The organism is Methylobacterium sp. J-030, assembly GCF_022829545.1.
GTDB lineage: Bacteria > Pseudomonadota > Alphaproteobacteria > Rhizobiales > Beijerinckiaceae > Methylobacterium.
Map to the genome: position 1 here is coordinate 57,066 of NZ_JAKSYM010000280.1, position 57,377 is coordinate 114,442.

The 57,377-nt window shown below is 70.9% G+C and carries 48 protein-coding genes, 1 other RNA gene and 1 pseudogene (2 of these 50 cut by a window edge); 17 read left to right on the forward strand and 33 right to left on the reverse strand.

Annotated elements, in window-relative coordinates; translation table 11 throughout:
- A protein-coding gene (locus MKK75_RS20555) for a phosphoribulokinase (RefSeq protein WP_244044368.1) crosses the window boundary here: on the reverse strand, positions 1-349 show its 5' end (the start). It extends 512 nt beyond the left edge of the window; only the first 349 of its 861 coding nucleotides appear in the window; its start codon is at positions 347-349; its stop codon lies beyond the left edge, outside the window.
- Positions 350-372: 23 nt separating this feature from the next.
- On the reverse strand, positions 373-1,428 hold the full coding sequence (locus MKK75_RS20560) for a class 1 fructose-bisphosphatase (protein ID WP_244044369.1): 1,056 nt from the start codon (positions 1,426-1,428) through the stop codon (positions 373-375).
- A 207-nt stretch (positions 1,429-1,635) separates the two neighbouring features.
- On the opposite strand from MKK75_RS20560, the gene MKK75_RS20565 reads away from it, so the two are divergent.
- On the forward strand, positions 1,636-2,583 hold the full coding sequence (locus MKK75_RS20565) for a LysR family transcriptional regulator (RefSeq protein WP_244044370.1): 948 nt from the start codon (positions 1,636-1,638) through the stop codon (positions 2,581-2,583).
- Complete coding sequence (locus MKK75_RS20570; protein WP_244044371.1) at positions 2,580-3,821, forward strand: NAD(P)/FAD-dependent oxidoreductase; 1,242 nt, start codon at positions 2,580-2,582, stop codon at positions 3,819-3,821. The genes MKK75_RS20565 and MKK75_RS20570 overlap by 4 nt, the downstream gene beginning before the upstream one ends.
- 200 nt (positions 3,822-4,021) lie before the next feature.
- Here the strand turns inward: MKK75_RS20570 and MKK75_RS20575 are convergent, their stop codons facing one another.
- The 3 genes from MKK75_RS20575 to MKK75_RS20585 all read right to left on the reverse strand — a co-directional run bounded on the left by MKK75_RS20575 (position 4,022) and on the right by MKK75_RS20585 (position 7,323).
- Entirely contained in the window at positions 4,022-5,263 is a 1,242-nt protein-coding gene (locus MKK75_RS20575; protein ID WP_244044372.1) for an MFS transporter, read from the reverse strand.
- Positions 5,264-5,347: 84 nt separating this feature from the next.
- Positions 5,348-6,259 (reverse strand): amino acid ABC transporter substrate-binding protein, encoded by a 912-nt coding sequence (locus tag MKK75_RS20580; protein ID WP_244044373.1) that lies wholly within the window; start codon positions 6,257-6,259, stop codon positions 5,348-5,350.
- A 176-nt stretch (positions 6,260-6,435) separates the two neighbouring features.
- A complete protein-coding gene (locus MKK75_RS20585; protein WP_244044374.1) occupies positions 6,436-7,323 on the reverse strand; it encodes a LysR substrate-binding domain-containing protein in 888 nt (295 codons plus the stop codon).
- 97 nt (positions 7,324-7,420) lie between these two features.
- Here MKK75_RS20585 and MKK75_RS20590 point away from each other — a divergent pair, with 97 nt between their 5' ends.
- A complete protein-coding gene (locus MKK75_RS20590) occupies positions 7,421-8,047 on the forward strand; it encodes a glutathione S-transferase family protein (RefSeq protein WP_244044375.1) in 627 nt (208 codons plus the stop codon).
- An 8-nt stretch (positions 8,048-8,055) separates the two neighbouring features.
- Positions 8,056-8,970 (forward strand): pyridoxamine 5'-phosphate oxidase family protein, encoded by a 915-nt coding sequence (locus MKK75_RS20595; RefSeq protein ID WP_244044376.1) that lies wholly within the window; start codon positions 8,056-8,058, stop codon positions 8,968-8,970.
- A 7-nt stretch (positions 8,971-8,977) separates the two neighbouring features.
- Here MKK75_RS20595 and MKK75_RS20600 read toward each other — a convergent pair whose 3' ends face one another.
- On the reverse strand, positions 8,978-9,631 hold the full coding sequence (locus MKK75_RS20600; RefSeq protein WP_244044377.1) for a glutathione S-transferase family protein: 654 nt from the start codon (positions 9,629-9,631) through the stop codon (positions 8,978-8,980).
- Between the two features lie 186 nt (positions 9,632-9,817).
- Here MKK75_RS20600 and MKK75_RS20605 point away from each other — a divergent pair, with 186 nt between their 5' ends.
- From MKK75_RS20605 to MKK75_RS20625, 5 genes are all read left to right on the forward strand, one after another.
- Positions 9,818-10,198 carry a response regulator gene (locus MKK75_RS20605; protein ID WP_244044378.1) on the forward strand — a complete coding sequence of 127 codons (381 nt, stop codon included), beginning with the start codon at positions 9,818-9,820 and terminating at the stop codon, positions 10,196-10,198.
- A gap of 68 nt (positions 10,199-10,266) precedes the next feature.
- Positions 10,267-12,240, forward strand: a complete 1,974-nt coding sequence (locus tag MKK75_RS20610) for an AI-2E family transporter (protein ID WP_244044379.1) — start codon at positions 10,267-10,269, stop codon at positions 12,238-12,240.
- A gap of 132 nt (positions 12,241-12,372) precedes the next feature.
- Positions 12,373-13,992: a hybrid sensor histidine kinase/response regulator gene (locus MKK75_RS20615; RefSeq protein WP_244044380.1), complete on the forward strand. Its 1,620-nt coding sequence runs from the start codon at positions 12,373-12,375 to the stop codon at positions 13,990-13,992.
- An 18-nt stretch (positions 13,993-14,010) separates the two neighbouring features.
- Entirely contained in the window at positions 14,011-14,325 is a 315-nt protein-coding gene (locus MKK75_RS20620; protein WP_244044381.1) for a plasmid stabilization protein, read from the forward strand.
- Between the two features lie 659 nt (positions 14,326-14,984).
- Positions 14,985-15,434: a hypothetical protein gene (locus MKK75_RS20625; RefSeq protein ID WP_244044382.1), complete on the forward strand. Its 450-nt coding sequence runs from the start codon at positions 14,985-14,987 to the stop codon at positions 15,432-15,434.
- Between the two features lie 87 nt (positions 15,435-15,521).
- Here MKK75_RS20625 and MKK75_RS20630 read toward each other — a convergent pair whose 3' ends face one another.
- Positions 15,522-16,433 (reverse strand): ketopantoate reductase family protein, encoded by a 912-nt coding sequence (locus MKK75_RS20630; RefSeq protein WP_244044383.1) that lies wholly within the window; start codon positions 16,431-16,433, stop codon positions 15,522-15,524.
- Positions 16,430-19,510: an FAD-binding and (Fe-S)-binding domain-containing protein gene (locus tag MKK75_RS20635; protein ID WP_244044384.1), complete on the reverse strand. Its 3,081-nt coding sequence runs from the start codon at positions 19,508-19,510 to the stop codon at positions 16,430-16,432. Before MKK75_RS20635 ends, MKK75_RS20630 begins: the two co-directional genes overlap by 4 nt.
- Positions 19,511-19,858: 348 nt before the next feature.
- On the opposite strand from MKK75_RS20635, the gene MKK75_RS20640 reads away from it, so the two are divergent.
- The 6 genes from MKK75_RS20640 (at position 19,859) to rpmG (ending at position 25,290) form a co-directional block, all read left to right on the forward strand.
- Positions 19,859-20,197, forward strand: coding sequence for a hypothetical protein (locus MKK75_RS20640; RefSeq protein WP_244044385.1), 339 nt, complete (start codon positions 19,859-19,861; stop codon positions 20,195-20,197).
- Between the two features lie 131 nt (positions 20,198-20,328).
- The gene (gene rnr / locus MKK75_RS20645) at positions 20,329-22,644 is read left to right on the forward strand and encodes a ribonuclease R (RefSeq protein WP_244044386.1); all 2,316 of its coding nucleotides are present in this window, start codon (positions 20,329-20,331) and stop codon (positions 22,642-22,644) included.
- 23 nt (positions 22,645-22,667) lie between these two features.
- Complete coding sequence (locus tag MKK75_RS20650; RefSeq protein ID WP_244044387.1) at positions 22,668-23,132, forward strand: DUF983 domain-containing protein; 465 nt, start codon at positions 22,668-22,670, stop codon at positions 23,130-23,132.
- Positions 23,089-23,832 carry an NUDIX hydrolase gene (locus MKK75_RS20655; protein WP_244044388.1) on the forward strand — a complete coding sequence of 248 codons (744 nt, stop codon included), beginning with the start codon at positions 23,089-23,091 and terminating at the stop codon, positions 23,830-23,832. The genes MKK75_RS20650 and MKK75_RS20655 overlap by 44 nt, the downstream gene beginning before the upstream one ends.
- Entirely contained in the window at positions 23,829-25,016 is a 1,188-nt protein-coding gene (locus MKK75_RS20660; protein ID WP_244044389.1) for an MFS transporter, read from the forward strand. The genes MKK75_RS20655 and MKK75_RS20660 overlap by 4 nt, the downstream gene beginning before the upstream one ends.
- 106 nt (positions 25,017-25,122) lie before the next feature.
- Positions 25,123-25,290, forward strand: a complete 168-nt coding sequence (gene rpmG, locus MKK75_RS20665; protein ID WP_244044390.1) for a 50S ribosomal protein L33 — start codon at positions 25,123-25,125, stop codon at positions 25,288-25,290.
- Between the two features lie 242 nt (positions 25,291-25,532).
- Here the strand turns inward: rpmG and MKK75_RS20670 are convergent, their stop codons facing one another.
- From MKK75_RS20670 to MKK75_RS20750, 18 genes and pseudogenes are all read right to left on the reverse strand, one after another.
- Positions 25,533-26,438 carry a LysR family transcriptional regulator gene (locus MKK75_RS20670; protein ID WP_244044391.1) on the reverse strand — a complete coding sequence of 302 codons (906 nt, stop codon included), beginning with the start codon at positions 26,436-26,438 and terminating at the stop codon, positions 25,533-25,535.
- Positions 26,439-26,512: 74 nt separating this feature from the next.
- Positions 26,513-28,174, reverse strand: coding sequence for an OFA family MFS transporter (locus MKK75_RS20675; RefSeq protein WP_244044392.1), 1,662 nt, complete (start codon positions 28,172-28,174; stop codon positions 26,513-26,515).
- A 559-nt stretch (positions 28,175-28,733) separates the two neighbouring features.
- Positions 28,734-29,027, reverse strand: a complete 294-nt coding sequence (locus MKK75_RS20680) for a formate dehydrogenase subunit delta (RefSeq protein ID WP_244044393.1) — start codon at positions 29,025-29,027, stop codon at positions 28,734-28,736.
- Between the two features lie 4 nt (positions 29,028-29,031).
- Complete coding sequence (gene fdhF / locus MKK75_RS20685) at positions 29,032-31,905, reverse strand: formate dehydrogenase subunit alpha (RefSeq protein WP_244044394.1); 2,874 nt, start codon at positions 31,903-31,905, stop codon at positions 29,032-29,034.
- A gap of 9 nt (positions 31,906-31,914) precedes the next feature.
- Positions 31,915-33,474: a formate dehydrogenase beta subunit gene (locus tag MKK75_RS20690; protein ID WP_244044395.1), complete on the reverse strand. Its 1,560-nt coding sequence runs from the start codon at positions 33,472-33,474 to the stop codon at positions 31,915-31,917.
- Positions 33,471-33,944 carry a formate dehydrogenase subunit gamma gene (locus MKK75_RS20695; RefSeq protein WP_244044396.1) on the reverse strand — a complete coding sequence of 158 codons (474 nt, stop codon included), beginning with the start codon at positions 33,942-33,944 and terminating at the stop codon, positions 33,471-33,473. The genes MKK75_RS20690 and MKK75_RS20695 overlap by 4 nt, the downstream gene beginning before the upstream one ends.
- 601 nt (positions 33,945-34,545) lie before the next feature.
- Positions 34,546-35,202: a glutathione S-transferase family protein gene (locus tag MKK75_RS20700; protein WP_244044397.1), complete on the reverse strand. Its 657-nt coding sequence runs from the start codon at positions 35,200-35,202 to the stop codon at positions 34,546-34,548.
- A gap of 96 nt (positions 35,203-35,298) precedes the next feature.
- A complete protein-coding gene (locus MKK75_RS20705) occupies positions 35,299-35,736 on the reverse strand; it encodes a cytochrome c-type biogenesis protein (protein ID WP_244044398.1) in 438 nt (145 codons plus the stop codon).
- Positions 35,737-35,963: 227 nt separating this feature from the next.
- The gene (locus MKK75_RS20710; RefSeq protein WP_244044399.1) at positions 35,964-37,964 is read right to left on the reverse strand and encodes a heme lyase CcmF/NrfE family subunit; all 2,001 of its coding nucleotides are present in this window, start codon (positions 37,962-37,964) and stop codon (positions 35,964-35,966) included.
- Positions 37,965-37,974: 10 nt separating this feature from the next.
- On the reverse strand, positions 37,975-38,481 hold the full coding sequence (gene ccmE, locus MKK75_RS20715) for a cytochrome c maturation protein CcmE (RefSeq protein ID WP_244044400.1): 507 nt from the start codon (positions 38,479-38,481) through the stop codon (positions 37,975-37,977).
- A gap of 183 nt (positions 38,482-38,664) precedes the next feature.
- Entirely contained in the window at positions 38,665-38,934 is a 270-nt protein-coding gene (locus tag MKK75_RS36405; protein ID WP_409567599.1) for a GNAT family N-acetyltransferase, read from the reverse strand.
- Positions 38,935-39,101: 167 nt separating this feature from the next.
- Complete coding sequence (gene ccmI / locus MKK75_RS20720) at positions 39,102-40,589, reverse strand: c-type cytochrome biogenesis protein CcmI (protein WP_244044401.1); 1,488 nt, start codon at positions 40,587-40,589, stop codon at positions 39,102-39,104.
- A gap of 184 nt (positions 40,590-40,773) precedes the next feature.
- Positions 40,774-42,192 (reverse strand): sensor histidine kinase, encoded by a 1,419-nt coding sequence (locus MKK75_RS20725; protein ID WP_244044402.1) that lies wholly within the window; start codon positions 42,190-42,192, stop codon positions 40,774-40,776.
- 9 nt (positions 42,193-42,201) lie between these two features.
- Positions 42,202-43,359, reverse strand: a complete 1,158-nt coding sequence (locus MKK75_RS20730; RefSeq protein ID WP_244044403.1) for a 2-methylaconitate cis-trans isomerase PrpF family protein — start codon at positions 43,357-43,359, stop codon at positions 42,202-42,204.
- 2 nt (positions 43,360-43,361) lie between these two features.
- Complete coding sequence (locus tag MKK75_RS20735) at positions 43,362-44,039, reverse strand: response regulator transcription factor (RefSeq protein WP_244044404.1); 678 nt, start codon at positions 44,037-44,039, stop codon at positions 43,362-43,364.
- Between the two features lie 119 nt (positions 44,040-44,158).
- Positions 44,159-44,530, reverse strand: coding sequence for a PepSY domain-containing protein (locus tag MKK75_RS20740; RefSeq protein ID WP_244044405.1), 372 nt, complete (start codon positions 44,528-44,530; stop codon positions 44,159-44,161).
- A 465-nt stretch (positions 44,531-44,995) separates the two neighbouring features.
- Positions 44,996-45,514, reverse strand: a pseudogene (locus MKK75_RS20745) (serine protease); the annotation flags it as partial.
- Positions 45,515-45,526: 12 nt separating this feature from the next.
- Positions 45,527-46,723, reverse strand: a complete 1,197-nt coding sequence (locus tag MKK75_RS20750; RefSeq protein WP_244044407.1) for a peptidoglycan-binding domain-containing protein — start codon at positions 46,721-46,723, stop codon at positions 45,527-45,529.
- A gap of 144 nt (positions 46,724-46,867) precedes the next feature.
- Between MKK75_RS20750 and MKK75_RS20755 the strand changes: the two genes are divergently transcribed.
- Complete coding sequence (locus MKK75_RS20755) at positions 46,868-47,581, forward strand: hypothetical protein (protein WP_244044408.1); 714 nt, start codon at positions 46,868-46,870, stop codon at positions 47,579-47,581.
- Positions 47,582-47,873: 292 nt separating this feature from the next.
- On the opposite strand, the gene MKK75_RS20760 is transcribed toward MKK75_RS20755, so the two are convergent.
- The 5 genes from MKK75_RS20760 to MKK75_RS20780 form a co-directional block, all read right to left on the reverse strand.
- Entirely contained in the window at positions 47,874-48,281 is a 408-nt protein-coding gene (locus tag MKK75_RS20760) for a hypothetical protein (protein ID WP_244044409.1), read from the reverse strand.
- A gap of 26 nt (positions 48,282-48,307) precedes the next feature.
- The gene (locus MKK75_RS20765; RefSeq protein WP_244044410.1) at positions 48,308-48,718 is read right to left on the reverse strand and encodes a 3TM-type holin; all 411 of its coding nucleotides are present in this window, start codon (positions 48,716-48,718) and stop codon (positions 48,308-48,310) included.
- Between the two features lie 2 nt (positions 48,719-48,720).
- Entirely contained in the window at positions 48,721-49,398 is a 678-nt protein-coding gene (locus MKK75_RS20770; protein WP_244044411.1) for a glycoside hydrolase family 19 protein, read from the reverse strand.
- 83 nt (positions 49,399-49,481) lie between these two features.
- A complete protein-coding gene (locus MKK75_RS20775) occupies positions 49,482-51,500 on the reverse strand; it encodes a DUF2793 domain-containing protein (RefSeq protein ID WP_244044412.1) in 2,019 nt (672 codons plus the stop codon).
- A gap of 14 nt (positions 51,501-51,514) precedes the next feature.
- A complete protein-coding gene (locus tag MKK75_RS20780; RefSeq protein WP_244044413.1) occupies positions 51,515-55,423 on the reverse strand; it encodes a glycoside hydrolase/phage tail family protein in 3,909 nt (1,302 codons plus the stop codon).
- 100 nt (positions 55,424-55,523) lie between these two features.
- On the opposite strand from MKK75_RS20780, the gene ssrA reads away from it, so the two are divergent.
- Positions 55,524-55,905: a transfer-messenger RNA gene (gene ssrA, locus MKK75_RS20785) on the forward strand.
- 178 nt (positions 55,906-56,083) lie between these two features.
- On the opposite strand, the gene MKK75_RS20790 is transcribed toward ssrA, so the two are convergent.
- Together MKK75_RS20790 and MKK75_RS20795 are read right to left on the reverse strand one after the other, a co-directional pair.
- Positions 56,084-56,638 carry an NlpC/P60 family protein gene (locus tag MKK75_RS20790; protein WP_244044414.1) on the reverse strand — a complete coding sequence of 185 codons (555 nt, stop codon included), beginning with the start codon at positions 56,636-56,638 and terminating at the stop codon, positions 56,084-56,086.
- On the reverse strand, positions 56,635-57,377 hold the 3' portion of the coding sequence (locus MKK75_RS20795) for a DUF2163 domain-containing protein (protein WP_244044415.1). 133 nt of this gene lie beyond the right edge of the window; 743 of the gene's 876 nt are visible here — the last part of the coding sequence; its start codon lies off the right edge, out of view; its stop codon occupies positions 56,635-56,637. The genes MKK75_RS20790 and MKK75_RS20795 overlap by 4 nt, the downstream gene beginning before the upstream one ends.

Consider the following 57,377-nt stretch of genomic DNA (forward strand, 5'->3'; position numbering starts at 1 on the left):
GGAAGGCCTCCCATTCCGAGAAACTGCCCTCCGGGATGCCGTAGGTCTGCGCGTCGTGCTGGTCGTGGGCGTAGTGGCGGGTGCGGCCGGTGCCGGCCTCCGCGTAGCTGCGGAACACCGCCTCCAGCTCCGGCAGGAGGTTCGCCCGGGGCGCGAAATGCGACAGCGTCGGCTCGTGCGCCATCATGGCCCGCATCGTGTCCCGGTCGAAGGCGTGGAAGCCGTCGCCCTCGATGAACACCGCCCGCACATCCTCCCGGCGGAAGATCTGCTCGAAGGTGTTGCGCACGGAGGTGGTGCCGGCCCCCGAGGAGCCGGTCACCGAGATGATGGGATGCCGCGCCGACATTCGTTTCGGACTTCGCGGCGCGCTTACGAGCGCATCAGGCCGCGCTGGCCGAACAGCGGCGAGCGGCCGGCATCGGGCTTGCCGCCGCCGTAATAGGCCGCGACGCATTCCACCTCCTCGGTCGAGCCGCAGACCAGCGGCGCGCGCTCGTGGATGCCGGTCGCCACGATGTCGAGGATGCGCTGCTGACCGTCGGTCGCCGCGCCGCCGGCCTGCTCCACCAGCATCGCCACGGGGGCGACCTCGTAGAGCAGCCGCAGCCGGCCGCGGGCGTAGTTCTTCCGTGCGTCGCCCGGGTACAGGAACACGCCGCCGCGGGTCAGGACGCGCTGGATGTCGGCCACCAGGGAGGCGAGCCAGCGCATGTTGTAGTCCTTGTCGCGCGGACCCTCGGTGCCCCGCTGGCAATCCTCGATATAGGCCTTCACCGGCGCGTCCCAGTGCCGGGCGTTCGAGGCGTTGATGGCGAATTCCTTGGTGGAGGCCGGCACCGCCATGGCCTGGCTGGTCAGCTTGAACGTACCCTCGGCCCGGTCGAGCACGTAGGATTGGGTGCCCTGGCCGAGCGTCAGGATCAGCGCGGTCGCCGGGCCGTAGGTCACGAAGCCCGAAGCGATCTGCGCGGAGCCCGGCGTCGTGAACGACGCGATGGGGTTCGACGGATCCTTGATCGACGGCCGGATGCCGAAGATCATCCCCACCGCCATGTTGACGCCGATGTTGGAGGAGCCGTCGAGGGGGTCGATCGCGACGGCGAGGGGCGCGTCGGGATTCAGCCGCATCACCTCCTCGGCCTCCTCGGAGGCGACCTCGGCCACGGGCGCGCCGCGCAGGGCCGCCGTCACGCTCTCGTGCGCGATCACGTCCAGCGCCTTCTGAACGTCGCCGTCGCTGTTGTGCTCGCCGGCCGCCGCGAGGTCGCCGCCGAGCGCCCCGCGCCCGATCCGCTCGCTGATCTCCACCGCCGAGCGCGCCACCGCGGCGATCACCGCGGCGGCGTCCTTCAGCGCCGCGTTGGCCTCAACGGCCTGCGCCAGACAGGTATCGAGGGGCGTCCCGATCGCCGCTGAGATTGCCATCGGTCTACTCCTCCTGCTCGGATCCCGCCCGCCGGGATCGCGCCTTCCGCACCGGCTCTGTAGCGGCCACACCCCCGCCAAGATAGCGGTCTCGGCCGCCGGATCGAAAGGAAGGCGCGGCGGGCCCTTCAAGATTTCTATGCGATCTTGTGCCATAGGACGAAAAAAACACGATGTCCGCCGAGAAATCCGCCCGAGAAATCCGCCATGCGCAACCTCTCCCTCAAGCAGCTCCAGGCGGTCGCTGCGGTGGCCCGTCTGGGCACCATGACCCGGGCGGCGCAGGAGCTGAACGTCACCTCGGCGGCGCTCTACGCGCGCATCCGCCAGTTGGAGGAGGAGGCCGGCCTGCTGCTGTTCGACCGGACGCCCGGCGGGCTCAAGCCGACTGATGCCGGCCGCGAGATGCTCTGGGCGATCGACAGCATCAACACCGTGCTGGAGACCTGCACGGACCGCCTGCGCACGCTGCGCGGCGCCGAGGGCGGGCGCGTGGCGCTCGGCGTCGTCTCCACCGCCAAGTACTTCGCGCCCCAGGTGATCGCCGGCTTCGTCAAGAAGCATCCGGGCGTCGAGATCAGCCTGTCGGTGCGCAACCGCGGCCAGACCGTGGAGGCCCTGCGCGGCTACGAGATCGACTTCGCGCTGATGGGCCGCCCGCCCCGGGATTTCCCGATCGACGCCGCCACCTTCGGCCCGCATCCGATCGTCCTGATCGCGGCACCGGATCATCCCCTTGCCGGGCGGACCGGCCTGAACCGCGAGGACCTCGCCGATCAGCCGTTCTTCCTGCGCGAGGAGGGCTCGGGCACGCGGATGGTGTTCGAGGAATTCATGGCCGGCGTCTTGGTCAAGCGCGCGCCGCTGGAGATCGACACCGGCTCAAACGAGACCATCAAGCAGGCCGTCATGGCCGGGCTCGGGATCGCCCTGCTCTCGGTCCACGCGGTGGCGGCGGAGCTGGAGAGCGGCCGCCTCGTGCTCCTCGACGTGAGGGGCCTGCCGATCCGGCGCGACTGGTACGCGGTGCGCCGCGCCGACAAGGTGCTGGGGCCGGCGGCCTCGGCGGTCTGGGCCTACCTGATGACCGACGGCGCGCGCAGCCTGCCGGGCGTCGCGCAGAGCGGCCTGGTTCTCGCGGGAACCTCAGCATGAGCGCGGCCGGGATCGTCGTCGCGGGCGCCGGCCAGGCGGGCTTCCAGCTCGCCGCCTCCTTACGCGAAGGCGGCTTCCGGGAGCCGATCACCCTGGTGGGCGACGAGACCGCCCTGCCCTATCAGCGCCCGCCCCTGTCGAAGGCCTATCTCGCCGGCAAGACCGACCGGGAGGGCCTGTTCCTGCGCCAGCCGGGCTTCTTCGCCGAGCACGCGATCACGCACCGGCCGGGGATCCGGGCCGTCGCGATCGATCGGGCGGTGCGGCGCCTGCACCTGGCGGACGGGGACAGCCTCGCCTACGACCATCTCGTCCTCGCCACCGGCGCCCGCAACCGCCCCCTGCCTGTTCCCGGGGCCGATCTCGGCGGCGTGCACCAGCTGCGCGGCCTCGCGGATGCGGACGCGCTCCAGGCGGAGATCGCGGCGGCGCGGGCGATCGTGGTGGTGGGCGCGGGCTTCATCGGGCTGGAATTCGCCGCCGTCGCCGCCGCGCGCGGCCTCCCCGTGACGGTGATCGAGGCGGCCGATCGGCCCATGGCCCGGGCGGTCTCGGCCGAGATGGGGGCGTTCTTCCGCGGCGCCCATGAGGCGATGGGCGTGCGCTTCGCCTTCGGGGCCGGCGTGACGGCGATCCTCGGGCGCGACGGCCGCGCCACCGGGATCGCGCTGGCGGACGGGACGGAGCTTCCCGCCGATCTCGTCCTGATCGGCATCGGCGTGCTGCCGAACCGGGACCTCGCCCTGGACGCCGATCTGCCGGCCGACGACGGCGTGCGGGTCGACGCGTTCCTCGCCACGCCCGATCCGTCGATCTCGGCGATCGGCGATTGCTCCCGGTTCCCGAGTCCCTTCGCGCACGGGCTTTCGGCGGATGGCACCGTGCGGATCGAATCCGTGCAGAACGCCATCGATCAGGGCCGCTGCCTCGCGGCCCGGCTCCTCGGCAAGCCCGCCCCCTACGGTGCCCTGCCCTGGTTCTGGAGCGACCAAGGTCCGCACAAATTGCAGATCGCCGGGCTCTCGGGTCCGGGCGATGCCAGCGTGGTCCGCGGATCGGGCGACGCCTTCTCGGTGTTCCGCTTCCGCGACGGGCGCCTGAGCGCGGTGGAATCCGTCGATCGGGCGGGCGACCACATGATCGCCCGGCGCCTCCTCGCCGCCGGGACGCCCCTGACGCCGGATCAGGCGGCCGATCCGGGCTTCGACCTCAAGGCGCTGGCGTTGGGGCGGACCTGAGAGCGCTGACGCCCGGCCGATGCGTTTAAGCACTGTCCCTTTCCCGGGCGCATGCGGCGCCAGCGGAATGCGACCCGGGAGCCGGCAAGAGACGTCGCGAAGCGTCCTTCTGGATCAATGCGGGCCGGCTGCGCGGCGCTTCGTGCGCTGGATCCCGGATCACCTTCCGCTGCGTTCCAGGCGTCCGGGAAAGGGCGTGCTCAACCGGAAAACGCCACCGGCGCCGGCTTCGGCCGCAGGGCGATGGCGGTGCCGATCCCCAGGGCCAGGATGGTGACGGCGCATCCCGCGAGCGCCCCGAACTGGCCGAGCCTCAGAAGCGCCTGCCCGATCACCGCGACGCCGAGCGCCTGCCCGCAGAAGAACGAGAAGGCATGGAGCGCCACCGCCGAGGCCCGCGCCTTGGGCGCCACCTCGGTCACCTGGGTCTGGTAGGTGTTGTGCAGCATGTAGAAGCCGAGCCCCATCGCGGTGAGCGCGGCGCAATCGACCGGCCACGACCCCGCGAGCCCGACCACGGTGAGCGACGCGCCGCAGATCAGGCCGCCGCCGATCAGCATCCGCGGCAGGCCGAGGAGCCGCACCAGCAGCCCGACCAGCGCCGAGTAGAATAGGCCGCCGACCGCGAACCCCGCCAGCACGAGGCCGGCCTCCCGCGGCCCGCCCTCCCCGCGGGCCTCGATCAGCGGCGCGAGGTGCGGGAAGACGCCGAAGATCGCGATGGCCTCGATGAACACCGCCGAGAACAGCACCCGCGCCCGGGGATTGCCCAGGATGGTCCGGTAGCGCGTCACGGCCTCGCGGAAGGCCGGGCGGCGGGCGGGGGGCCGGCCGGCGCGCTCGAAGCCGAACACCGTCGCGGCGCAGGCGCAGGCCGCCACCGCGGCGGTGACCGCGAAGACGCCGCGCCAGCCGATCGCCGCCTCGATCAGGCCCGCGAAGGTCGAGCCGGAGAGCTGGCCGAGGATCACCGCCACCAGGAAGCGCCCGATCGCCACCTGACGGCCCTCCATCGGCACGCGGTCGCCGAGCAGCGCCAGGGAGAGCGGGATGCAGCCCCCGGCGGCCGCGCCCGCCAGCATGCGCAGGCCGAACAGGCTGCCGAGATCGGGCGCGACGCTGCACAGGGTCAGGGCGACGGCGAGCACCGCGAGGCAGGTGCTCATCACCCGCTCCTTGCCCAGCGCATCGCCGATCGGTCCCAGCACCGGCTGGATGAACGCGTATGGGAGCGCGAAGGCGGTCGAGAGCAGCGCGACCGTGTGGGCGTCGCTTTCCAGATCCCGCGCCAGCACGCCGACGAGGGGTTCCACGGAGCGCAGCGCGAAGGTGCTGCCGAACCCGGCGCAGGCCAGCACCACGATCAGCCGTGGGATCGAGGTGGCCGGCTGCGCGGCCTGGGTGGCCGCTGACGTGAGAGCCGGCTCTGTGCTGTCGGTCATGGGAGACGCTTCGCGACGCGGGCTGAGATCGTCCAAGCCGCATCGCATCTCCCCGGCCCGAGCGGAACCCCGCCGCGCGACAGATCAGTGCGCGTAGAACGCAGGATCTGACGCGTCTGTCGGGTGTTCGAATGCCCAGCGCAGGGCGGGGGAGAGCGGTACATTGTAATCGAGGCCGCGCGGCGGAACCGGCTTCAGGAACCAGCGCTCGTAGATCGTCAGGATCTCGGGGCTGCGGTAGAGAGCGGCGGTCGCCCGGTCCACCACCGCCTTGAAGGCCGGGTCGTCCTTGCGCAGCATGATGCCGTAGGGTTCCGGGTTGGACAGCGTCTCGTCGCTGACCACGTAGGCGGCGGGCGCCTTGGATTGGGCCGCGGCGACGCTGAGCTGCACGTCGTCCATCACGAAGGCCGCCGCCCGCCCGGTCTCGACCATCAGGAACGCCTCCGGGACATCCTTGGCGGCGATCACCGTGATGCCGAGCTTGCGCTCGTTGTTGGCCTTGATCAGCATCAGGATATTGGTCGATCCGGCCACCGATGAGACGGTCTTGCCGCGCAGATCGTCCAGGCTGGCGATGTGCTGGTCCTTCTTGGAGACGAAGCGGGTCGCCGTCAGGAAATGGGTGTTGGTGAACGCCACCTGCTTCTTGCGCTCGGCGTTGTTGGTGGTCGTCCCGCATTCGAGATCGACCGTGCCGTTGGTGATCAGCGGGATGCGCGACGAGGAGTTGACGAACTCCATCCCGACATCGAGATCCGGCCTGTTCAGCTCACGCTTCACCGCGTCGGCGATCCGCATGCAGATGTCGATCGCGAAGCCGACCACCTTCTGGTCCTGGTCGATGTAGCTGAATGGGGGCGCGGTATCGCGCACGCCGAGGACCAGCCGGTTGCTGTCCTGGATCTTCCTGAGCGTGCCGGTCAGGGCGTCGGCCTGCGCCGGCGCAGCCAAGGGCAGCACGACGAGGGCCGCAAGGAGGGTGAGCAGACGCATGGGCTGGCTTGGTCCGATCATCGCGCGCCGGGGAAGACGGCCGGCTGGAGCCGGCAGAGCCCGAATGCGCGCCGGATCAGGTTCCGGGAGGCCTATCAGCAAGAGTCCGGCCGCGACGACGCCATTCACAGAGCGAAGGCTGGATTTCGCCACCGCCGTGAGCGTTTGCTGACGGGTTACGCGATGACCAGCACCGGCAGGGCTTTCAGCGCTTCGGTCGCAAAATCCAGAAGGGCGTTCACCCGGGCTGGCCGGAAATCCGCGCTGGGGGTCACGAGCTGCACCGGCAGCGGCGGCGGCTCGTGCGCCGTGAGCAGGCGCACGAGGCGTCCCGCCGCGATGTCCTCGGCGGCCTGATAGGACAGGACCCGCGCGATGCCGCGGCCGGCCCGGACGGCGATCAGGGCGGCCTCGACCTCGTTGACGATGAGGCGCGGCGTCAGGCGCACCCGGTTCGGCCCGAATCGCCATTCCCGCGCGCCCGCGCGCGGGAAGCCCTGGATGGTATCGTGCGCGCCGAGATCTGCGGGTACGCGGGGCGTGCCCCGGGCGGCGAGGTATTCTGGGCTCGCCACCACGATCTGGCGCACCTGTCCGACCCGGCGGGCGACGAGGCGGGATTCGGCGAGCCGCCCGATCCGCAGGGCGACGTCGATGCCCTCCTCCACGAGGTCGAGGTTACGGTCGGCGAGCACCAGCTCGACCTGCGTTTCCGGATAGGCGTCGAGGAAGCCCGACACGAGGGGCGCCACGTGCTTGCGCCCGAACAGCACCGGCGCCGTGACCCGCACGAGGCCGCGCACGGCGTCGCGCGCCGCCCCCGAGACGGCCGCCGCGTAGGCCGACAGGACGCCGCGCGCCCGCTCGGCAAGTTCGAGGCCGGCCGGCGTCGGGGCGAGGCGCCGGGTCGTGCGCTCGACGAGGCGCGTGCCGGCCCGCGCTTCCAGACTGGCGAGCGCGCGTGTCGCGGCGGCGGCGGAGCGGCGCTGCCGACGCGCCGCGCCCGCAAGACTGCCGGCGTCGATGATCGCGACGAAGAGAGTCAGTTCGTCGAGCCGGTCCATCGATTGCTGCGCCGATTGAAATTCTGATTGCCAAACCCTCCGGATTTTCGTCGCCGGCCGCAAGGGCGACAATCGGCGCGCAGCCGGAGCCCAGCCCATGTCCGAACCCGACCTGACCCTCCACGGCCTGCGCCTCTCCGGCCATTCGCACCGCGTGGAGCTGTTCCTCACGCTGCTCGGCCTGCCCTACCGCTTCATCGCGGTGGCGGGCCCCGACCAGCCCGAGGCGGCGGACCTCCGGCGCCTCAACCCGCTCGGCCAGATCCCGGTCCTGACCGACGGCCCGGCGGTGATTGCCGACAGCAACGCGATCCTGGTCTATCTCGCCGCCCGCTACGCCCCGGATAGCGGCTGGATGCCGGGTGACCCGCTCGCCGCCGCGCAGGTCCAGCGCTGGCTGTCCATCGCGGCCGGCGAGGTGCGGTACGGGCCGGCACTCGCCCGGCTGATGGTGGTGTTCGGCGCCCCGGCCGACCGCGCCGCCGTCCACGCCACGGCTGCCCGGATCCTCACCTTCATGGACGGCCATCTGGCGGATCGCCCCTATCTCGCGGCCGACCGGGCGACGCTCGCCGATATCGCCTGCTATTCCTACGTGGCCCACGCGCCGGAGGGGGGCGTCTCGCTCGCGCCCTACCCGGCCGTGCAGGCGTGGCTCGCGCGCGTGGAGGCGCTGCCGGGCTTCCTGCCGATGCCGGCCTCCCCGATTCCCGAACAGTTGTAAGGTGCGCCATGGCCAGCTTCCACGCCGACGAGATCCGCGCCCAGGCGCTTGCCGGCCACGTCCTGGGCGAGACGCCGGCGATCCGCCCGTTCATGCCCGAGCAGCATCGCGCGTTCTTCGCGCGCCTGCCCTACCTGTTCGTGAGCACCGTGGACGCGGCCGGCGCGCCGATCGCCACCGTGCTGACGGGGCAGCCCGGCTTCGTGCAGTCGCCCGACGCCGCGCATCTTGCGATCACGGCGGCCCTCGATCCGGCCGATCCGGCAATCCGCGCCCTCGTGCCCGGCGCTGAGGCCGGCATCCTCGGCCTCGACTTCGCGACCCGGCGGCGCAACCGCGCCAACGGCCGCGTGGTGCGTCGCGACGGGGATGCACTGACGGCCGCCATTGTCCAGAGCTACGGCAACTGCCCGCAATACATCCAGCGGCGGGACGCCGAGCCGGTGCCGCGCTCACCGGGGCCGATCGAACCCCTGGCCGCCCTCGACCCGGACGCCGCTGCGCTCATCCACGGCGCCGATACCCTGTTCGTGGCGACCCGCGCCCGGGACGGGCTCGCGGGCGGGGGCGCCGACATCTCGCACCGCGGCGGCCGGCCGGGCTTCGTCCGGGTCGCGGGCGACGTGCTGACGGTGCCGGATTTCTCCGGCAACCGTTACTTCAACACGCTGGGCAACCTGATCGGCGAACCGAGAGCCGCCCTGATGGTCCTCGATTTCGAGCGCGGCGATCTGCTGGTGCTGCAGGGCCGCACGGCGATCGACTGGAGCGGCGGGGAGGCTGCCGGGCTGACGGGCGCGCAGCGGTCCTGGACCTTCGCGGTCGAGGGCGGCTGGCGACGCCGGGCCGCCGTACCCCTGCGCTGGAGCCGGCCCGAGCCGGCGCCGCAGCTCGCACGCACCGGCATCTGGGAGCCGGCGTGAGGACCCGTCAGGCGGCCCCGGCCTTTGCGGTGGCCTCGTGCTCCGCGGCGAGCTGCGCGTCCGCGGCCGCGACGCTCTGGAAGGCCGGCCGCGACCGGACCCGCTCGACATAGGCGGTCAGCACCGGATCGGGCGCCACGAGGCCGAAGCCGATGGTCCAGCCCAGCGCGCTGCCCCACAGGATGTCGGCCGCGCTGAACCGGTCGCCGAGGAGGTAGGGACCCGGCGTCAGCGCCTCGCTCACCCGGGCGATCACGCTGTCATACTCCCCGTAGGCCGACATGGCGCGCGGGCCGGGCTCCCGCTTCAGGTGGCGGTCGATCACGGCAGGCTCGAAGCACGAGCCGTAGAACACCATCCAGCGCAGATACTTGGCGCGGGCGGGATCGGTCGCCGCCGGGGCGAGGCCGGCCTCCGGGAAGAGGTCGGCCAGATAGAGGTAGACGGCCGCCTGCTCGGTCACCAGCGCGTCGCCGTTCCGAATCGCCGGCACCTTCCCCATCGGATTGATCGCGCGGTAAGCGTCCTGCAGGTGCTCGCCGGCACGCATGTTGAGCGCGTGCAGCCGGTACGGGGCGCCCAGCTCCTCGAGCAGCACGCGCACCCCCGACGAGCGTGTATTGGGTGCGTGGTAGAACGCGATGTCCGGTTTGTCCGCCACGGTGTTCCTCCCGGGAAGCGTCGAATTGTGCGGCGGCACGCTCGTACCGGAGGGGCGCTGGGTCAACCGCATGCCCCGCACCCTCTTCTCCCCGGACCGGAATCGCGGCAGGAACGTTGGTCGTTTGTGCATTGCCGCGCGTTGGGTTGGCGGCCGGCACGACGCGAGCCGGGGATTCGAGTTCTGATGGCGAAGATTCTGTTGGTCGAGGACCACGAAGAGATCTGGGACTTCCTGTCCCGGCGCCTCAAGCGCCGCGGCTACGAGGTGATCCTGGCCCATGACGGCGAGGCCGGCGTCCGGCAGGCGCGCTCGGGCCAGCCCGACGTGATCCTCCTCGACATGAACCTGCCGGTCCTCGACGGCTGGTCGGTCGCCCGCACGCTGAAGTCCGGCTCCGACACGCGGGCGATCCCGATCATCGCGCTCACCGCCCACGCCATGTCGGGGGACCGCGACAAGGCGATCCAGGCGGGCTGCGATGACTACCATCCGAAGCCGGTCGATTTCTCGAAGCTGCTCAGCCAGATCAGCGCCGCCCTGGGCGAGACCGCGCAGGCGAGCTGAGGCGGATCCGTTCGCGCCCCCGGCCGTTCCCACCCGACCCCCGCGTGTGAAAAGCCTGGAGCGTGACCGTGAGCGAGGATCCCGTCACTGCCCAGCGCCTGCGGGAGGGCCTTCCGGTCATCGTGGCGCTGGCCTCGCTCCTCCTCGTCGTGGCGACGATGGCGGCGCTGTATCTCGGGCGCGAGATCCTGGTGCCGGTGACGCTGGCGATCCTCCTCAGCTTCGTCCTGCTGCCGGCGGTCCGGATGCTCCGGCGGCTGCGCGTGCCGCGCGCCCCGGCGGTGCTGCTGGTGGTGGTGATCGTGTTCGGCGCCCTGTTCGGGCTCGGCAGCCTGATCGCCAGCGAGGCGTCCCAGCTCGCCACCGACCTGCCGCGCTATACCCAGACCATGCGCGCGAAGATCAAGGATCTGCGCGGCGCGACGGCCGGGAGCGGCAGCCTCTCGCGCATCGTCGACATGGTGCAGGATCTCAGCGCCACCCTGTCGCCGCCGCCGCCCGCGGAGGTGCGCGGCGAGCGGGGATCGGCCACCCATCCGCTCATGGTCGAGATCACACCCGCCCGCACCAGCGTGGTCGATACGCTCCAGACCTTCGCGGGGCCCGTGCTGCATCCGCTCGCCACGACCGGCCTGATCCTGATCTTCACGATCTTCATCCTGCTCCAGCGCGAGGACCTGCGGAACCGGGCGATCCGGCTCGCCGGCGGCTCGGGGGACCTGCGCCGGACCACGGCGGCGATCGACGACGCGACCAGCCGGCTCAGCCGGTTCTTCCTGGCCCAGCTCGCCCTCAACATCGCCTTCGGGCTGGTGATCGGCACCGGCCTCTGGATCATCGGCGTGCCGAGCCCGACCCTGTTCGGCGTGCTCGCCGCGATCCTGCGGTTCGTGCCCTATATCGGCGCCGCGATCAGCGCCCTGCTGCCGTTGATCCTCGCCGCCGCGGTCGATCCCGGCTGGTCGATGGTGATCGCCACCGCGGGCCTGTTCCTGGTGGTCGAGCCGATCTGCGGCCACGTGATCGAGCCGCTGCTGTACGGTCATTCCACCGGCCTCTCGCCGGTCGCCGTCATCCTGGCGGCGACGATCTGGACCTTCCTGTGGGGGCCGATCGGCCTCGTGCTGGCGACGCCCCTCACCGTCTGCCTCGTGGTGCTCGGGCGGCACGTCGAGCGGCTCTGGTATCTCGACGTGCTGCTCGGCGACCAGCCGGCCCTGTCGCCGCCCGAGATCTTCTACCAGCGGATGCTGGCCGGCGACCCGGCCGAGGCGATCGACCAGGGCTGGCAGTTCCTGAAGGAGCGCGCCCTCGTCACCTACTACGACGAGGTCGCGCTGGCGGGCCTGCTCCTGGCCCAGGAGGACATGTCGCGCGGGACCCTCGACCGCGAACGCCAGCAGGAGGTCGGCGCCGCCATCCGCACCGTGGTGGATCGCCTCGGCACCGCGCCGGTCGCGCGGCGCACCCGGCGGGGATCGGGGCGCAGCCCGGACACCGAGACCGCCGCGGCACTGGCCGCGATCGGACCCGACCGGCAGGTGGCGGGCATCGTCCTCACGGGCGAGGATCTGGCACCCCATTGGCGCGGCGAGACCCCCGTCCTGTGCGTGTCGAGCCGCGGCCCCTTCGACGAGGCCGCGACGCTGATGCTGAGCCAGATCCTCGGCCGGCACGGGCTCGCCTCGCAGATCCTGTCGATGGCGGCGATCCGCGCCGGCGAGCGGCCCGAAAACCCTGAGGAACTCGCCCTGATCTGCTTCTCCTACCTGGAGCCGGTCAGCCTCTCGCAGATCCGCTTCACGGTCCGGCAGGCGCGGGCGGCGGTCCCGGGCGTGCGCATCCTCGTGGGTTTCTGGCGCGAGCGCGACCCGGCGACCCTGGAGCGCCTGCGCCGGGCGACGTCGGCGGATTTCCTGGTGACCTCGCTCAACGAGGCGCTCTCGGCGGTGCTGGGCACCTGCCGCGAGCCGATGCGGCGGGTCGCCCCGCCATCGCCCGCCCCACGGCCCGGAGCGGTTCGAACGGCGGCGCCGGCCTGAGCGTTCGATCCTGAGCGCCCGATGCGGAGAACCCGCGCGGTCGACTTCGCGTTGCAGACCGCTAATGTCCGCCTCGGCAGGTCGTGCCAGGCCACACGCATTTGCCAGACCTGAAGGTGAAGACCGCCTCGCATGTCCGAGACCCCAGAAACCCCGCCCGCCGGGCCCGGTCCCGAGGTCCGGGACAGCGCGCCGGGCCGCATCACGGATCGCAAGAGCGACATCTTCTTCGCGGCGGTCGAGACGACGCGGATGCCGATGATCGTCACCGATCCGCGCCAGCCCGACAACCCGATCATCTTCGCCAACCGCGCCTTCCTGGCGATGACCGGCTACACGCCGGAGGAGCTGATCGGCCGCAACTGCCGCTTCCTGCAGGGTCCGGATACCGACCGCCAGACCATCACGCAGGTCCGCTCGGCGATCGCCGAGAGGCGGGAATTCGCCACCGAGATCCTGAACTACCGCAAGAACGGCTCCACCTTCTGGAACGCGCTGTTCGTCTCGCCGGTGTACAACGCCGACGGCGAGCTCGTGTATTACTTCGGCTCGCAGCTCGACGTCTCGCGCCGCCGCGACGCCGAGGAGGCCCTGGGTCAGGCGCAGAAGATGGAGGCGCTCGGCCAGCTCACGGGCGGCATCGCGCACGATTTCAACAACCTCCTGCAGGTGATCGTCGGCTACGTCGACATCCTGGCGGCCGGGCTCGAGAAGCCGGATGCCGACCGCGCCCGGCTCGGGCGCGCCACCGACAACATCCGCCAGGCGGCCGAGCGCGCGACCACGCTGACGCAGCAATTGCTCGCCTTCGCCCGCAAGCAGCGGCTGGAGGGACGCGCGGTCAACCTCAACACGCTCGTCGAGGGGATGGGCGAGATGGTCGCCCGCTCGGTGGGCGAGGCGGTCAAGATCGAACTCAACCTCGCCCCGAACGTCTGGAACTGCCGCGTCGACCCGACCCAGGCCGAGGTCGCGATCCTGAACGTGCTGATCAACGCCCGCGACGCGATGCCGGAGGGCGGCACGGTGCGGATCTCCACGCAGAACAGCGAGGTCGCGGCCCGGGGCCGGGAACTCGGGCCGCTGCGCGACGGCCGCTATGTCAGCATCGCGATCCGGGACACCGGCACCGGCATCCCGCCGGCCGTGCTGGCCCGGGTAATGGACCCGTTCTTCACCACCAAGGAGGAGGGCAAGGGCACCGGCCTCGGCCTCTCGATGGTCTACGGCTTCGCCAAGCAGTCGGGCGGTGCGGCGCAGATCGAATCGACGGTGGGGGAAGGCACGACGGTGCGGCTCTCATTCCCGGCGACCGACGGGGACGTGAACACGCCGCCGAAGGTCTCCCTCCGGTCCGTGGATCGGCAGGGCACCGAGACGATCCTGATCGTCGACGACCGCGCGGACGTGGCCGAACTCGCCCGCACGATCCTGCGGGATTTCGGCTACGTGACCCTGATGGCCAGCAATGCCCGCGAGGCGCTGGAGATCCTCGATTCCAGCGAGCGCATCGACCTGCTGTTCACCGACCTGATCATGCCGGGCGGCATGAACGGCGTGCTGCTCGCCCGGGAGGCGCGGCGGCGCCAGCCCAAGCTCAAGGTGCTGCTCGCCACCGGCTACGCGGAGGCGAGCCTGGAGCGAACCGATATCGGCGGCTCGGAGTTCGACCTTTTGAATAAGCCCTACCGGCGCACGGAGCTGGTCCGCCGCGTGCGGGCCATCCTTGACGGGCCGACCGGGGTGGGCTGAGCGCACGGGAGCCGCGCGATGGCACAGGGCGACAAGTCGAAATATACCGACAAGCAGAAGCGCAAGGCCGAGCACATCGCCGAGTCCTACGAGGCCCGCGGCGTGCCGGAGAACGAGGCGGAAGCCCGCGCCTGGGCGACCGTCAACAAGGACGACGGCGGTGGCAAGAAGCCCGGCGGTTCGGGCCGGGGCAGGAGTACGGGCCACCCGGCAGCCCGCAAGGGTGGAGAATCCGGAGGAAAGGCCGCCGGCGAACGGACGGCCGCCGAGCGCTCCGCCTCCGCCAAGAAGGCCGCCGCCACCCGCAAGGCCAACGTCGCGACGCGCGCGTAACGCAACACGGCAGACCCGACGCCTTCCGGCAACGGCCGGTCGAAGCGGCGGCCATCCGGACCGTCCATCGACCGGAGGCAGGACGTCAATCGGTCGTCGTGCGGAAGCCAGCGGTTGAAGACGTGGCGCTCATGGCGCGCGATGAAACGGCCAAGCTATCGCGCACGGCGCCCCCGTCATTCAGCGACTCGCAACTCTTAGGGCAGGATCGATACCGTAGCTCCCAGGATGGCTAGATATCTCTATACTCTAGATACCGCGCCCCAATCGAGGTAGATCACGTTCGAGCGGACCGTATCCGGCCCTGCATGAGATCTGACGGCGGGGCCAGCTGATTTTTGCTTGACGCCGATCCATCTGAGGATGCGTGCTCGATTCAAATAGGCGTCGTTCTTTCGTGATTTCCGCATGATGCTGATCCAAACGGCGGCATTTCTGGGCCGCCGCCGATCGATACCGCGCATGATTGAGCCCTCCCCCAGTCGAATAGTTCAAAATCTGACTGCTTACATTCGGCCAACGCGGCTGAGATGGATCAGATTTTGTATTCATCGAATGTTGGATTGGAGAAAAGGGGGCTAGCAGCGGACCGGCGCTTATGTTGTGCTCCGGCGACACGTAGGGCCCAGGATGGGCGATTTCGACCAAGAGGCCTCGCCATGACCAGCGCCAAGACTGATTTCCTGTCGACCGAGGGCGTCCGGGAGCTCCTGAAGCTCACGAATCGGCAATTTGTCGGCTGGGACGCAGCGCTCCGCGACGTGTCGGGTCAGACTACGGATGCCGGGGATGCGATGGATCTCTGGCATATCCTGTCGTATCTGGCACTCCAGCCCGGCCTCAAAGTCGAGAAGAAGCTCGCCTTCGGAAGCATCAAGATCGCGTCGCTGAAACCCGAGACGATCCGGAAGTACGTCGCGAAGGCACAGCGTCTGGGCTTCGTCGCGACCATCGATTCGATGGGCTCGCGGCACATCCATCTCACATCCACCGGCGCCGCCGTCGTCGCCGATACCATGCAGCAGTGGATCGGCGATTTCGGGCAGATCCAGCGGACGTACTTCTCGGCTCAGCCCGACGGGATCACTGTCGGGGAGGGCCATTCCTGACCCCGTGACGCCACCAGCGTTGGCATTCGGATGTGGCGCGCGCACTCGGGGCCGGAGCGGGCGGCCTCGCGCGGCGTTCGCCCGTCCTCAGGCCTGAAACCGCCCCTCGGCGAGCTTGACCAGCGCGTGCAGCATCCGGTTGGCCGGCGTCGAGATACCCAGCGCGGCGCCCGTGCGCACCACATAGCCGTTGAGATGGTCGATCTCGCTGGGACGCCCGCGGGCGAGGTCCTGCGCGGTGGAGGAGCGCTGATCGGCCATGGTGCTGCTGAGGCTCAGGACCTGATCGAGGATGTCGGGCGCCACCGGCACCCCGGCCGCCGCGGCCACGGCCCCGCATTCCCGAACCACGTCGGTCATGCACGCGACCACGCCTTCGCCCTGGACCAGCCGTCCGTACGGAAGCTGCGTCAGGGCCGAGAGGGCGTTGTAGGCGCAATTGAGGATCAGCTTGCCCCAGAGGGCGTCGACGGCGCGCTCCGATACGGTGGTCGGGATGCCGGCGGCCGTGAAGGCAGCGGCGATGCGCCCGCTTGCCGCCGAAGCGCCGACGATCAGGTCGCCGCGCCCGTTGTGCCGGACGCGAGCCGGCCCGCCCATCTCGGTGGCGACGTAGACCGCCACCGGCACGACGGACCGGCCGAGGACCGCGGCCAAACGCTCGGCATTGTCGACGCCGTTCTGGAGGCTCAGGATCGCCGCCGCAGGCGCGAGGTGCGGGGCGATCATCGCACCCGCCGCTTCGGTGTCGCCGGACTTCACGCAGACCAGAACGAGATCCGCTCCGGCGACCCCGCTCCCCTCGGTGGTCGCCCGCACGGGCACGGAATCGGTCCCGGCCGCGCTGTCCAGAACCAGCCCCGACACCCGGACGGCCTCGACCAGCGCGGGGCGCCCGATCAGCGTCACCGCATGGCCGGCCTTGGCCAGAAGGAACCCGTAGTAGCAACCGACCGCGCCGGCCCCCACCACGGCGACGGTGAACCCCGCACCGCTCACGGCGAAGCGGCCGCCGCGCGATCGGGATGGAAGGGCGCCGCGCCGGCCTCCGCGCGGACATGCTCGAGGAGGGCCTGAACCGGGTGGCGCAGCCGCACGCCGTCGACCAGCTTGGCCTGGGACCGGCAGGAATAGCCGTCGGCCAGCAGGGTGCAGCCGGGGGCCTCGGCGACGTGGCGGGCCCAGCTCAGGCCGTAGATCGCCGTGGAGGTGGCGCGGTGCTGCGCCTCGTGCCCATAGGTCCCCGCCATGCCGCAGCAGCCGGCCGCCGGCACGTCGAGCCGCAGGCCGAGATGGGCGAACACGGCCTGCCAGTCGCGCACCGCCCCCGGTGCGTTGGTGCGCTCGGTGCAGTGAGGCAGGAGCCGCAGGGTCCGGCCGCCCTGACGCGGGGCGATCCGATCGAGCCGGGTCGCCAGCCATTCCTGCAGCAGATGGACCTTCGGCAGATCCTCGCCCAGCACCTGCGCGTATTCGGATCGGTAGGTCAGCGTCATCGACGGATCGATGCCGACGAGGGGCACGCCCTGCCGGGCGAAGGCGCGCAGCATCGCGGCGTTCACGCGCGCGACGCCGGCGAACCGCGCGAGGAATCCGTGGACGTGCAGCGGCTTGCCGTTCGGCCGGTAGGGCACCAGCCAGGGCCGGAAGCCGAGGGCGACGAGCAGCGCGCAGGAATCGGCCACGACCTCCGCATCGAAATGGCTGGTGAAGGCGTCCTGCACGATCAGCACCGCCGCCTCGCGCTCCTGCGGGCTCAGCCGCGCCAGCGCCTCCGGGCTCGCGACGGCGACACCGAGATCCGCGAGCCGCGTCCGCAGATCGACGGGCGACAGGGGCGGGATCGCCACCAGCCCGGCCTTGGCCAGGAGCACGCGGGTGACCGGGCTGGTCAGGAACGCGTTGCTCAGGCGCGGCGCCCGGGCGGCCAGCGGCAGCAGCGGCTCCAGGGCCGTCACGAGGTGGTCCTTCAGGGGCCGGGCGTAACGCGCGTGATAGAGCGCCAGGAACTTCGCCCGGAAGGTCGGCACGTCGACCTTGATCGGGCAGGATCCCGTGCAGGATTTGCACGCGAGGCAGCCATCCATCGCCTCCTTGACGGCGTGCGAGAAATCTTGCTGCCCGGACCGCGACCACACGGCGCGCATCAGGGTGGCGGCCACGTCGCGGAGCCAGCCGGAACGCTGCCGCGCCAGTTCGGCGGCCGGATCGATCCCCTCCGCGGCCGCGAGCCGCAGCCATTCGCGCATCAGCGAGGCACGGCCCTTGGGCGAGTGCCGACGCTCCCGGGTCGCCTTCCACGACGGGCACATGGCCTCGTCGGCGTCGAACGAGAAACAGGCGCCGTTGCCGTTGCAGTGAAGCGCCTCGTCGAAATCCTGCCGGACCGGCGCCGGGATGGTGCGGTCCTGCTCGCCCCGCCGCGGCACGCCGTCGATCCGCGTGAGGCTCCGACCCCGCGCCGAGGCGATCTTGCCCGGGTTCATCCGATCGCCCGGGTCGAAGGCCCGCTTGATCGCCTCCAGCGCGGGCATCAGCGGCCCGAAGGTCGCGGGCACGAATTCCGAGCGGAAGCCCTTGCCGTGCTCACCCCAGAGCAGGCCGCCATACTTGGCGGTAAGCGCGACCACGCCCTCCGTGACCTCGCGGATCAGGCCGTTCTGGTCTGGATCCTTGAGGTTGATGGCGGGCCGGACGTGCAGCACGCCGGCATCGACATGGCCGAACATGCCGTAGCGCAGCCCCTTGCCGTCCAGCAGCGCCCGGAACTCGGCGATGAAGTCGGCGAGCCGCTCCGGCGGGACGGCGGTGTCCTCCACGAAGGGGATCGGCCGGGCATCGCCCTTGACGGCGCCCAGCAGGCCGACCGCCTTCTTGCGCATCGTCCAGAGTTTTTCGATCGCCTCGCCCCGGGCGATGGTGAAGCCGAGGCGCCTGGTGTCGGTGCCGCGCTCGGCCGCCAGCATCCCGGTGAGCCGTCGCAGGGCGGCCTCCACGACGGCCTCCTCGTCGCCGACGAGTTCGACGAGGTTGATGCCGTCCACCGGCCGCCCGGCCGGGTCGTCGGGGAAGAAGGCCTGCACCTCGGCCCAGATCGGATCTTTTCGCGCGAGGCCCAGAACGGTGGAGTCGATGGTCTCCACCGAGGCGGCACCGAAGGGCAGCAGCGCCTGCGCGTCGCGGAGCGCCGCATCGAAATCCACGTAGGAGAGCGCTACCAGCACCGCGGCCTTCGGGATCGGCAGCACGTTGAGCCGGGCCTCGGCGATCAGCGCCAAGGTGCCCTCCGAGCCGCAGAGCACGCTCTTGAGGTCGAACCGGCCCTCTGCGTCGCGCAGATGCGCGAGGTCGTAGCCGGTCAGGCAGCGGTTGAGCTTGGGGAAGCGTGCCGCGATCAGCGCCGCGTTCTCGGTGACCACCGCATCGACGGCGCGGTGAATCTCGCCGACCCGGTCGTTGCGCCGCTTGGCGGCATCAAGACCGTCCGCGTCCAGGGGTTCGGCGGTCCAGACCGTGCCGTCGGTGAGCACGCAGGTCAGTGCCAGCACGTGATCCCGGGTCTTGCCGTAGAGGCACGAGCCCTGCCCGCAGGCATCCGTCGAGATCATGCCGCCGAGGGTGGCGCGGTTCGAGGTGGACAGTTCCGGCGCGAAGAACAAGCCGTGCTTGGCCAAGTCCCGGTTGAGCTGGTCCTTCACCACCCCGGGCTCGACCCGGACGGTGCGGTTGGCGACGTCGATCTCCAGGATGCGGTTCATGTGCCGTGAGGTGTCGACCACGAGGCCGTGGCCCAGCGACTGGCCGTTGGTGCCGGTCGCCCCGCCCCGGGGCCGGATCACGATCTCGGCAAAGCGCGGGTCGTCGAGGAGCTTCGCGATGCGCACGAGGTCGTCGCGGGAGCGCGGGAAAGCCACGGCCCCCGGCTCCACTTGGTAGATCGAGTTGTCGGTCGAGAAGACGGTGCGGTCGGCGTCCGACAGGGACAGGTCGCCCGCGAAGCCGCGCAGGCGCAGCTCCGCGCAGGCCGCGGCGTAGAGCGGCACGGCCTCGGTGTGGCGGGTCAGGACCGGGATCATTTAGACCTTCTACACTCCGCGGGTCGCGAGGAAAGATCGGCGGATCCGGAGCGATGGTCGCGGGCACCCGGTTCATCGTTGGGCGCCACCCTTTCCCGGGCGCATGGAGCGCCGGCGGAATGCGACCCGGGATCCAGCACAAAATGTCGCGCAGCGTGCGCCTGTTTTAGCCTGTGCCGCTGGCGCGGCGCTTCTTGTGCTGGATCCCGGATCAGGTTCCGCCGCGCTTCACCTGTCCGGGACAGGGTGTGCCCTCCTCCTGTCGGCGTGACTTGCCCCGCCGACCACACGTCGCTCAGCACTGGCATCGGGCTTGCCACGGGGCAAACACCATCGGAACGGATGCCCATGAACGCGAGCCTGGAACGGGTCAGGGATGCCCTGGCCGAGCTGATCAAGGCGGCTCTGATCTCGGACGACGCGGCGAGCCTCGCCTGTCGCGAGGCCGGGCGCGCCAAGCTCGCGGCGCTCGCGGGCGATCCGCCCGAACCGGCGAGCCTGCGCATGGACGGCGCCTGGACGCTGGCGATCCAAGAGGCCGAGACACCCGAGTTGCAGGCGCTGGAGGGACAGGTGAACCTGACCCTGCCCCGCGCCTGCCCGTTCACCCTGAATGAGATTGTCGCGCCGGGCTTCGACGTGGATCAGGCGGTCGACCACATCCGGAAGATCGCCTCGACCGGCTGATCGCGCCTGTTGAGGAGCAGCGGTATGGCGTTGCCGTGGGCGGGTCCGGCACCCATGTTGGGATCACAGGACCAGATCGGTCCGATGCCCGCGCGGGCACCATCGTCCAAGACTCATCCGGCACCCATCGTTTGGCACGTCGCACCACCGCCCCGGCGGCCGAGCCCGCCGCTCCGCCGCCCGTCCCCACCCGTGAGCAGATCCTCGCCTTCGTGGCCGAGTCGACAGAGCGCGTCGGCAAGCGGGAGATCGCCAAGGCCTTCGGCATCACGGGCTCCGCCAAGATCGAGCTGAAGCGCCTCCTCAAGGAGATCGAGGCGGACGGCGCCCTGGACCGTGATCGCGGCGGGCTCAGTCCGGCGGGCCAGCTGCCGCCGGTCGTGCTGGCCGATATCCGCGCGCGCGACCGCCACGGCGATTTCGTGGCGGTGCCCGCGGAGTGGAAAGGCACGGGCAAACCGCCCGCCATCGTGCTCACGCAGGGCCGCGGCTCCCGCAAGGGCAGCCGGCCCGCCGCGGGGATCGGCGACCGGGCCCTGATCCGGGTCGAGCGCGACGCCGAGGGCGGCTATAGCGGCCGGGTCATCAAGGTCATCGGCAAGAACAAGGCCGAGATCATCGGAGTCTACCGCGAAGGCGCGCAGGGCGGCCGGATCGTGCCGGTCGAGAAGCGCTCCCAGGGCCGCGAGATCCTGATCCCGCCCGGCGAGGAGGGGCAGGCCCGCGACGGCGACCTCGTCAGCGTCACGATGGAGCGCGAGACCCGCTTCGGCCTGCCGCGGGGCCGCGTCCGGGAACGGCTGGGCTCGCTCGGCTCCGAGAAGGCGGTGAGCCTGATCGCCCTGCACCTCCACAACATCCCGCACGTGTTTGCGGACTCGACCCTGGCCGAGGCCGACGCCGTCAAACCCGCGACGCTGAAGGGCCGCGAGGACTGGCGCGACCGGCCGCTGCTGACCATCGACCCGCCGGACGCCAAGGACCACGACGACGCCGTGATGGCCGAGGCCGATCCCGACCCGGCCAATCCCGGCGGCTTCATCCTCACCGTCGCCATCGCGGACGTGGCGGCCTACGTGCGGCCGGGCTCCAGCCTCGACCGCGAGGCGCTGGAGCGGGGCAACTCGGTCTACTTCCCCGACCGGGTCGTGCCGATGCTGCCCGAGCGGATCTCCAACGACCTCTGCTCGCTGCGCGAGGGCGAGGACAGACCGGCGCTCGCGGTGCGGATGGTCATCGCGGCCGACGGCGAGAAGCGCCGCCACAGCTTCCACCGGGTGATGATGCGCTCCCGCGCCAAGCTCGCCTACGCGCAGGCGCAAGCCGCGATCGACGGTCATTTCGACGACGCGACCGGGCCGCTCCTGGAGACGGCGCTGCGCCCCCTCTGGGCGGCCTACGCGGCCCTGCGCACGGCCCGCGACCGCCGCGGGCCGCTGGCCCTCGACCTGCCCGAGCGCAAGGTCCTGCTCGCCCCCGACGGCGCGGTCGACCGGGTGATCGTGCCGGAACGGCTCGACGCGCATCGCCTCATCGAAGAGTTCATGATCCAGGCGAACGTCGCCGCCGCCGAGACCCTGGAGCAGGCGCGCCAGCCGCTGATCTACCGGGTCCACGACGAGCCAGCCCTCGAGAAGATGCGGGCGCTCGGCGAGGTCCTGGCCTCGGTCGGCATCAAGCTGCCGAAGGAGGGGGCGCTGCGCCCGGCCCTGTTCAACCGCATCCTCGCCATGGCGGCCGAGACCGAGCACGGCGTCTTCCTCAACGAGGTGATCCTGCGCAGCCAGGCGCAGGCGGTCTACGCGCCCGAAAACCTCGGGCATTTCGGCCTGAACCTGCGCCGCTACGCCCACTTCACCTCGCCGATCCGGCGCTACGCCGATCTGATCGTCCACCGGGCGCTGATCACCGCGGGCAAGCTGGGCGCGGACGGGCTCGCGCCCGAGATATCGATGGGCGAGCTGGCGCAGATCGGCGAGCAGATCTCGGCGGCCGAGCGCCGGGCCATGGCGGCCGAGCGCGAGACCATCGATCGCCTGATCGCCCACCACCTCGCCGATCAGGTCGGGGCCACCTTCGCGGGCCAGATCGCGGGGGTGAACCGGGCCGGGCTGTTCATCAAGCTCGACGGGACCGGGGCGGACGGCTTCGTGCCGATCTCGCAGCTCGGCGCCGACTACTTCCGCCATGAGGAGGGCCGCCATGCCCTGGTGGGCGAGCGGACCGGCGAGACCTTCCGCCTCGGCGACCGCGTGGAGGTGCGCCTCGTCGAAGCCGCGCCGGTGGCCGGCGCCCTGCGCTTCGAGCTGCTGAGCGAGGGCCGCTCCGGCGCCCGCAAGTCCAGCCCCGGCAAGAAGCCCGGCGGCCAACCGTTCAAGGCCGCGTCGCCCGGCCGCCCCGCCGGGATTCGCAACACCGGGTCGCGCCACCGCGGCTCGCGCCGGTGAGCCGGGCGGTGTAGCCTCTGGGCATGCTCGCCGACGTGATTCCCCAGCGCACCCGCCTCGTCCCCGCGATGGCCCGGGGCTTCATCGGCCGCTGCCCGCATTGCGGCCAGGGGCGGATCTTCGGCCGCTTCCTCAAGGTGCGGCCGGACTGTGAGGTCTGCGGCCTGGAACTGCACCACCACCGGGCCGACGATCTGCCGCCCTACGCGGTGATCTTCATCGTCGGCCACATTGTCGGCTACCTGATCCTTGAGACCGAGAGCGCCTACGACGTGCCGCTCTGGGTCGAGATGGGCGTGTGGCCGGTGGTCACGCTGGCGATGGCGCTGGCGCTGCTTCAGCCGGTGAAGGGGGCCGTCGTCGGGCTGCAATACGCCCTTGGCATGCAAGGCTTCGCCAGGCTACCGCGGGGCGGCCCCGCCCCGGGGCCGGAGGAGACGCACCTTGCCGCTGCCGCAGCAGGAGTCCCAGATCGCGACCGCGCCTGAGCGCAAGCCCGCCGCGGCGCGCCTGCGCCCGCGGGACGCCGCCACCATGATCGTGATCGACCGGCGCGGACGGGGCGGCCCGAAGGTCCTGATGGGCCGGCGCAGCCCGAACCTCGCCTTCATGCCGGGCAAGTTCGTCTTCCCGGGCGGGCGGATCGAACTCGGCGACCGCCACATGCCGGTGGCCGGGGCACTGCCCGATTACGCCGAGGCGGCGCTGGCCCGGCAGGTCTCCCGGCCGCCGCACCATCTCGGCCGGGCGCTCGCGCTCGCCGCCATCCGCGAGACCTACGAGGAGACCGGCCTGCTGCTCGGCACCACCGAGCACGGCGCCCCGGAGGATCCGCCCGCGGGCTGGGAAGGGTTCGCCCGGCACGGCGTCCTGCCGGACCTTGAGGCGCTGCACCTCGTGGCCCGGGCGATCACCCCGCCCAAGCGCGTGCGCCGGTTCGACACGCGGTTCTTCGCGGTCGATCGCCAGATGGTCGCGGCCGAGGAACCCGGGCGTGTGACGGCCGATGCGGAGTTCACCGAACTCGCCTGGGTCCGGTTCGACGCGGCCCGCAAGCTCGACCTGCCGTTCATCACCCGCGCCATCCTGGACGATCTCGAAGCCCAGATCGAAGCCGATTTCGCCCCGCACCGGATGATCCCGTTTCACTACGAGCGCTACGGCCGCCGCGAACGGGTGGCTTTGTGAGCCGTTCGGACGACGTGGAACTGGACGCGCGGCGTGGGATCAGGTCGGAGGATGTGGCGGCGATCGCGGCGGCCGTGACCTGCGTCACCGTCGTCGGAATCGGGCTGAGCCTGTCGATCCCGCTCCTGTCGATCGAGCTGGAGCGGCGCGGCGCGTCGAGCACCTTGATCGGGATCAACACCGCGGTGGCGGGCATCGCCAGCATCTGCACGGTGCCGTTCGTGCCGCGGCTCGCCGCGCGGATCGGCGTCGCGCCGCTGCTCGGCCTCGCGCTGGTCGTCGGGGCGGCGAGCCTCGCGCTGTTCCCGATCCTGCCGGGCATCGCGCTGTGGTTTCCCCTGCGCTTCATCTTCTCGATGACGCTCGGGGCGCTGTTCGTCCTCTCCGAGTATTGGATCAACGCCGCCGCCCCGCCGGAGCGCCGCGGGCTCGTGATGGGCATCTACGCCACCGTCCTGGCGGCGGGCTTCGCGGTGGGTCCGCTCCTGCTGGCGCTCGTCGGAACCGAGGGGCTGGCGCCCTACGCCACCGGGGCCGCCCTGATGCTCGCCGGCGGGTTGCCGATCCTGCTCGCCCGCGGGCTGTCGCCGACGATCGAAGCGGGTTCGGGCCGGGGCATCCTCGGCTACCTCCGGCTCGCCCCCGGGGCGCTCGCGGCCGCCCTCGCCTACGGGGCGGTGGAGACCGGCATCTTCGCGATCCTACCCCTCTACGGGCTGCGCCTGGGCTACGACGCGCAAGGTGCGGCCGGGCTCGTCAGCCTGATCGCGCTCGGCAACGTGCTGTTCCAGATCCCGTTCGGCTGGCTCGCCGACCGGTTCGACCGCGGCGCGGTGCTGCTCGGCGCGGGCCTCGCGGGGGCGGCGGGCTCGGCGCTCATCCCCCTCACGGCCGGCAGCCCCGTGGCGTTCGGCCTGCTGCTGCTGGTCTGGGGCGGCATCGCCGGCACGCTCTACACGGTCGGCCTCGCCATGCTGGGCGACCGGACGCCGGCGAACGACCTCGCGGGCGCCAACGCGGCCTTCGTGGTGCTCTACAATGTCGGCCTGATGCTGGGCCCGCCTCTGATCGGCGGCGGTCTCGACCTCGTGCCGCCGCACGGCTTCGCGCTGGCGCTCCTCGCCCTGTTCCTGGCCTTCGCGGGCTCCCTCGCCGTGACGGAGCGCAGGCGCGCCCGCTCTTGACCTGCCCGGCCCGATCGGGCATTCACCCGCCCGTATTCGGCCGGGTCTTCCCGGCCATTTGCGTTTCGCTCACGCGGAATGCCGCACCCTGCAGGAGCGCCGCGCCATGGCCAAGGCCGTCACCGTCAAGATCAAGCTCATGTCCACCGCCGACACGGGCTATTTCTACGTCACCAAGAAGAACTCCCGCACGCAGACCGAGAAGCTGACGATGCGCAAGTACGACCCGGTCGCGCGCAAGCACGTCGACTTCAAGGAAACCAAGATCAAGTAAGGCGACGGGCCCATCTCCGGCCCGACGCGCACAGCCGCCCCGTGACGGGCGGCTTTTTCGTTGGCCGCGGCTCCGAATGCCCGGCCGCACGACAGCCCCGGTCCAGCCCCGCACCGTAGATATCCCGGCGGTCCGGGGGCCCTACGTCGTGTGCGGGCGTTCCGGGATGGACGACCTCGTCACCTTCGCCCAGCGGGTGTTCGACAGGCGGCCGATCGGTGCGACGTCCGGGACGGCACGCCTCAGCCGGCAAGCTCCGGCTCCGATGCCCGCGCCAGCGACCGGGCAATAGCCACGAGGGCGGTGACCATCGGGGTGGACGGCTCGCGGCGGGGCGCGACGAGGCCGATCGTATGGACCAGATCCGGGGCTGTGATCGGAAGGGTGCGCACGCCCTCCATGGGTCCGAGGGCATCCACCAAAATCTCCGGCATGATCGAGGCCCAGCGCAGGGTGCGCACATGGGTCAAGAGCACGATCATCGAGTTCGATTCGAGGGTGGCCGCGGGCTCGGCGCCCGATTCCCGGATCTGCTGGTCGATGATCCGGCGGTTCTGCATGTTCGGGGTGAGCAGGCAAAGCGGCAGGCTGCCGGTCTCGGCCCAGGTGACGCTCTCCCGCTGATCGAAGGGGCCGCCGAGCGCCGTCACGAGGCGATAGCGCTCCCGGTAGAGCGGCACGGAGATCACCCGCCCGAGGGGCTCGTTGTCGAGGTAGGTCAGGCCGGCATCCGCCTCCAGGTTCTCGATCAGCGAGAAGATGTCGGCCGAGGTCGCGGACTCGACCGTCAGCCGCACGTCCGGGTGGCGCTCCCGGTAGGGCGTCGTGAGGCGCACGATCATCGGCAGGGCGGTGGGGATCGCCGCGATCCGCAGGTGCCCGGTCAGGCCCCGGCGCAGGCCCGTGACCTCCTCGTGCATGGCCCGGGCATCGGCCACGATCCGCCGCGCCCATTCGAGCACCCGCTCCCCCTCGGGGGTGAAGCCCTGGAAGCGCGAGCCGCGCAGCACGAGCTGCACGCCGAAGCGGTTCTCAAGCTGCTTCACGCCGGCCGAGAGGGTCTGCTGGGTCACCCCGCAGGCCTCGGCGGCGTGTCCGAAGTGCTGCTCGCGGGCGAGCGCGAGCAGGAAGTCCAGCTTGTCGATCACCACGCAGGGATCCCGGCACCGCGAGTCGCCGGGAGCCTAGCGACCCCCGGCGACGCCCACAACAGCGCGGCCGCTCACCGGAACAGGATGAAGGCCTTCGACAGGGTGATGCCGATGCCCCAGACGATCGGGATGCCGACCACCGCCCAGGCCAGGGCCGCACCGAGGCTGAAGCCGCCGCGATCGATGCCGAAGGAGCCCGACGGCCCGGCCGCCGAGGCGCCCGCCTTGACGTCGAGGGCAGCCCGCTCGGAATCCGACATGAACCAGCGGCTCGCCAGCGGGCGGACCAGCAGGTTGCAGAGGAACCCGACGGCGAGGAAGCTCGCGAGCACGTACATGGTGCGGCCGTACAGATCCGCGCCCTGCACGCCGGCCGCCACCTGAGCCTCGCGGATCTTGGTGATGACGAACGGCCCGACGATGCCCGCCATCGACCACGCGGTGAGCAGGCGCCCGTGGATGGCGCCCACGAACTGCGTGCCGAACACGTCGGCGAGGTAGGCCGGCACCGTCGCGAACCCCCCGCCATACATTGACAGGATCACGCAGAAGATCGCGACGAACAGAGCCTGCGAGCCGATGCCGGCCGCCCAGGGTGCCGCCGCGTAGAGGAGCCCCCCCAACGCGAAGAAGATCGCGTAGGTGACCTTGCGGCCGATGCGGTCCGACATCGAAGCCCAGAAGAACCGGCCCAGGATGTTGAACAGGGAGAGCAGGCCGACGAAGCCGGCCGCGATCGCCGCAACCTGCGCCTTCTGGCCGCCGTCGAGGGCGGAGAAGCCAGTGCCAGGCTGGCCGATCAGCGATCCGCCGAAGATCTCCTGCAGCATCGGCGAGGCCAGCGCCAGCACGCCGATGCCGGCGGACACGTTGAGGAAGAGGACGAGCCAGATCATCCAGAACTGGAAGGTCTTGTGGGCGTCCCGCAGGTGGACGTGGCCTGAGGCGATCATGGCGTTCCTGGCCACCGGCGCCGTCCAACCGTCGGGACGCCAGCCCGCGGGCGGGACCCGGTAGCCGAAGGCGCCGCCCAGCATGAACACGATGTAGCCGACGCCCATCACGGCGAGCGTCTGCCAGACACCGACCGAATCCGGGCTGCGAAAGGTCTTGATCAGGCTGTCGGCCAGCGGCGAGCCGATCATCGCACCGCCGCCGAAGCCCATGATCGCCATGCCGGTGGCCATGCCCCGGCGGTCGGGAAACCACTTGATCAGGGTCGAGACCGGCGAGATGTAGCCGAGGCCCAGCCCGATGCCGCCGATCAGGCCCATGCCGAGCCAGACCAGCCAGAGCTGATGGACGTAGACGCCCAGCGCGCCGACCAGGAAGCCGCCGCCCCAGCAGAGCGCCGCTACGATGCCGGCCTTGCGCGGTCCGGCCCGCTCCAGCCAGCCGCCGAACAGGGCCGCCGACAGGCCGAGCATCACGATGCCGATCGAGAAGACCGTCACGAGGTCGCTGACGCGCCAATCGCAGGTGGTGGTGAACAGGGCCGTCATCACGCCCATGTCGGGGCAGGCAGCCGGCGCGGGCTGACCGACCGAGACCGCCCGGGTCAGCGGCAGCCAGAAGACCGACAGACCGTAGGCCATGCCGATGCAGAGATGGATCGCCAGCGCCGCCGGCGGGACCAGCCACCGGTTGAAGCCTGCCTTGGCGACGATCCGCTCACGGGACAACAGACTCGGCGTATCGCCGGGCGCGACCGCGCCCGCTACCCCAACACTCATGACGCACTCCTCCCGGCGATCACGTCCATGGACCGCTCGATGCCGCAGGATGCGCGATCTGTGTACAGGGTGCCAGCGCAATGCACGCCGAGTGGACAGATTTCACCCCCATCTGCGCAATCTGCAGGCGAACGGCTGCACGCAGAGAATTGCCCGATGCGGGGCCCGCATTCTGCTCGGCCTCGAAGGCCCTTGTCACGATACACGACGGCGTTCGATAGCGAGGCGAATGGATCAATCCCATCCACCCCCTCATCGTGAGGTGCGGCGAAGCCGCCACGAAGGAGGGCTCCAGGGATTAGGGCGCTTTCTGGAGGTCTCCTTCGAGGCCTCCGCTACGCTTCGGCACCTCAGGATGAGGTGGAGCGTTGGACAACCGATTCGATACATCCCGATTTGTGTCGCAGACAGCGGGCGCCCGCATGTTGGTCCTCGATCGCTGCGAGAACGGCCGCCGAAGCGCTTCGCGCACGCCATGACGTAAAAACCCCGGCGCCCGCAGGATCCGGGCACCGGGGTTTCGATCGAGAACGAGCCTTGGAGTCTTTGCCCCGACGCCTCAGCCGGCGTCGCTGGCGCCCTCGCCGAGCTTCTGCGGGTCGCGGGTCGCCGAGCGCACCGGGCTCTCGGCCTGGGGTTCGGCGCCGCGCATCGCCCGCTGCACCAGGATATCGGCCCGGTCGCCCATGTCGGGCAGGGCCGCCTCGAGCTTCGAGACCATCTTGGGCGTCCAGAACGCCACGATGTGCTTGTGCACCCCGGCCACCGCCTCCTCCTCCGGGTAGGACCGGAAGAAGGAGGCGATCTGGTTGGCCATGCGGAGGAGCTTGTCCTCCTGGCTGACGGCGCTCATCGTGTCACTCCGCCGCGTCGAGGGCGCTGTCCTGGGAATTGGCGATGCGCGTCAGCGAGAAATCCTCCTCGTAGAACTTCGCCTGCCAATCGGAGGGCCGGTTGGTCCGCCGGACCTGCACCGCCGTCACCTTGTATTCTGGGCAGTTGGTGGCCCAGTCCGAATAGTCGGTGGTGATGACGTTGGCGCCGGTCTTGGCGTGGTGGAAGGTGGTGTAGACCACGCCGGGCTGCATCCGCTCGGAGATCCGGGCCTTCAGCGCGATATCACCGGACCGGCTCTCCAACGCAACCAAGTCGCCCTCGACGATGCCGCGCAGCTCCGCGTCGAAGGGATGGATCTCCAGCACGTCCTCCTCGTGCCAGCGCGAGTTCTCGGTGCGCCGGGTCTGCGCGCCGACATTGTACTGCGACAGGATCCGGCCCGTGGTCAGGATCAGCGGGAACTTCGCCCCCGTCCGCTCCTCGGTGGCCACGAACTCGGTGATCATGAACCGGCCCTTGCCGCGGACGAACCGGTCCACGTGCATCATCGGCGTGCCGAGCGGCGCCTTCTCGTTGCAGGGCCACTGTACCGAGCCGAGCTCGTCGAGCTTGGCGTAGGACACGCCGGTGAAGCTCGGGGTCAGCCCGGCGATCTCGTCCATGATCTCGGATGGGTGGCTGTACGCCATTTTGTAGCCCAGCGCGTTGGAGAGCAGCACCGTGCCCTCCCAGTCGCCGTAGCCGCCGAGCGGCGCCATGACCTTGCGGACCCGCGAGATGCGGCGCTCGGCGTTGGTGAAGGTCCCGTCCTTCTCCAGGAACGAGGCGCCCGGCAGGAAGACGTGGGCGTACTTGGCGGTCTCGTTCAGGAACAGGTCCTGAATGACGATGCACTCCATCGCCATCAGGCCCGCGGTGACGTGATGCGTGTCGGGGTCGGACTGGGCGATGTCCTCGCCCTGGATGTACATGCCCTTGAACGCGCCCTCGACGGCCTCGTCCAGCATGTTGGTGATGCGCAGGCCCGGCGCGCCGTCGAGCTTGGCGCCCCAGAGGGCCTCGAAGCTCTCGCGGGTGGCGTCGTCGGAGACGTGGCGGTAGCCGGTGAGCTCGTGGGGGAACGAGCCCATGTCGCAGGAGCCCTGGACGTTGTTCTGGCCGCGCAGCGGGTTCACGCCGGCGCCGAGCTTGCCGATGTTGCCGGTGGCCATGGCGATGTTGGCCATGCCCATCACCATGGTCGAGCCCTGGCTGTGCTCGGTGACGCCGAGGCCGTAGTAGATGCCGGCCGCGCCGCCCTTGGCGTAGAGCCGAGCCGCTCCGCGGACCTGCTCAGGGTCGAGGCCGGTGAATTGCTGCTGGCTCTCCGGGGAGTGGCGCTCCTCGGCGATGAACCGGGCCCAGGACTCGAACTCGGCGAGGTCGCAGCGCTCGCGGACATAGGCCTCGTCGACCAGCCCCTCGGTGACGATCACGTGCGCCAGCGAGTTGATGAAGGCGACGTTGGAGCCGGGCTTCAGCGGCAGGTGGAAGTCGGCCTTGATGTGGGGCGACTTCACGAGGTCGATTTTTCTCGGGTCCGCGACGATGAGCTTCGCCCCTTGCCGCAGGCGCTTCTTCATCCGCGAGCCGAAGACCGGGTGACCGTCGGTCGGGTTGGCGCCGATCACCAGGATCACGTCGGAATTCTCGACCGACTTGAAGTCCTGGGTGCCGGCCGAGGTGCCGAGCGTCGACATCAGGCCGTAGCCGGTCGGCGAATGGCAGACGCGGGCGCAGGTATCGACGTTGTTGTTGCCGAAGGCGGCGCGCACGAGCTTCTGGACGAGGTAGGCCTCCTCGTTGGTGCAGCGGGACGAGGTGATGCCGCCGACCGAATCTTTTCCGTATGTCGCCTGGATGCGTTTGAACTCGCTCGCCGCCCGGTCGATGGCTTCTTCCCAAGAAACCTCGCGCCATGGATCCGTGATCTTCTCGCGGATCATCGGCTTGGTGATGCGGTCCTTGTGGGTGGCGTAACCGTAGGCGAAGCGGCCCTTCACGCAGCTATGGCCCTCGTTGGCCTTGCCGCCCTTGTAGGGCACCATGCGGACGACGCGCTCGCCCTGCATCTCGGCCTTGAACGAGCAGCCGACGCCGCAATATGCGCAGGTCGTCACCTCCGCGTGCTCGGGCTGACCGAATTCGTGGATCGATTTTTCCTGCAACGTGGCCGTGGGGCACGCCTGAACGCAGGCTCCACACGAGACACACTCGGACTCGAAGAAATTGGTCGGGCCGGCCGCCACGCGGCTGTCGAAGCCGCGGCCCGCGATGGTCAGCGCGAAGGTGCCCTGCACCTCCTCGCACGCCCGGACGCAGCGGTTGCAGACGATGCACTTGGACGGATCGTAGGTGAAGTACGGGTTCGACTCGTCCTTCGGCAGATACTTTTCCGCCGTCGGCGCGACATGGTTGTCGCCGTCGTAGCCGTATCGCACGTCGCGCAGGCCGACGACGCCGGCCATGTCCTGCAGCTCGCAATCGCCGTTGGCCGCGCAGGTCAGGCAGGTCAGCGGGTGGTCGGAGATGTAGAGCTCCATCACGCCCTTGCGGAGCTTGTGCAGCTTGTCGTTCTGCGTGTGCACCACCATGCCGTTCTCGGCCGGCGTCGTGCAGGAGGCGGGTGTCCCGCGCCGTCCCTCGATCTCCACGAGGCAGAGGCGGCAGGAGCCGAAGGGCTCCAGCGAGTCGGTGGCGCAGAGCTTCGGGATCTGCGTGCCGGCATGCATCGCCGCCGCCATCACCGAGGTGCCGGCCGGCACCGTCACGCTCATGCCGTCGATCGTCAGGGTGACGGTCTGCTCCGCCACGCGGATCGGCGTGCCGTAGTCGATCTCTTTGATGAGGGCCATGGCGCTACCTCACTCGGCCGCCGCAGGCAGCGAGCCCGCGCGGCGAAAATCCTCGGGAAAATGGGTGATCGCGCTCATCACGGGCATCGGCGTGAGCCCGCCCATGGCGCAGAGCGACCCGTCGGTCATGACCTCGCAGAGATCCTCGACCAGCTTCAGGTTGGCGTCCGGCCGGATGCCGGCGATCACCTTGTCCATGGTCTCGACGCCGCGGGTCGCGCCGATGCGGCACGGGGTGCACTTGCCGCAGGACTCGGTGGCGCAGAACTCGAAGGCGAAGCGGGCCTGGGAGGCCATATCGACGGTGTCGTCGAACACCACGATGCCGCCGTGGCCGACGAGGCCCTTCTGGGCCGCCATCGCCTCGTAATCCAGCGGCGTGTCGAGGAGATGGTCGGGGAAGTAGGCCCCGAGCGGTCCGCCGACCTGCACGGCCCGGACCGGACGGCCTGAGCGCGTACCACCGCCGAACTCCTCGATCACCTGACGCAGGGTGATGCCGAAGGCCATCTCGATCAGGCCGCCGTGCTTGATGTTGCCGGCGAGCTGGATCGGCAGGGTGCCGAGCGAGCGACCCATGCCGTAATCGGCGTAGGCCCTGGCGCCGTTCTCCAGGATCCACGGCACGGCCGTGAAGGTCATGACGTTGTTGACCAGCGTCGGCTTGCCGAGGAAGCCCTTAAGCGCCGGGATCGGCGGCTTGGCGCGGACGATGCCGCGCTTGCCCTCCAGGCTCTCCAGCAGCGAGGTCTCCTCGCCGCAGATATAGGCGCCCGCACCCAGCCGCACTTCCAGGTGGAAGTTTTTACCGGAACCCAGGATGTCGTCGCCGAGCACGCCGGCCTCGACACCATTGGCGATGGCTTCCTTCAGCGTCGCGAACGCCTGCGGATACTCGGAGCGCAGGTAGATGTAGCCGCGGGTGGCACCGGTCGCGATCCCGGCGATCGTCATGCCCTCGATGAGGTTGAACGGGTCGCCCTCCATCATCATCCGGTCGGCGAAGGTGCCGGAATCGCCCTCGTCGGCGTTGCAGACCACATACTTCTGGTCCGCCCTGGCCAGCATCACGGTGTTCCACTTGATGCCGGCCGGGAAGCCGGCACCGCCCCGGCCGCGCAGGCCGGAATCGCGTACCGCCGCCACGATGCCCTCGGCATCGAGCTTCAGCGCAGCCTCAAGGCCGCGGTAGCCGCCATGGGCCCGGTAATCCGCCACCGAGACCGGATCGATCACGCCGCAGCGGTGGAAGGTCAGGCGCTGCTGCCGGGCCAGGAACGGGATTTTTTCCGGATCGCCGAGGCGCAGGGCATGAGCGCCGCCCTCGGCCAGTCCGGCATCCAGCAGGGCATCGACGTCTTCGAGCTTGACCGGGCCGTAGGCGATGCGCCCTTCGGACGTCCCGACCTCGACCATCGGCTCCAGCCACGCCAGACCGCGGGAGCCGGTGCGCACGATGGCAACGTCGAGGCCGCGGCGCTCGGCGCCGGCGAACAGGGCCCGGGCGACCTTGTTGGCGCCGAGGCCGATCGCGACGGCGTCGCGGGGAACGTAGAGCGTGACGCTCACTGGCGCACCTCCGTCAAAGCGGCTTCGAGGGCGTCGGCGGTGAGGTGCGCGACGGGCTCACCATCGACGAGTGCGGCAGGGCCGTTGGCGCAGAGGCCGAGGCAGTAGACCGGCTCGACCGTGGCGTTGCCGTCGGCGGTGGTCTCGTGCCAGCCGCAGCCGAGGCGGCCGAGGATCTCGCGGTGGAGCGTGTCCGAACCCATCGCCTGGCAGGCCTCGGCCCGGCACAGCTTCACCTCGTGCCGGCCGGCGGGGTGCGCCCGGAAGTCGTGGTAGAAGGTGACGCAGCCGTGCACCTCGGCGCGCGACAGGTTCAGCGCGTCCGCGATCAGCGGAACCGCCCCCTGGTCTACGTAGCCGAACGTCTCCTGCAGCGCGTGCAGGATCGGCAGCGTGGCCCCTTCGAGATGGGTGTGTTCGGCGATGATCCCGGATGCGCGATCCGCGCTCCAGGGCTCGTGACGCGCCATGACTTTCCTGCCCAGTCTGGTCCTTTTCTAATGCGAAGAGGAACAGAAATGCCGGTCCTCTTCAATCGTGCAGTCCGGTCGCATGACAAAGGACGTCTGTCGTGCTGTCACTCGTCGCACAGGCGTTCAGGCAGGTGATGTTAAACAACTGCCACAGAACAGCTTTTCGAATCAGCGGGGCGGCTGAAAATTCTTTCTTGCGACGCAATATGATTTTGTGCCATGCAAAAAATTGCATAGCCACGCAGATTTCAACTTGCTGCCGTGCTTGCGATCGGGGGCGCGGCCCTTTCGAGGCATCTGGCCGAGCGCGGGGCGCGAGATCAGCGCTCCTGCGCCATGGCGCGCCCTTTCCCGGACAGGTGGAGCGATAGCGGAACCTGATCCGGGATCCAGCACAAGAAGCGACGCGCAGCGGCTCGGCTCGCTTCAGACGGACGCTTCGCGAGGCCGTGCGCTGGATCCCGGGTCGCATTCCGCTGGCGCTCCATGCGCCCGGGAAAGGGTGGGTGCACAACCGGCTCGACACCATATGTTGGATCTCAGCCCAACGCCTCGAACCGGCTGGCTCCGAGACCTGAACCTTCAGCTTAGCGCCCGGTCAGAACTCCATCTCGAGTTCTTCGATCTCGTCCGGCTCGTCGGCGGCGGCCTCCGCCCACTCGATCATCAGCGGCCAGTGCAGGATCGTATCGCGATACGCAGCGGCCCGGGGCGGCAGCGCGACGTCGTAGGTGCGAAAGCGCGTGCAGACCGGGGCGTACATGGCATCCGCCAGGCAGGGCTTGGCGCCGAACAGGAACGGCCCCTCGTAACGGTCGAGGCAATCGTCGAAGATCGTGACGATGCGCTCGATATCGGCCTTCGCGCCGTTGAACACCCGGAATTCCGGATGGAAGGCGCGCAGGTTCATCGGCAGGGCCGAGCGCAGGTTGACGAAGCCCGAATGCATCTCGCCGAAGATCGACCGGCAATGGGCCCGCTCCGTAACGGGACCGGGCAGCAGCCCGGCGGCCGGGAACGTCTCACCGAGGTATTCGGCGATGGCCAGCGTGTCCCAGACCACGACATCGCCATGGCGCAGGCGGGGCACCAGGAAGGACGGCGACAGGTGCAGCAGTTCCGCCCGGCTGCCGGCGTCCGTGCCGGATAGGACCTCGGTCTGGAAATCGAGGCCCGCCATCCGGCAGATCAGCCAGCCCCGCAGGGACCACGAGGAGTAGTTGCGGCTCGAAATGGTGAGCGTCGCGGCCGTCATCGTCCTGCCCCCAGATCCGTCGCCGATCATGCGGTCTGCGAGGGCCGATCCAAGACTCGTGCCGGGCGGCCCCGCGAATCACGATTCGGGTCGATTCTACTCCCGTCTTAGGAGCGCGGCGACCTCCGCCTCTTCGGTGGCCGAGAGGCTGCGCGCCGGCGTGGGCGAACGGCGGCGGGCGAGGCGCCAGATCCCGAACCCACCCAGCAGGACCGCGAGCACCGGCGTCAGCCACAGCAGCAGCGTGTGCAGGGCGAAGACCGGGCGCAGCAGCACGAACTCGCCGTAGCGTGCGACCACGTAGTCGCGCACGGCCCTGTCGCTGTCGCCCTTCTCCAGGCGCTCGCGCACGATCAGGCGGAGATCCTTAGCGAGCGGCGCGTCGGAATCGTCGATCGACTGGTTCTGGCAGACGAGGCAGCGCAGTTCGGCTGAGATCTCCCGGGCCCGGTGCTCCAGGGCCGGGTCCTTCAGGACTTCGTCGGGCTGGACGGCTTGGGCGGGGGTGATGAGGAGGACGGCCGCGAGGAGCATGAGAGCGGCGCCGACGCCGACGCGTGCTCCCCCTCCCCCCTCTGCGGGGGAGGGTGGCCCCTGCGTCAGCAGGGGTCGGGAGAGGGGAACCCGGCTTCCGCAAAGGGCGCGCGCATCATGAAGGGCAGAGCGCCTTTCTGCACTGTCGCTCCCCTCTCCCCCCCTGCTTTGCAGGGTACCCTCCCCCGCAGAGGGGGGAGGGAGAATCGCGAAAGCCTTCATCGCCCTCACTCGGCCGGCACCGCGTTGGGCAGCGGCCGCGCCTTCGCCTTGGCAGGGGCGCCCACGCGCATCCGGCGGTCCGTCAGCGAGAGCCCGCCGCCCAAAGCCATCACGACGGCGCCGAGCCAGATCAGCAGCACCAGCGGCTTGTAGTACAGCCGCAGGCCGACGCCGCCGTCCTGGCCGATCTCGCCGAGGCTCGCATAGACCTGGCTCACCCCGACCGTCAGCAGGCCGGATTCGGTCACCGCCATCTTGCGGCTTGGGTAGAAGCGCTTGCCGGTCTCCACCTGCCCGATCTCGTCGCCGGCGCGGGTCCGGATCGTCAGATAGGCCGCGGCCTCCTCGTAGTTCGGGCCCTTGCGGGGCGCGACGCGCTCCAGGGTTGCCGTGTAGGGCCCCGTCGTCAGGCTCTGGCCGGGCTTCAGCGTCGCCAGCCCCTCGGCGGCCCAGCCCTGCGCGGCGATGCCCAGCACCACCACGCCGACGCCGGCATGGGCGAACGCGGTCCCCCAGGCCGAGCGCGGCAGGCCGATGGCGCGGCGCGCGATCTGCCCGAGGGAGCGGGTCCGGCTCGCGCCGTAGCCCCGGGCGCGGGAGACGATCTCCAGCGCGGAGCCGATCAGCAGGTAGACGCCGAGGCCGATCCCCACCGGGGCCATCACGGGACCGCCCCAGGTCAGCGCGAGCGTCGTGAGGCCGACGACCAGGGCCAGGGCCAGGGCGGCGAACAGGCGCTGCGCGGCGGCGAGCACGTCGCCGCGCTTCCAGGCCAGCGCCTGCCCGGCCGGCACGATCAGCAGGAGCGGGATCGCCAGCGGCACGAAGGTGGAATTGAAGAAGGGCGGCCCGACCGTGATCTTTTCCCCGGTCAGCATCTCCAGCAGGAGCGGATACAGCGTGCCCACCAGCACGGTGGCGCAGCCCGCAACCAGGAACAGGTTGTTGAGGACGAGGGAACCCTCGCGGGAGATCGGCGCGAACAGGCCGCCCTGCCGCAGCAGCGGCGCCCGCCACGCGAACAGCGTCAGCGAGCCGCCGATGAACAGGATCAGGATCGCCAGGATGAAGACGCCGCGGGTCGGATCGGTGGCGAAGGAATGCACCGAGGTGATCACGCCCGAGCGGACCAGGAACGTGCCGATCAGCGAGAGCGAGAAGGTCAGGATGGCGAGCAGGACCGTCCAGACCTTCAGGGCGTCGCGCTTCTCCATCACCACGGTGGAGTGGAGAAGCGCCGTGCCGGCGATCCAGGGCATCAGGGAGGCGTTCTCGACCGGGTCCCAGAACCACCAGCCGCCCCAGCCGAGTTCGTAATAGGCCCAGTACGAGCCCATCGCGATCCCGAGCGTCAGGAAGCACCACGCGGTGAGCGTCCAGGGCCGCACCGCCCGGGCCCAGACGGCGTCGATCCGCCCGTCGATCAGCGCGGCGACCGCGAAGGCGAAGCTGATCGAGAACCCGACATAGCCGACATAGAGGAGCGGCGGGTGGATCGCGAGGCCGGGATCCTGCAGCAGCGGGTTGAGATCGTTGCCCTCGAGCGGGGCCGGGATCACGCGGCTGAACGGGTTCGAGGTCGTGATGATAAACAGCACGAACACGAAGGTGATCAGCCCCTGCACGCCGAGCGTGTTGGCCCGCAGCCGCGGCGGCACCGAGTTCTTCGCCGCCGCCACGCAGGCGCCGAACAGGGTGAGGATCAGGACCCAGAGGAGCATCGAGCCCTCGTGGTTCCCCCAGACGCCGGAGATCTTGTAGATCAGCGGCTTCTGCGTGTGCGAGTTCTCGACGACGTTCTGGACCGAGAAGTCCGAGGTGACGTGCGCGTAGGTCAGCGCCGCGAAGGCGAACAGCACGCAGGCGAAGGCCCCGAGCGCCGCCTGCGAGGCGATCTGCCGGAGCGCCGGGTCGCCCGAGCGCGCCGCCCAGATCGGCATCACCATCTGGACGAGGGAGATCGCCAGCGCGAGCGCGAGGGCGAAGTGGCCGGTCTCGACGATCATGCGGGATCCCTCACCGCTCGCTGCGGGCGCCGAGGGTGCTGTCCGCCGCGGCGGTGGCGGGCTTGGGCGCGGCCTTGTTCGGGCCGCCCTCCTGCCAGCGCCCCTGCGCCTTCAGCGCGTCGGCGACCTCGCGGGGCATGTAGGATTCGTCGTGCTTGGCCAGCACCGTGTCGGCACGGAACAGGCCGCCCGGCTCCAGCACGCCCTCGGCGACCACCCCCTGCCCTTCCCGGAACAGGTCCGGCAGCAGGCCCGTGTAGTGGACCGCGACGGTGGCGTTCGTATCGGTGACGGCGAAGTCGACGGCCTGGTCCGGCCCGCGCTTGAGCGAGCCGTCCTTCACCAGGCCGCCGAGCCGCAGGCGCGTGCCCGGGGCGATGCCCTGGAGGGCAATGTCGGAGGGCGAGCGGAAGAACACGATCGACCCGCTCATGGCGAACAGGATCAGCCCGACGGCCAGCGCCAGCACGCTGCCGCAGGCGGCGATCAGGATCAGGCGGCGGCTCTTACGCGTCACGATACTTCCACCCCGCGATCCGGCGGGCGGTGTCCTGCCCAAGCCCGAACCGTTCTCATTCTAGCTCCTTAGGGTGTCGGCTCCGTAGGCGCTGTGGTCAAGGGCGCGCGTCGGGACCGATTGTCGTACGGGTCCCGTCGCGCCTCGTTGCAGCGGGCAACGCCCTCGCGGCCGGAGATGCGATCACCGATCGATGTCTTCTGCAACGTATGGTCGCAAATCGAGCCCCATGATCGGCGCCACCGACGCCCTGTTGCGCTCGGTATCGAGGAGCGTAAATCCCTGTTTCTGATAGAACCCGACGGACTCCTGCTTCGCGTTCGTGATGAGAAAGCGACAGCCAACGCTGGCGCATACGCGGTCGATCGCGATCGATATGGAGAGTGCCAACAGATCCCTGCCAACACCGCTGCCTCGGGCACCATCGGCTACAGCCAAACGGGCTATGCGGATTGCGGGCTGGCTGGGGTAGCAATCGCTACGCGGCTTGCCTGAACGCGGCGACTCACCGCGTGTCGGGGATCATCGTCCGCCGATTCGGGCGGCATAACGGGCATCACAGATCGTGTTGACGCCTCGGAGGTCGAAGCGCCCCAACGGCGCAATCGTGATCGCCGCGATCAGGGACTGGACTTGGCCGGGAGATCCAGTTCCCGGGCGAGCCCGTCGAGCCGCGCCCCCGCCTCGCCGTTGGCGGCGAGCGCCATCCGGGCGCGGTCCAGGGCCTTGATCGCCTGATCGCGCTCACCCAGCGCGCTGTAGGAGCGCACGAGCCGCATCCACTCGTCCGGGGTGCCCCCGCGGGCGCCCAGCCGCCGGTCCAGGCCCTCGACCATGCCGCGGATAGCGGCGTCGCGCTCCGCCTGAGGCATGGCGCGCACGGCCGCCATCGCGGCCTCGGTCTCGGCCCGGGCCGCAGGTCCGGCGGGGGCGGGCTCGGCCGGACGCGCCGGGGCGCCCCCGGGATCGAGGCCGACGGCGCGGGCGCCCTGCTCCACCTGAGCCAGCCCCTGGGGATCGCCGGCGAGCGCGGTGCGGGCGCGCGTCAGGGCGGCGGCAGCCTGATCGTGCTCGCCCAGCACGGCGCGGGACCGGACGAGCCGCAGCCACTCGTCCGGTGTGCCGTTGCCGGCCTTGAGCCGGGCATCGAGCCCGTCGACCATGCCGCGGATCGCCGCCTGCTGCTCCGCCGGGATTTTTGGGGCAGCGGGGGCCGCGGCCGGGGGAGGCGGCTCGCCCTTGAGGCGGGCGAGGGTCTGGCGCACCACGCCGAGCCAGGGGGCATCCGGCGGACTCGCGGCTTCGAGACTCGTGAGCTGACGGATCGCTTCGCCGGTGTCGCCGGCCTGCTCGGCCGCTTGGGCGAGATAGAACCGGGGTTTGGGTGCGTTCGGATCCTTGGCCTGCGCCTTCTCGAACAGCGCCTTGGCGTCGGGCGTCACCGTGCCGTCCGCGGCCGCCGCGAGGGCCTCGCCCTGATCGGCAAGGAGATCGGCGGTCTCGCCCTTGATCCGCGCGATGTTCGCATAGGCCCGGGCGGCATCGTCGAAACGCCCGGTGCGCATGTAGACGGGCGCGAGCACCGCCCAGCCGCGGGCGTCGTTCGGGTCCCGGGCGAGCCGCGCCTCGATCTGCCCGACCGCCTTCATCAGCTCGTCGGCGCCGCCGCGGGCGGCCTGCCGGTCGGCTGCGGTCTGGGCGGGCAGTTCCGGCGAGCCGTAGAGGCCGTAGGCGATCAGCGCCACGAGGGGGATGGTGGAGACCGCGAAGGCCGAGGCCGCCCGGCGGCGGCGCAGGCGCGGCTCGGCGGGGCGCGCGGCCTCGACGGTGCCGGCATCCTCGGCCTCGAGCTTGACCTCGCGGCTCGCCCGGAGCAGGCGGCGCGCCGCCTCGGCCTTGGCCGACTCGGCTTCCTCCGGGGCGATCAGGCCGCGCTCCAGGTCGCGGGCGATCTCGGCGATCTGGTCCTCGTAGAACGCGGTCTCGGTGGCGATCGCGGTGCCGCCCGCCTCGCCGGCCGGCACGACGGCGCGCCGCGACAGAGGCCAGAGCAGGCCGATAACCGCCGCCGCCGTCATGGCCGCCAGGATGAACCAGATCGCCGTCATCGAACCTTCGCCAGCGGGTCGGACCGGCCCGCACCTCTCCACGCCATGTGGAGCCGACGGTGGAACGCCACGACGCCCCCCGGCGGCGGCACGGTGTCACGCAACTGCCGCGCGAAGACAAGAGACGCGTAACGGCGAAGACCTCGGCCGGACCTCGGGACACGCCCGGCAGGCTCGGATCGCATCAATGGGTCGCGGCTCCCACGGGCGCATCGCCCGGCACCTCCAGCACGGCCCGTAGGCCCCCCAACGCCGCCTGCTCTAGGGTGAAGCGCCCCCGGTAGAGGGTGGCGAGATCCGCCACGATGGAGAGGCCGAGGCCGGAACCCGGCTTCGATTCATCGAGCCGCCGCCCCCGGCCGAGCACAGCCTGACGCGCCTCCGGCGGCAGGCCCGGGCCGTCATCCTCGATGGCGACGAGGAGGTGGGGATAATCGTCCTTGGCCACCGCCTCGGCCCGGATCGCCACCCGGGCGTGCGCCCATTTCGAGGCGTTGTCGACGAGGTTGCCGACCATCTCCTCGAAATCCTGGCGCTCGCCGCGGAAGCGCAGGCCCGGCGGGACGTGGACGTCGTAGGCAATGTCCTTGTCGCGGTAGATCTTGCCGAAGGTGCGCACGAGGCCGGCCAGCGCCGGCTCGACCTCCGTCGAGGTGCCGAGCGTGCCGGCGAGCGCGGCCGCCCGCGCCCGGTCGAGGTGATAGTTCACCTGATCGCGCATCACCGCGGCCTGCTCGCGGATCTTCTGGGAGAGCTCCTCCGGCGCGTCCGAGGCGCCGACCTCGTTGACGATGATCGAGAGCGGCGTCTTCAGGGCGTGGGCGAGGTTGCCGACCTGGGTGCGGGCGCGCTCCAGGATCTCCCGGTTGGTCTCGATCAGCAGGTTCACCTCGCCGGTGAGGGGGGCGATGTCGCGGGGATAGGTGCCGGTGATGCGGTCGGCCTCGCCCCGGCGCACGGCCCCGAGTGCCGCGCGCATCTTCTTGAGCGGCGCCAGGCCGAACCGGATCTGCAGCAGGGTGGTGAGCGCCAGCGACAGGCCGAGCAGGCCGAACGTGATGGTCAGCGAATTGCGGAAGCGGTCAACGTCGTTGACGATCTCGTCCGCCGGCCCGGCGACCCGGACCGTGTAGCGGCCCTCCTCGCCGAGATCGACATCGCGCTCCATGATGCGCAGGAGGCGCCCGTCCTGCGCCCGGCCGTAGCCCTGGCGGATCTGCCCGACCCCGACCTTGCCCTCGGAATCGGTGGCGGGCGGCAGCGGCACGCCGACCAGGGAGCGGGAGGTGCGCACGTCCCGGGGCTTCGCGTCCGGCTTGCCGACCTGCCAGTACCAGCCCGAGAGAGGCAGGTCGAAGCGCGGATCGCCCAGCGAGAAGGTCCGGCTCTCGGGGTCGTTGGGCGAGACGAGATCGGTGGCGAGGTTGTTGGTGAAGACGAGGAGCCGGCTGTCGAAGGACCGCTCGGTGTTCTCCCGGTAGAGCGTCGTGAGGATCCAGGCGGCGATCAGTAGGATCGCCGAGCTCGACAGGAAGGCCGAGACGGCGAGCCGGACCGCGATGGAGCGGCGGCGCAGGGAGAAGAGGCCGAGAAGTTCGGTCATGGAAACGCCCTACGCGGAGGGCGACGCTGCGTCGACATACACCGCACCCCGCATCAGCGGCCTCGCCGTGCGGAAGAACGCGCCGCGCTCCGCCCGCCAAACGTCCCCGTCTCGGCTCACGGCAGCGTCGGCGGTGAGGATGCCAGACGGCATGCCGACCCGCAGCGCCGCCCCGGTGGTCCGGGCGGCCTCATGGACGAGACTGCCTTCGATCCGGGCGGCCACCGCGAGGCACAGGGTGGCGGTGAGCGGCAGGGCCTGGTGCGGCACGCCGTTGGAGAGCACCCGGGCGGTCAGATCGACGTCGCCGGCCCGCACCGCCTCGCCGGAGAGACTGCCGGCCTCCATCGGCGGCGCCACGATGCCAACGAACGGCACGTGGACGATGCGCGCCGCCGCATCGAGATCAGGCGCGATCCCCATCGCCACGGAAGCGGCCCGGCGGATCCGCCCGAGCCGGTCGAGGAGGCCGGGCACCGCCTCCAGGGCGGCGGGCAGCTCGGTTCCGGTGAGGCCCAGATCGTCGGCCCGCACGAACACGCAGGCATTGGCCGCATCCACCAGAGAGGCCTCGATCGGGCCGAGGCCGGGCACGTCGAGGCTCTGCCGGACGGCGCCGGTGGGGAGGAGCCGGCCCGTGGTGGCGCCGCCGGGATCGACGAAGTCCAGGCGGATCGGCGCGCCGGTGCCGGCCACGCCCGGGATGGCGAGATCGCCGCGATAGAGGGTCCGACCGTCCCGCACGGCGAAGCTGGCCTCGATCAGCTTGCGGGTGTTGGTGTTGTAGATCCGAAGCCGAACCGCGCCGTCCGGAGCCTCGATCAGCCCCTCGTCCACCGCGAAGGGCCCGACCGCCGACAGCATGTTGCCGCAATTGCCCGACAGGTCGATGCGCCCCTCGCGGACCACAACCTGCACGAAGGTGTAGTCGATGTCGGCGTCCGGCCGCTTCGACCGCTCCACCACGCAGATCTTCGACACCGACGAGACGCCCCCGCCCATGCCGTTGAGCTGGCGCCCGAACGGGTCGGGGCTGTCCATGGCGGAGAGGAAGACCGGTTCCCAGGCGGCCAGATCCCCCGGCACGTCCCGGCGGTGCAGCATCAGCGCCTTGCTGGTGCCGCCGCGCATGAACACCGCCGGCAGCGTGCCGGGACGGGCCGCCACGCTCACACCCGCGCCGGCGGCTGGTTCGGGTCCACCAGATAACCGAGGCCCCGCACCGTCTGGATCAGGTCGACGGCGAGCTTCTTGCGCAGGCGCCCGACGAACACCTCGATGGTGTTGGAATCCCGATCGAAATCCTGGTCGTAGAGGTGCTCGGTCAACTCGGCCCGGGAGACCACCCGGCCGGTATGGTGCATCAGGTAGGAGAGCAGCCGGTACTCGTGGCTCGTCAGCTTCACCTGCGCGCCGTCGACGAAGACCTTGCCGGAGCGCGTGTCGAGGGTGACGGGGCCGCAGGCGATCTGGCTGGTGGCGTGCCCCGCGGCCCGGCGCAGGAGCGCGCGGACCCGGGCCATCAGCTCCTCCATGTGGAACGGTTTTGTGACGTAGTCGTCGGCCCCGGCGTCGAAGCCGTCCACCTTGTCGGACCAGCGGTCCCGGGCGGTGAGGATGATCACCGGCGTCTTCACGCCGGCCCGGCGCCACTTCTGCAGCACCGAAACGCCGTCGGCCTTGGGCAGGCCCATGTCGAGGATGATCGCGTCGTAGGGCTCGCTCTCGCCGAGGTAGCCGCCCTCCTCGCCGTCATAGGCCTTGTCGGCGACGTAGCCGGCCTCCTCCAGCGCGGCGACCACCTGCCGGTTGATGTCCTTGTCATCCTCCACGACGAGCAGACGCACGGCTCACTCCCCTCGGAAACGATTTCTGGAGCCTCGTGCCGGCACGACACTCCAGAGCCTTGATCTGCATCATTCCGAAAGCCGGCGACCACCGTCCGGGATGACGCTCGAGCGCCCGCTCAATATTGACCGGCCACGCTACCGGTGCGCGCGTCCACGATGACGTGCACGAAATGACCGTCCCGGCGCAAGGCAGTCAGCATATAGACGAGGTTGTCCTCGTAACGGCAGAGGCTCGCCCGCTGGATTTCGGCCCGGGGGATCACCGTGCGGGCCGCACGGATCGCCGCCACGGGCGGGATCACCCGGCGCTCGCCGACCTCCTCGCGCATGTCGGCGGGCGACAGGCAGGTCTCGACCCGCAGCGTCGCGTGGCCGGACACGGCCCCCGTCTGCGGGGTCTGGCCGTCGTCGGCCATGGAGCCGAGGCCGCCCGCGGCGAGGGCCGCGGCGGTCAGGCTGATGGCGACGAGGGCGATGACGTAGCGCATTGGTGGCAGATGTGGGCCGGGGGCACTGAATGCGCCCTGAATACGTAGCCGTTGACGTCCCGCGGTGGAGCAATCGGGCAGGTGCAGGGCTGGCAATCGGCGTGCGGACGACATCGTGCCGGCACTACGGCTGAGGCCGCGCTCGGTTCCCCTGCGGGCGCGTCCCGGCCGGAAGGTTTTTGGCGGGGCAAAAGCGGCAGGGGCGTGACCGAGGCTGCTGCGCGCGGCGCGCAAATGCGCGTGATCGCGTGGCACCGGTGCGCGCACGGGTCGAGCGCCCGAATCGGTCAGCGTCTGCCGACCGTCGGACAGGCGGGCGCTCGCACCGACGCCGTGCCGCGATCGGGACCGACTTCGACCTCGGGCGTTCGGATGGCGAAGGTCCAGGCCGCAACGCGGGCCGGGACGCACCCGCGCGAATGCCGGCACGCGGATCGCGCCGTGGCTCGAGCCTGGGCTAGGATCTCACCGGCAGGCCACAAGTCCGCTGACGGCCTTCGCGGCGTCGGCCAGATCGGCCGGATCGAGCTTCGCCCCGGTGATCGCGCCGGGTGTGACCGCTACGCCGTTGCTCTCAAGGAATGAAGCCAGGATCGCGCCCTTGATGGCGAAGTTGATGTTTTGCGGAAAGTCTCCGGACGCGATCGCGACCTTGAGGACGTTGAGCTTCGATTGCACCACGCCAGCCACGTTGCCGAAATTATCGAGCACCGGTCCGCCGGAATTACCGGACTGGACGGGCGCGGAGATCTGGTAAAAGCGCGAATCGTCGTTCACGCCCGCGAGGGCGGTGACGTTGCCCAGGGTGAAGTTGCCGGTGTTGGCCAGCATGTCGAGATGCGGGTAGCCGAAGGTGGCGATGCCCTCGCCCAGTCGGGCGCCAAGCCGCAGCGCCGCGAACTTGTGACCCTCGGCGCCCGCGACCTGAACCAGAGCCATGTCGTTGGCGGCATCCGTCGCCTTGACGCTCGCCAGCCGGATCTGACCGTCCGGCGTTTACACGACGACATCCCTGCACGTGTCGATCACGTGGTTGTTCGTGATGAACCGACCCTGCCCATCGACGAAGAACCCGCTGCCGGTCGAGATCCTGTCCTCCGGCTTGGCCTGGGCGACGGGTGGCGGCGCGGCAGGGCTCGGCGCAGGGGCGAGCGCTTTCGGCGCCGGCGGGATGACGGTCGGATCCGGCCGGCTCACCGGCACGACGGCCGGTGCCGCCGCGACGGGCGCAGGCGCTTCCTCCAGGAAGCCGGGCGGCTCGACAAAGGGACGGCCGTTCATCATCGAACCGAGTGAGGCCGACATGAGGATGGCGATCCGCTCGCCGTTCACGACGCCCTTCGCGTTGTTCCAGAAGGCCGCGAAGCCCAGGATGCCGTTGCCATCCGCGTGATACCGGACATACTCGTCGTCGCCCTCGCCCGTCGTCGCCGAGATGACGAACCAGCCATCCTTGATGACCGAATAGTGGATGACGGTGCCGTTTCCGCGCATCTTGTCCAAGAGACCGCCGTATACGACCTCCGGCGTCGTTCCGGGAAAGTAGTTGTAGGAAACCTGGAAGCGGTCGTTCGCGTCGCGATAGGTTAGACCGTTCTTATTAGGGTAAGGACGCAGGCCCATGCCCTGCGGCATCCAGATCGGCATCCCCCGCACCGGATGGCCGATCTGGCGGAAGGACCACAGGTTGAACATGGGCCGCGCGACGGTGAACAACTTGTCCGACGTCGCCGTGTCCAAGCCTCCGGACGGCGTCAGGCCGTTTGCGATCTGAAAGTCGCGAATCGCGTTGAAGGTGCGTTGGGTGAAGCGTTCGGTGGGGACGGCGTTCTGGTAACCCGCGCCGATCAGCATCGTCTGCGCGATGACGCGCTCGCGGAGATCGTAGCGCGTGTTGAATGCGTCCTCGGCGAGATAATAGGCCGGCGGTCGCGGCGCTGCGCTGACCGAGGATGTGGACAGAGCCAGAGCCAGCCAGACCGATCCGCACCGCATGTCAGCCTCCGTCTCGCCGATCGAAAGCCACAGTCTCGCCACAAAATTTACAGTTGCAACCGCAAAGGTTACGGAGCTGCGCGGCTTGGTTACTGATGATCCGCTGATGTAACGGCGGCAGTTCGGCTCTTGGGGCGGTAGTCCGCCCGTGTACGGGCCAAAGGCGGTGGCCGATGACGCGACCGTCGTCCGACCCATCGTTCATGCCTGGCTTCACGCGAGGCCGCGGAAGCCCGTGCATGAGATCCGGCCGCGCTCACCCATACCGTCCGCGAATATTGATTTCGCAATCGGTATTGAACCCGACGCAATCTGAGTGATTGCCCTGTCAGGGAGGACGCCATGACAGCAATCCGAACCCTGATCGCCACGTCATTGGTCAGCTCGCTGCCGATCGGCACGGTATTCGCACAGACGGATCAAACGTTTACTGCACCAGACGCACTGTCGACCGAGAAAGCGCTTAACACGACCGCCGTTGGGCAGACCAAACCGTCGACCCGCGATGCGAGCCCGACTTCGGCCGCGCCTATCGAGCGCCCGACACCGGAGCAGGTTTCGGATGATGCGATCGCCGCCACGGTCTGCGTCGGCTGCGGGACCGCGCCGGCGGCGGCCGATGCGCTGGCCCTGAGAATCCGCCCGTCGGGTGAGCCCGAGCGACGTGATGACCAGTCGGACGCGCACGTCGGCCAACGCGAATCGGCCTCACCCGCGGCGGCGGCGAAGCGGCAATCGGATCTGGATACCGTCGCCCTGGCCTCCGCGCATCGTGAGCGGGCGGAGTCGGTGCAGGAGAGGACCACCGGCCTGTGGCAGTCCTGGTTGGTGTCGGTCTGCGACGGCTGTGGCGACCAGAAGCCCGCCAAGGCCCTCAGGGTGGAGGATTGGCCCGACCGCGACGGACCCGCCGCCACCGGATCGGTTGCCCACAAGCCGCCGCCGGTTGCGGAGCGCCAGGATGCCAAGCCCGGTGCGGCGCGCCGGCGCGGAAGTCTCGAAGCGGACCTATCACCGGAAAACGTCGATTCGATCAGGCGTATGCCACAGCGGTAACCGGAGCGTTCGACGGACGGGTCCTGTTCCGAAGCGCCCACGCGCGTTCTCGTCTCAAGCAACGAGGCAACGGCACGGAACGGGCTTCAAGCACGCGGGAGCGGTGTCCCGGAACAGGCGCGGAAGCCGGAGGGTTGTTCATTCAACTTAAGGAGTAAGACATGCTGACAGGTAGCCTGTTGTGGCTTTTGGGTGTTCCGATACCCGTCCTCATCCTGATTTGGTTTTTCTTCTTGCGGGGTCGATAGCCGAGAGGGCCGGCGAGGCGCCGCACCAAGCCGAACATCATGCCTCAATGCGCCGACAGGCCGACGCGGGCGAGGATGACTCCGCCGAACGCGAGCAGCGCCGCCGAGGCCAAGCCCCAGCCGATCCGGTACAGCACCCGCACCTGCCCGTTGACCTCTGCCAGCCCCCTGGCGGCCTCGAGCTTCGCCCCGTCCACCGCCTTGTCGATCCGCCGCTCGATCTCGTCCCGCGCCACGAACAGCTCGATGTCCCGCCGGTAGGCCACGCCCTCCAGCTTCTCGTCCATGCGGTCGAGCTTGCCCCCGAGCGCGTCCATCTGACGGCCCGTGGCCTCGACCCGCTCGATCAGGCGCCCGATCCACTCGGGCAGCGCGTCCGCCATGGCTCCGCTCCTGCGCCCGCCGCCGCCCACCCGCGTCGCGCGCCCCCGCGGCGGGGCGTCTTCGATCATCGATGCGTTCCCAAGGTTCTCGGCGCTCACCCCTTCGGCCCCACCATCTGCGGGACGATCTTGTCGACCGAGCGCGCCAGCATGTAGGCGCCGATGCCCACGGTGAGCAGCGACCACAGCTCGGCCGGCACGCCCTTCAGCGCGGCCACCACCTCGACCTGAAGCCCGAGCATCGGCGCGGCGACGCCGACCCAGGTGATCATCGAGAGCGCCCACAGCACCGTGATCGGCCGGGCGTTGCGGGCGAGCGGGCTCTCCGAGCCGGCATCGGCCTTCATCACCTCGGCCATGGCCCGGCCGAGGTCGTCCTGCTGCGCGATCAGGGCCTTCTGCAGGTCGAGCTGCACCTGCAGCCGCTGGCCCTCATCGGGCAGAACCGTCGCCAGGATCGGTCCGAGCGCGCCGAGCAGCGCGGGGAGGAGCGCGAGGAAGCCCATGGTCAGGTGCCTTTCTGCATGTTGCGGCGGATGGTGTCGCGCAGGCGCGGCCACCACGCGGCCGGCCGCGGGTCGGGCCCGGCGGCGGCGGTGATCGGGGGCGCGTCGGCCGGGAGCGCGGCCCGCAGGGCGGCCAGGAAGCTTCGGTGATAGCCGGCGATCCGCGGCCCGTTCTTCGCGCCGTCGCCGTTGACGATGGCCCGCGCGCCCACGGGGTCGTCGGTGTCGGCGGCGAAGTACCGCCCGAGCGCGTGGCCGGGGCGGAACAGCCCGTCGCGGGCGCCGATCACCAGGATCGCGGCGCTCGTCGCTGGCACCAGCGCGAGGTCGGGATCGCCCACGAGGTCGAGGCCGAGCCGCCGGCCGAAGGTCCGGTAGTTGTCGTACCACGTGAGCTGGGCGGCGCCGCGGCCGTAATAGACTCGGCCGTCGACCGGCACGCCGTAGGGGTGGCCGCGGCCGAGGCCGTCCTCGCGGATCGACAGGTCGAGCCGGCACTCGTGCCAGGCGGTGGCCAGCGTGTAGGCGACGGGCCGCGGGTCGGCGGGCCAGCCGAGCCGGTCCCAGGCGTCGAGCAGGGCGGAAAGACCGTCGACCGCGACCTGGGACAGGCGCGGCCCGCACGGGCCGGCGGCGCGGACATGGGCGAAGAAGGTCGCCCGCGCGAGGGGTGCGGTCATGACGGTCTCCACGTTGGCGGGGGGTGACGCGGCCGCGGGCCGGCGGAACGGGCGGTGCCGTCGGCCGCCGGGGCGGGCGTCGCCTACGGGGCCTTGCCCGCCCACAGCCGGCGGACGGCCTCGGTGCGCAGGCGGTCGAACTGGTCGTAGCGCAGGCCGTAGCGCCACCGCGCGGGCCGGGCCGCGGCCTCCCGCTCGGCCGCCTCCCGCTCGGGCCCGATCAGGAGCGGATCGACGGTGCGCGGGGTCAGATCGTCGGCGCAGAACAGGCCGTATCGGCAGGGGTCCAGGCCGTGCGCCAGGAACGCGTCGCGGACCGCCTGCGCGGTCGCCCCGTAATGGAGGCGCGCCCCGTCCGGCCCCTTGCGCGCGACCGCCTCCGCCCATCGATACGCGACCAGCGGCACCGCCAGGATCGCGTCGAACACCCGCGGGTCCGGCTCGCCGAGCACCACCTTCTCGCCCGCGTCCGACGTGTTGATCGCCCCCGTGGCCGCGTAGACCGTCGACCACCGCCGGTCGGCGACGCCGAGGCCGATCGCGTTGTCCGTACCCGGCAGGACCATCGGGCCGACGCCGCCATGGCCGGTGTTTCCGCCCGTCAGCCGCAGCACCTCCGTGCCCAGGCTCTCGTCGTCGTTGTTCCAGCCGGCCATCCCGACGTTCAGGGCGAGGTACTCGCTCCCCCAGGTCCCGTTCGTGTTCCCGCCGTACTTGCCGTCGGACGCGAAGCCGGCGATGAAGTCCGCCGTCCGGCGCGGACCCGCATCGGCGGGGAAGTTGTCGAAGGTCGCGTAGAAGGCGACCGAGGCCCGCTGGTTGGGGGCCGAGCCGGGGGCGCCGAGCTTGAGCTGGGAGGCGCCCTTCGCGCCGCCATCCGTGGTGCCATAGGCCCACAGGTTGACGAAGCCGCCGGCGCCCAAGGCGCCCGGAGTGTTGGCGTAGCTCCAGCGGCTGAGGGTCGCGGGTCCGATCCGTGTGCCGGTGATGCTCCCTCCGGTGATCGCCACGGCATCGGAGGCCTGCTGCGCCAGGCTCGCGGTCGAGAGGTCGACGAGCGTCCATCGGGTGGCGCCGTTGCTCTGGAGCGCCGCGTAGGCGAACGGCGCCGCGAGCGAGACCGCCGGCAGGCCGTTGACGGCGTCCGACGCGCTCGCCCGGGCCAGCGTGAGGGTGTTGGCGGCCGAGCATGCCCCGCTCTCATCAACCACGACGAGGGTGACGCCCGGCGGGTAGGCGGCGGCGGGGGGCAGGGTGAGGGTTCGCGCGGCGGTGAGCGCGACCACCGCGACCGTGCGGTCGGCCGGCAGGATCGTGTAGGCCGCGTCCTTGACCGGCGTGCGGGCGACGGCGGCCGCGTCGCCGCGGTCGGCGTAGGCCGTGGTGGCGAGGCGGGCCGAGTTGTCCGTGGCGGCCGGCGTCGGCGCGGTCGGGCTCGCCGCGAAGGCGACGATGCCCGTCGCCGCGGCGGCGGTGAGCGCGGTGGTGAAGGCGGCGCCGTCCGGCGAGGTCTTGAGCACGACGTCGTCGCCGCCGAGGGTGCCGAACAGCGCCCGGGTCGCGTAGCCGGTCTGGAACACGAAGGCCGCGTCCCGGACCGCTGCCTTCTTGTTGACGGTGATCCGCATGTCGCCGGAGCCGGGCGTGGCGTCGTCCCAGGTCAGGAGCGCCGCGTCCGCCTTCACGGCGAGGCGGTTGGTGGCGTCGGCCTCCGTGTTGATCCCGAGGCGGGTCACGCTCTGGATGGTTGCCAGGGTGCGGCGGAAGCTCGTCCAGGCCGCGCCGTCGAAGACGTAGAGGTCGGCCTCGTCCATCACGTAGGCGAACCAGCCGGCCCGCGGGACCGCACCGGTCCAGACGCCGTCGGCGTAGCGCACCACCTGGCCCGCGAGCCCCGCCCAGGCGCCCCCGGGGTTCGACGTCACCACGAGGTAGCGGTCGCCCTCCGTGGGACTCGACGGCGGCGCGGTCAGGTCCTTGTCGAGACACGCGAGCTGGACCAGGGCGTCGAGAAGGCCGAGCGCCTCGTTGTGGGTGACGTGCTTCTGGGCCTGGCTCGCCGCGACCAGCGGCAGGCCGAGGTGAGGCGTGACATCGGACATCGGCGGCTCCGGGTTCAGGCCGAACGGACGGGGATGCGGGCCCGGCAGGCGGGGCCGGGGCCGGCGACGGCGCCGACCTGCGCGACGGCCACGTCGAGGCTGCGCTGCGGGCCGCCGAAATCGGCTGCCTCGTCGGCGTAGAGGCGTTGCTGGGTCTCGGCCCGAAGCGTGCGCAGGGCCGCGCCGGTGCTGGCGAACACCGTGATCGCGTAGGCCTCCGGATCGTCGAGCGGGATCTCGGCGGGTTCCCAGGCGTCGCCGTCCCGGCGCACCCTCCGGATCCAGGAGAGCAGCACGCCCTGCCCGGTGCGGCGCGCCCGCAGGTGGACCGGCCGCAGCGGCCGCAGGGCGGCGAGCCCGGCCGTGGCGGTCAGCTCGGTGAAGGCCGGGTCGCCCGGATCGCGCCCCGCCGGCCCGATCCGGTAGCGGAAGGCGCGGCCGACCGCGTCGAGCCGGTCGACCAGCGGCGCCACCGCGCCGTCGTCGAGGCGCACGATCAGGCTGCCGGCGGGCACCGGCCGGCCGGCGGCGTCCTCGCTGCCCGCGAGCCCGCGCAGGAGCCCCGAGAGCCGGAAGGTGTCGGTCCCGGTCAGCACCGCGTTCGCCGCGCCGAGCAGTTCCACGGCGCCGTCCGGGCCGATCAGCGCGAACAGGTTGCCGCCGGACAGCATCGCGTGCTCGCCGATCGACGCGAGCGCCCCGCCCCGCCGCAGGGTAACGTCGAGGTGCCGGTGCCGGTCGATCCGCCAGAGCGGTCCGGCCGGCAGCGCCGACAGGGTCCGGCCCAGGCAGGCGGGATAATCGACGAGCCCCTGGAGCGCGAGCGGCCCCGCCCCCTCCGCCCGCCAGATCGCGGCCGTCCCGGGCCAGGGCTCGGCCGCCACCGCGAGGGATTGCAGGACGGTCGGGCTGCCGCGGTCCACCGGCAGGTCAAGGGCGAGCGCCAGCGGCGGCCCCGGGAAGGACGGGGGCGCCACCCCGGGGAGCGCCATGCTGCGCGGCAGGCCGCGCCCCGGCCCGCCCCGGGGCGGCACGCCGCTGGCCTCGATCCGGCGTCCGGTGGGGGCGTCGTCGATCCGGTCGATCTTGCGCAGCACCGTGCCGCCCGGGACGTCGGCCGGCACCGCCAGGAGGTCGCCGGGCTCCAGCTCGACCCGGCGCGGGCTCAGGGTAAAGACCGCGCTGTCGCGGGCCGCGATGATCCGGTCGAGCATGGCCTCGGCGAGGCCGTCACCGGTCTCGCGCCGGGTGACGATCGCGGCCTCGATCCGGGTCTCGTGCCGCCGCTCGCCCACGGGCCGCACCGCCGCCGCGGTGGCGCGGCGGTAATCCGGGCTCTCGGACTCGGTGATGCCGAGCTCGACCGAGCGCGGCAGGGCGCTCTCCTCGGCCCGGACCTGGCGCAGCACGGGCTTCTCCGCGGAGAGCCGGACGAGGTCGGCCTCGTCCAGCACCACGGGCCGGTCCCGGCGCGGGCCGCGCAGGTGCAGCCGGCTGGCCACCGCCGAGACGTCGAGCCCGTAGACCTGCGCCAGGGTCTCCAGGGCGCCCCGCGCCGAGAGCGGCCGGTCGACCACGTAACCGTCGAGATAGGCCGCCGCCTCGACGGAGACCGGGGCGTCGAAGCCGAAATCGGACAGAATCCTCAGCACCAGCAGGTCGAGGTCGCAGCCCTCGATCCGCCCGGTGATCCAGTGGCCGACCCGCCAGTTGCCGATATCGGCCCAGACGCCCCGCACGGTCGGGAAGGCCGGATAGGGCCGCGCGTCCCAGGCCCAGACGAAGATCCCGGCCGGGTCGACCATCCGGCCGCCATAGACCGGCGAGACCGGGTTGTCGGCCTCCCGGAAGCCCGGGACCGCCGGGTCGAACCGGGCGATCACCGCCTCCAGGCCCCGGAGCTGGATCAGCTCGTCGCGCAGGGCCCGGGATTCCGGCGGGTAGGCGTTCTCGACGGATTTCGGGTCGGGGAAGACGTTGGGCCCGTTCGTGCCCTTGTCCACCGCCGGCACGCCGACCTCGGTGAGCCAGATCGGCTTCCCCATCGGCACCCAGGCGGTCGCCCAGGTCTCGACGCCGCCGTCCCGCTCGACGTGGCGGTTCGACCACCACGCCACGAGGTCCTTGACCCGGAAGAGCCAGGGCTTGCCCACGGCGGCGTCGGTGATCGGGCGGCGGTCCTGGGCGGCGCGGGCCTCTGCGTCGGCATAGTACCAGTCGAAGGCCTCGCCGGAGGCGCCGCGGTCCTTGAGGTAGGCGCGGTCGTAGATGTCGCCCGCCGCCGCGGCATCGGCGTGGTCGGGCGTGTCGCGCCAGTCGGAGACCGGCGCGTACCAATCGATCCCGACCGCCGCGATGTTGGGATCGGCGAACAGATCGTCGAGGGGGAAGCGGATCGTGGCGCCCCCGTTCAGGACATGGGCGCCGTACTCGGTCCAGTCCGCGCCGTAGACCAGGGCGACGCCCGGGCCGAGGCACTTGCGCACCGCCGCCGCCAGCGCCCGGAAGGCCTGCACGGCCGGGTAGCCGGCGGCGCCCCGCACCCGGGTCAGCCCGATATACTCGCTGCCGATCACGAAGCCCGCGATCCGTACGCCCCTGGCGGCCCACCGCTCCGCCAGGTCGGCGTAGTGCAGGATCTCGGCGGTGTAGCCGTTGGCGAAGAAGGCCGCGACCTGCGCGTCGGCCCCGGCAGTCCCGTCCGGACTCCCCGGAACGCCCGGGGCCGGATCGCAGGTGACGCGGCCCCGCCAGGGAAAGGGCGGCTGGGTCGCCCCGGGCACGCGCGGATCGGGCAGCGCGTTGCCGGCCGGCACATCCATCATCACGAAGGGATAGAGCAGCGCCTCCAGGCCGCGCCGGACCAGCTCGGCCACCAGCCGGGTCAGGCCGTCGTCGCTCGGGGTCCCGCCATAGGACGGGTTGCCGTCCGGCAGGATCGAGACCACCTCGGCATCCGCGCGGGTGATCCCGGCGACGCTCCAATCCGCCGGCAGGGCGCGCTTCTGCCGGGCCTCGACCTTCGGCACCACCCGGCAGACACCGGCCCGCATGTCGGTGCCGAACCACGTCGCCACCACGGCGACCCGCCGGAGGTTGGGGCACAGGGCCTGGAGTGCGTCGAGGGAGGCGAGCACGTCGGTGGCACGCTGGAGCTGGTGCCGGTTGGCGAGCTCGGTCCGGCCGAGGCCGAGATCGACTGTGACGCGATCCGGATCGAGGCCGAACTCGCTGGCGCCGGGGATCATCTCGACGGCGCGGATCCGGCCGTACAGGCCGTTGATCGGGCGGATCACCTCGAAGGCGAATTGCGGGATGCGGTTGCCGAAATCGGCGAGCGGCAGGTTTTCGAACACCACGTAGGCGAGGCCGCGATAGGCGGGCGCGTTATCGGCCCCCTCCTTGGCGACGATCAGCGGGTCGGGCGCCTGGTCCGAGCTGCCGATGTAGACCCGGATGGTAAGGCCGACCTGATCGATCTCTTTGCCGTCCGCCCAGATCCGGCGGACGAGGGCGATCTGCCCCTCGCACAGCCCGACCGCGAGGTTGGCGAAATAGGCGTAGCGCGTAGTCACGGTCTTCTGGCCGCCGCTGTGAGCGCCCATGCCCTTGGCGGGCGTGGCGGCGCGCTGCACCGTGGTGTTGGCGACTTCGAGCGGGCGCGTCGCCCAGATCAGGCTGCCGCCGATCCGCGCCCGGCCGTAGACCCGGGGGATGGGGTCGCCCTCGGTGGAGGTGAGCCCGGCGACGTCGGCCAGCCGCGGCCCCTGGACGAAGCGCGTCTGCGGTCCGGAGCCGACCAGCGCGCCGTCGAGGCCCGCGCCCGCGACGGCGCCCAGGGTGCGCCCGACGACGGCGCCGATCGGGCCGCCAAGGGCCGTGCCCACGGCCGCCCCGGCCGAGGACAGGATCAGTGTCGCCATGGCCGGGCTCCGTGGGGGACATCGTCTCGCAGACGGAATCAGCGCCGCGCGGCGGCGCGGCGGGACTCGATGCTGGGCGAGTGGACCCGGCCCTCGCTTTGGCGTAAGATGCCCGCGAGGTTGATGACCGGTTCATAATAACGCTTCAGGACCCGGGGGCGGTACCCGGCGCCTCCACCAGAAGCATCCTGCCCCGGATACCGCACGGGGATCAGGGCGCGCTGTCCGGCGTTGCGGATCGTGCGCTGCCAGGGTGCTTCTCGTGGGGGTGAAACAGGTTCGACTGGGCGGTAAAGGGATCGCGAGTTCTGGCCTGCTTCGGCAGGATAAGATGCGGCTTTCGGTAAGGACTCGACCGGTTCGGCGCGGGCAACCCCCGTTCCGAGCACCTGACCAAAACTCTAAATGCCAACGACAACGTCGGCATGGAGATGCGCCTCGCGGCGTAATCTTCCGGGGCGTGGGCACGCCTAGCAACAGAACCCGGGGCTTCGGCCTCGGGGCCCGTCTTTTCCCGACCGGAGACGCGCCACGGTGCCCCGGCCGAAGCCGGTGCCTCCCGTGAAGCGGCGCGGCCGGTGCACCCGCATCCAGCCATCGCCCGCCGATCCGGCCGCAGACGGCCTCGCCCAGGACGCCACGCCCGGGCGCGAAGCGCCGTCACGGGACCGTCCACAGGATCGATGACGCACCGGGCGTTGCGCTGACGGTCGCGGCAGGATCCCGGTGAGCCGGGTCCGGGCCGACCTCCGGGAACCGGAACACCCCCGTCCCATGCCGCCGCCACCACCCGGTGAGCGCCACCTCGGCGACGACCGCGCCGTCATGGGCGTGGATCATGGCGCCGTCGCCGGTGGCGATGGCGCAGTGGCGGGCCGGCAGGTGGCGTCGGAAGGCGAAGAGCAGCACGTCGCCGATTCGCGGCGCGGCCACCGCCAGGGGGCCGGGCACGGGCACGAGATGGCGGGCGGCCGCCTCGGTGAGCGGGTCGGTGCCGGGGGCGGCCGATTCCGCCCAGGTGCTCGCGTAGGGCGGCACCGCCTCGGGCTCCGCGCCGTACAGCGCACGCCAGACCCCGCGGAGAAGGCCCAGGCAGTCGCAGCCGACCCCGCGGTGCGAGGCCTGATGCCGGTAGGGCGTCCCCAGCCACAGCCGCGCCTCGCCCAAGGCCGCGACACCGATCTCCTGGCCGATCTGCCGCCGCATCGGGCTCATCGGAACAGGCTCCCGCCGTCGAGGACGTGGTCCGAGCCCGGCACGGGGCCCATCACCGTGTCGTTGCCGGGCATATGCGGAAACCCCTGGAAGTTGATCGTGTTGGCGAAGCGGTCCCGGCAGGTGGCGAGGCGCTTGTCGCAGCCGGCGGTCAGCGTGAAGCCGTCGCCGGCGGTGACCGGCCGGGGCGGCGCGGTCCAGAGTTCGATCAGGCCCCCGAGCTGGAGGCGCACATCCGCCGCGTGCCCGGCATTGGCACCCCCGGTCCAGGCGAGCCGGCCGCCGGTGAACAGGCCGTCAGGGAAATCCCCCGCCAGCGCCGCCGTGACGGTGGCGGGCTCCGGAACGCCGGTCACGCGGCCCGCGGTTCGCCAGGCGGCGAGGTCGACCCGGCAGCGCCCGTCCCCGAGATCGGCCCCGCAGGTGGCGCGGTAGGTGCGCCCGCGTTCCGCATTCAGGCGATGCGCGAGGCCGCGCAGCTCTGCCACGAAGGCGTCGCCCTCGCGGCGCACCTCGCCGACCGTGGCGAGGTCGAGGAGCAGGCGCGTCCCGGGATCGGTCCAGTCGACCAGCCAGGTCTCCACGGCGGCGCCGTCGTAGAGGCCGCCGGCGATGTCGGCCTCGGTCAGGCCGAGGCTGCTCAGCGCCCCCGCGACGTCGCCCCCCGAGACCGCGAAGCCGGATTCCGCGCTGGCCTCGGCGGCGTCGAGGCCGGTCCGGGCGCGGTGGACGAGGCCCG

What these genes read in the sequence shown, in the direction of transcription:
- MKK75_RS20640 (WP_244044385.1), top strand. Translation starts at nt 19,859, where the DNA reads ATGAACGCGAGCCTGGAACGGGTCAGGGATGCCCTGGCCGAGCTGATC.
- ccmI (WP_244044401.1), bottom strand. Translation starts at nt 40,589, where the DNA reads ATGACGGCGATCTGGTTCATCCTGGCGGCCATGACGGCGGCGGCGGTT.
- MKK75_RS20575 (WP_244044372.1), bottom strand. Translation starts at nt 5,263, where the DNA reads ATGACCGACAGCACAGAGCCGGCTCTCACGTCAGCGGCCACCCAGGCC.
- MKK75_RS20605 (WP_244044378.1), top strand. Translation starts at nt 9,818, where the DNA reads ATGGCGAAGATTCTGTTGGTCGAGGACCACGAAGAGATCTGGGACTTC.
- MKK75_RS20560 (WP_244044369.1), bottom strand. Translation starts at nt 1,428, where the DNA reads ATGGCAATCTCAGCGGCGATCGGGACGCCCCTCGATACCTGTCTGGCG.
- MKK75_RS20775 (WP_244044412.1), bottom strand. Translation starts at nt 51,500, where the DNA reads ATGTCCGATGTCACGCCTCACCTCGGCCTGCCGCTGGTCGCGGCGAGC.
- MKK75_RS20700 (WP_244044397.1), bottom strand. Translation starts at nt 35,202, where the DNA reads ATGACGGCCGCGACGCTCACCATTTCGAGCCGCAACTACTCCTCGTGG.
- MKK75_RS20750 (WP_244044407.1), bottom strand. Translation starts at nt 46,723, where the DNA reads ATGGGTCGGACGACGGTCGCGTCATCGGCCACCGCCTTTGGCCCGTAC.
- MKK75_RS20790 (WP_244044414.1), bottom strand. Translation starts at nt 56,638, where the DNA reads ATGAGCCCGATGCGGCGGCAGATCGGCCAGGAGATCGGTGTCGCGGCC.
- MKK75_RS20725 (WP_244044402.1), bottom strand. Translation starts at nt 42,192, where the DNA reads ATGACCGAACTTCTCGGCCTCTTCTCCCTGCGCCGCCGCTCCATCGCG.
- MKK75_RS20595 (WP_244044376.1), top strand. Translation starts at nt 8,056, where the DNA reads ATGGCCAGCTTCCACGCCGACGAGATCCGCGCCCAGGCGCTTGCCGGC.
- MKK75_RS20585 (WP_244044374.1), bottom strand. Translation starts at nt 7,323, where the DNA reads ATGGACCGGCTCGACGAACTGACTCTCTTCGTCGCGATCATCGACGCC.
- MKK75_RS20760 (WP_244044409.1), bottom strand. Translation starts at nt 48,281, where the DNA reads ATGATCGAAGACGCCCCGCCGCGGGGGCGCGCGACGCGGGTGGGCGGC.
- MKK75_RS20620 (WP_244044381.1), top strand. Translation starts at nt 14,011, where the DNA reads ATGGCACAGGGCGACAAGTCGAAATATACCGACAAGCAGAAGCGCAAG.
- MKK75_RS20675 (WP_244044392.1), bottom strand. Translation starts at nt 28,174, where the DNA reads ATGAGTGTTGGGGTAGCGGGCGCGGTCGCGCCCGGCGATACGCCGAGT.
- MKK75_RS20615 (WP_244044380.1), top strand. Translation starts at nt 12,373, where the DNA reads ATGTCCGAGACCCCAGAAACCCCGCCCGCCGGGCCCGGTCCCGAGGTC.
- MKK75_RS20580 (WP_244044373.1), bottom strand. Translation starts at nt 6,259, where the DNA reads ATGCGTCTGCTCACCCTCCTTGCGGCCCTCGTCGTGCTGCCCTTGGCT.
- MKK75_RS20780 (WP_244044413.1), bottom strand. Translation starts at nt 55,423, where the DNA reads ATGGCGACACTGATCCTGTCCTCGGCCGGGGCGGCCGTGGGCACGGCC.
- MKK75_RS20755 (WP_244044408.1), top strand. Translation starts at nt 46,868, where the DNA reads ATGACAGCAATCCGAACCCTGATCGCCACGTCATTGGTCAGCTCGCTG.
- MKK75_RS20695 (WP_244044396.1), bottom strand. Translation starts at nt 33,944, where the DNA reads ATGGCGCGTCACGAGCCCTGGAGCGCGGATCGCGCATCCGGGATCATC.
- MKK75_RS20680 (WP_244044393.1), bottom strand. Translation starts at nt 29,027, where the DNA reads ATGAGCGCCGTCAGCCAGGAGGACAAGCTCCTCCGCATGGCCAACCAG.
- MKK75_RS20650 (WP_244044387.1), top strand. Translation starts at nt 22,668, where the DNA reads ATGCTCGCCGACGTGATTCCCCAGCGCACCCGCCTCGTCCCCGCGATG.
- MKK75_RS20590 (WP_244044375.1), top strand. Translation starts at nt 7,421, where the DNA reads ATGTCCGAACCCGACCTGACCCTCCACGGCCTGCGCCTCTCCGGCCAT.
- fdhF (WP_244044394.1), bottom strand. Translation starts at nt 31,905, where the DNA reads ATGGCCCTCATCAAAGAGATCGACTACGGCACGCCGATCCGCGTGGCG.
- MKK75_RS20770 (WP_244044411.1), bottom strand. Translation starts at nt 49,398, where the DNA reads ATGACCGCACCCCTCGCGCGGGCGACCTTCTTCGCCCATGTCCGCGCC.
- MKK75_RS20570 (WP_244044371.1), top strand. Translation starts at nt 2,580, where the DNA reads ATGAGCGCGGCCGGGATCGTCGTCGCGGGCGCCGGCCAGGCGGGCTTC.
- MKK75_RS20740 (WP_244044405.1), bottom strand. Translation starts at nt 44,530, where the DNA reads ATGCGCTACGTCATCGCCCTCGTCGCCATCAGCCTGACCGCCGCGGCC.
- MKK75_RS20710 (WP_244044399.1), bottom strand. Translation starts at nt 37,964, where the DNA reads ATGATCGTCGAGACCGGCCACTTCGCCCTCGCGCTCGCGCTGGCGATC.
- MKK75_RS20635 (WP_244044384.1), bottom strand. Translation starts at nt 19,510, where the DNA reads ATGATCCCGGTCCTGACCCGCCACACCGAGGCCGTGCCGCTCTACGCC.
- MKK75_RS20765 (WP_244044410.1), bottom strand. Translation starts at nt 48,718, where the DNA reads ATGGGCTTCCTCGCGCTCCTCCCCGCGCTGCTCGGCGCGCTCGGACCG.
- MKK75_RS20565 (WP_244044370.1), top strand. Translation starts at nt 1,636, where the DNA reads ATGCGCAACCTCTCCCTCAAGCAGCTCCAGGCGGTCGCTGCGGTGGCC.
- MKK75_RS20705 (WP_244044398.1), bottom strand. Translation starts at nt 35,736, where the DNA reads ATGCTCCTCGCGGCCGTCCTCCTCATCACCCCCGCCCAAGCCGTCCAG.
- rpmG (WP_244044390.1), top strand. Translation starts at nt 25,123, where the DNA reads ATGGCCAAGGCCGTCACCGTCAAGATCAAGCTCATGTCCACCGCCGAC.
- MKK75_RS20625 (WP_244044382.1), top strand. Translation starts at nt 14,985, where the DNA reads ATGACCAGCGCCAAGACTGATTTCCTGTCGACCGAGGGCGTCCGGGAG.